Source organism: Aeromonas sp. s8 (assembly GCF_040907785.1).
GTDB lineage: Bacteria > Pseudomonadota > Gammaproteobacteria > Enterobacterales > Aeromonadaceae > Aeromonas > Aeromonas veronii.
The window spans coordinates 259,543-313,928 of record NZ_JBFOCL010000040.1 but is presented as its reverse complement, the minus strand read 5'-3'; the positions used below and the strand labels follow the sequence as shown (position 1 = coordinate 313,928).

Genomic DNA, 54,386 nt, shown 5'->3' with positions numbered 1-54,386 from the left:
GTGGAGCGGCCCTGAATGCCATAACGCACCTGAGCCTGTTTGTAGGTGAGCTCGCCTTTTTCAATCTGCTCGACCAGTGCCAATTTAAAAGTCAGCGAGTAATCGCGCTGTGTCCGTTTCACACCTTGTCCCATCGGGCTCTCCATTTATGTGGGGGAAAGGTGTAAACCATATTCAGGACGGGACAAAGGGATGAAAAAAGGCGCCATCCAGCTGGAGGCGCCAAACACATTCAGATGACAGACTGGGTCAAACCGGTGAGATTTGAGCCCCTCTTCCCGCAGAGGAAGAAACACAACACCACAATCGCAGTCGAAAGACTCACTAAAAACACATGTAAACCAACACGTAGTAGAAAATGTGAGCCATATGACGACTGATTGCTGGGCGAATTATGTTTATTCACTGGTCGACCCGCAACCGACAAATTATAATGCGCCCCATTAGAAAAACTCATCGTCGGCTGGTGTCATGTCTCGTCGTTTACCCCCGCTCAATGCCCTCAAGGCCTTTGAAGCTGCGGCTCGTCACTTAAGCTTTACCCGCGCAGCAGAAGAGTTGTTTGTGACTCAGGCTGCCATCAGTCACCAGATCAAGGCGCTGGAGGAGTATCTTGGCATCAAGCTGTTCCGCCGCAAAAACCGCTCCTTGTTGTTGACCGAAGAGGGGCAGGGCTATTTCCTGGATATCAAGGACATCTTTGCCTCCATCTCTGAGGCGACCGACAAGCTGCTGGCCCGCAGTGCCAAGGGGGCGTTGACTGTCAGTTTGCAGCCGAGTTTCGCCATCCAGTGGCTGGTGCCGCGGTTGGTCAAGTTCAGCGAGCGCCACCCCGATATCGACGTGCGGATCAAGGCGGTCGATCTCGACGAAGGGTCGCTTACCGATGATGTGGATGTGGCTATCTATTACGGGCGCGGCAACTGGCCGGGTCTGCGCTCGGACAAGCTGCATACCGAATACCTGATCCCGGTCTGTTCCCCCTTGCTGCTGACCGGGCCCAAACCGTTGCGTACGCCGCAAGATTTGACTCTTCATACCCTGCTGCACGATACCTCCCGCCGCGACTGGAAGGCCTGGTTCCGCCAGCTCGATATCGATGCACCCAACGTCAATCAGGGGCCCATCTTCAGCCACTCCACCATGGTGATCCAGGCGGCGATCCACGGCCAGGGGGTGGCGCTTGGCCACAGTGTGCTGGCACAACCCGAGATTGAGGCCGGCCGCCTTATCTGCCCGTTCGAGCAGGTGCTGGTGAGCAAAAATGCCTTCTATCTGGTGTGCCAGGAGCAACAGTCGGATCAGGGCAAGATCGTTGCCTTCCGCGACTGGATGCTGGAGCTGGTGGAGCAGGAAGAGGCGCGTCGCAGGGCAAGGCTCGCCGATGCCTGATGTGATCCGCGAGGGGGCAATTGATGCCCCCGTTCGCATTTTGCTGGCCCACGGGGCAGGCGCGGGGATGGATCACCCCTTTCTTGCCGAGTTGTCACGCCTGCTGGCTGGCCCCGACATCGAAGTGGTGCGCTTCAACTTTCCCTACATGACAAAGCGTGCACAGGATGGCAAGCGCCGCCCGCCGGACAGAGCACCTGTGCTGCTAGCCCATTGGCGCGACATGATCCGCGAGTTTGCCCATCCACGGCTGTTTCTGGCGGGCAAGTCGATGGGCGGGCGGATGGCGGCGGAACTGTATAGCGAAGGCGAGGGTGAGATGAATGCTGCAGGATTGCTCATTCTCGGGTATCCTTTCCACCCTCCGGCCAAGCCCGACAGCTGGCGAGGCGAGGTACTCAAGCATATTGCAGTGCCAACCCTGCTGTTGCAGGGGGAGCGCGACACCTTCGGTAGTCGTGCCGAACTGGCCGATTTCCCCTTCTCACCCGCCGTATCGGTCCATTGGTTGACCGATGGTGATCATGGTTTCAAACCGCGTAAAGCCAGTGGCGTGAGTGAGCAGGAGAATATGCAGCATGCAGCGGCGGCCATCAGCCATTTTGTGGCTCGACATGGATAGCACGAGAGGGTTGGTTTGATTGCCAGCCGTGATGAGAGAGGGAGAGTGAGGATGCAGATCCATCGACATTGGCTGATACTGGCCGGTCTCTTCGGGTTGACGGCCACCATGCTGGGGGCTTATGGCGCCCATGGATTGGCGGCGGCCGGCATTACGCCCGAGCGTCTGGTGGCGTTCAATACCGCCGTGCAATATCAGTTTTTTCACGCATTGGCCCTGCTGGTTCTGGGCTGGTGTGGTGTGCGCAGCAGGGTGATCCACCTGGCTGGCACCGCTTTTGTGCTGGGGATCATCGGATTCTCCGGCAGTATTTACGCCATGGTGCTGCTTGGCAGCAAGGGGCTGGGGTTGATTACCCCGGCCGGTGGCCTCTGTTTTATGTTGGGATGGGCGGCCCTCTGCTGGGCTGGCTGTCGTCTTGGAGGAAAAAATGAATAATCTGCTGCTTTATTGCCGCCCCGGTTTTGAGAAAGAGGCGGCTGCAGAGATCACCGAACGTGCCGGTAACATGCAGTGCTACGGTTTCGCCCGGGTCAAGGACGACAGCGGTTATGTGATCTTCGAACTGTATGACGAGGAGCAGGCGGACCTGCTGGCTCGCAAGCTGCCATTCCGGGAGCTCATCTTCATCCGCCAGATGCTGGTGGTCACCCATGAGCTGAAGGATCTGGATGTTGCGGACAGGATCTCCCCCATCCTTGAGGCGGTGAGTGACTACACCATTTGCGGTGATCTGCGGGTCGAAACCGCGGACACCAACGAAGCGAAAGAGCTGTCGGCCTTCTGCCGCAAGTTCACCGTGCCGCTTCGTCAGGCGCTGCGCAGCAACGAGATCCTGACCAAGAAGGAGACGCCAAACCGTCCGGTGTTCCACGCCTTCTTCATGGCCAATGATCATGTCTTGCTGGGCTACTCCTATTCGTTCAACAACTCCGGATTCCACATGGGGATCCCGCGCCTGCGCTTCCCGGCCGATGCACCGAGCCGATCCAGCCTCAAGCTGGAGGAGGCGTTTTACGTGTTCGTGCCGCGGGAAGAGTGGGATGTGCGTCTCTGCTCAGGCATGAAGGCGGTGGATCTGGGCGCCTGCCCGGGTGGCTGGACCTATCAGCTGGTGCGTCGTGGCATGATGGTGACGGCGGTTGACAACGGCATGATGGCCCAATCCCTGATGGATACCGGTCAGGTCAAGCATATCCGGGATGACGGTTTCGTCTGGCGTCCGAGCAAGAAGAACACCTACTGGCTGGTGTGCGACATGGTCGATAAACCGGCGCGGGTCGTTCACATGATCGCGGACTGGTTCCGTGAGGGTGACTGCCAGGAGGCGATGTTCAACCTCAAGCTGCCGATGAAGAAGCGTTATGCCGAGTCGGTGCACAATATCGAGGTATTGCGCGAGATGCTCAAGGAGATCGACAACGCGTTCGTGATCCAGGCCAAGCAGCTCTATCACGATCGAGAAGAGATCACCGTGCATGTTTACAACAAGTACTGGGTCTCCAAACTCGAGCCCAAGGCGTGATGTAGCCGTTCAGCCCATATGATAAATACCAAGGCCGACAGGGAAACCTGTCGGCTTTTTGCTATTCGGCTGCCGGAAAATATCAGAAACGGTAATCGAGGCGCAGGGAGGATTCGTCGTCGGTCACCTTGATCTCTATCTGCAGCGGGATGGTTTTGTCGACCGGATTGAATTGCATTTTGATGCCATCCCCTCTCAATCTGATTGCCGTATGCAGTCCACCGGCTTTGAATTTGACCTTGGGTCTAAAGCGTTCAATCGATAGACTGATGCTCTTTTCCGGGGTCAGATTGAGCTGCGGGTAGGAGGTGATCTTTTGATTGCCAAAGTTGTCGGTGGAGACTTCAATACCAAACGACAGGGGGTTGGGCGCCTTGAGCAAGTCGTTGGTATCCAGGCTCGAGCGCCATACCTCGGTGGCAGTCCGTTTTTCCTGCTGTGGCAGTTTGGCAGTTTGGGTCTGTTGATCCTGTTCGAAGGCACTTGCAGTACCACACACCAGCATCAGACCCGACACCAGATAGCACCCGTATCCCTTCATGAAAAACACTCCCTGTTCTTCTTCTCTATTGAACATAGTTGCTGTTTGGGGAGTGGCAAAGGATTCGGAAATATAAAAAAGGGAGCCGAAGCTCCCTTTTAAAATCAATGAATTAACTCACAGACGATCGATGATGGCCTGGGTGAATTCGCTGGTGGAAGCCGTGCCGCCCAGATCACGGGTGACCCGATCACCGGATTCGATGGTGGCTCGTACCGCCTCGCGGATCCGCTCTGCCTTATCCTGCATGCCGAGGTACTCCAGCATCTGAATGGAGGCAAGGATCACCGAGGTCGGGTTGGCAATGTTCTTGCCTGCAATGTCGGGGGCAGAGCCGTGGACCGCTTCGAAGATGGCCGCGCCATCGCCGATGTTGGCGCCGGGCGCCATGCCAAGGCCGCCAACCAGACCGGCGCAAAGATCCGAGAGGATGTCGCCGAACAGGTTGGTGGTGACCATGACATCGAAACGCTCCGGGTACATCACCAGGTTCATGCAGGCGGCATCGACGATCATCTCTTCGCTCTGGATATCCGGGTAGTGGCTGGCGATTTCACGGGCCACTTCGAGGAACAGGCCGGAGGTTGACTTGAGGATGTTCGCCTTGTGGATGATGGTGACCTTCTTGCGCCCTTCCTGACGAGCCAGCTCGAAGGCAAACTTGACGATGCGTTCGGCCCCTTCTCGGGTGATGATGCTCATCGCCTCGGCACTCTTGTTGTCATCGCTGCGCTTCTGACCTGCACCCGAGTACATCCCTTCGGTGTTTTCGCGCACCGTGATGATGTCGATGTTGTCGTAACGGCTTCTGGTGCCCTTGAAGGAGATGACCGGACGCACGTTGGCGTAGAGGTTGAACTTCTTGCGCAGGGAGACGTTGATGGAGGTAAAACCGCCGCCGACCGGCGTGGTCAATGGCCCTTTCAGGCTCACCTTGTTCTTCTCAATCAGATCCAGGGTAGCCTGGGGCAGCAACTCGCCATGCTTCTCGAGGGCAACCAGACCCGCATCAGCGTATTCGTACTCAAAGTCACAGCCCGCATGGGTCAGGATCTGGATGGCTGATTCAATGATGCTGGGGCCGATGCCGTCGCCGGGGATCACGGTAATTTTTCTTTTGGACATGAGAGGGTTCCACTTCCAGGGTATAGGGGAGGATGGGGCTGCTTTATAGCATTTACTCAGCAAACCAACCACATTCCTTTACATTCTACTCACTTTTATCAACAGCGAGGGTGAGTCTCGTCATGGTTCACGCCCTTGCCTGCATTTTTGTTCGGCACTTTAGTCTGGCTGGGGCGGGTAGCGAATGTCCCGCAGGTTGAATCCCAGCGGAATATCCTGCTGCAAGCGTACCAGCCGCTGGGCCAGCAGGGCCTCATCCTGATGTTGGCGCAGCTTGATCAGGGGCTTGGCGGCATCCTCTTGCTGACAGGCTTCGAGCATGGCTGCCAGATTGCCATATTGCTGCAACAGCTGGGTGGCGGTCTTGGGGCCGATCCCCGGAACCCCCTTGATATTGGAACCGCTGATACCGGTCAGGGCCCAGAAGTCGACCAGCTGAGCAGGGGCTACTCCATATTGCTGCTGGACGAAGGCCGCATCCAGCCAGCGCTTGTTGAAGTAGTCGCGCACCCGGATCTGCTGGCAGATCAGTTGGCAGAAGCCCTTGTCGGTGGAGATGATGGTCGCCTGATGGCCATGGCTGGCGATGCCGCAGGCGAGAGTGGCGATAAGGTCATCTGCTTCATCGGTCTCGGAGAGCAGGGCATCGACCCCGCACTCCCAAAAGGCATCCTGCAGGGTCGCCAGCCCTTCACGCAGTTCAGGGGGCATGGGGGTTCGCCCCTCCTTGTAGGCCGGATAGACCTCCTTGCGCCAGCTGTGCACCTCGCCATCAAACACGGCAATGACATGGGTTGGCTCGCTATTGGTCAGCAGCTTGCGGCAGGTATTGATAAGGTTGGCGCGGGTTGCAACCAGCGCCTGGGCAGGGGTCAGTGCCTGCTGGGCCTGTACCGCGTGCAGACGGCGAATGAGGTTGAGGGCATCGATGATGAGCAGGTGTGGCCGGATAGTTGACATGGGGCACTCTTGGCGGTCGGGACGCCCCACTGTAACAAACCACTCGCCTTATGGGGGATTGATGGCGGTCGGGAAGGCATAGCGCCAATAAAGAGGGGCGCCGATGCGCCCCTCTGTCGATGATGTATCTGTACCCTAGCGGACGATTTCGTAGCAGGGCACATATTGGCTGCCCGGCAGCTTCATCCGCTGCTGCTTGACGAAGCTCTCCAGCAGTTTGTCCATCAGGTGCATCAGCTCCTTGTCGCCGTGCAACTTGAAGGGGCCTTTCTTCTCGATGGCGCGAATGCCCCCTTCCTTGACGTTGCCGGCGACGATGCCGGAGAAGGCACGACGCAGGTTGGCCGCCAGCAGCTGGGGGGGCTGGTTGCGGTGCAGATCCAGACTGGCCATGCTGGCGTGATCCGGCTCGAAGGGGAGCTGGAACTCCGGTTCAATCTTGAGGGACCAGTTGAAGGAGTAGGCATCGCCGACCGATTTGCGGTATTCGCGGATTTTTGGCATCGCCTCCTTCATCACCCGGGCTACTTCCGGCGCATCGCCGACAATGATCCGGTAGAGTTTGGTCGCCGGTTCACCAAGGGTCGCCTTGATGAAGTCGTCGATGGCTCGGAAGTAGTCGGCACTCTCTTTCGGGCCGGTCAGGATGATGGGCATCGGCTGCCGCTCGTTGGCCGGGTGCATCATGATGCCGAGCAGATAGAGCAGCTCTTCGGCGGTGCCGACCCCACCCGGGAAGATGATGATGCCGTGGCCGAGGCGTACGAAGGCTTCCAGCCGTTTCTCGATATCCGGCAGGATCACCAGCTCGTTGACGATGGGGTTGGGCGGTTCTGCCGCAATGATGGAAGGCTCCGTGAGGCCGATGTAACGGCCGTTGCGCACCCGCTGTTTGGCATGGCCGACGGCCGCCCCCTTCATCGGGCCCTCCATGGCACCCGGGCCACAGCCGGTACAGATGTTCAGCTCACGCAAGCCCAGCTCGCTGCCCACGGCGCGGGTGTACTGGTACTCGATCTCGTTGATGGAGTGGCCACCCCAGCAGACGATCAGGTTGGGATCGGCGCCGGGCAGGATCACCTTGGCGTTGCGCAGGATGGCGAACACCACATTGGAGATATGAGTGGAGTTGGTCAGATTGACCTGGCGGTTGGACTCGAGCTGATTGGAGACATAGAGAATGTCGCGCAGCACCGAGAAGAGGTGCTCCTGAATGCCGCGAATGATCTCGCCATCGACAAAGGCGTGCTCGGGGGCATTGAACAGTTCCAGCTTGACCCCGCGCTCGCGCCGGATCACATGAATATCGAACGATTTGAAGCGCTCCAGGATCTCCTTGGAGCTGTCGGTATGGCTACCGGAATTGAGCACTGCCAGCGAGCAGTTGCGAAACAGTTGATAGATATCGCTGGAGGCAGTCTGCTTGAGGCGATCCACCTCAAGCTGTGACAGCAAATCCATGCTGCCAACGGGATTGATGTGCGTAATCATAGGTTCCCCTTTACTCACTTGTTATCGTTGTGTTTTTCCCTGGGGAGAAAAGGGGACGCTATGTTGCATCCCCTGAGATCGATAGTAGTGGTAACAGAGTGTGGAGGGAAATAGGGCGACGACTGTTCGCTGTTTTTTTAGCCGCTTGTCAGGCCAGTGTCACTTGATCCCGACCGGTGTGCTTGGAGTGGTAGAGCGCCTTGTCCGCCCGCTCGAACACATCTGACGGGTTGTCCCCATCCTTGAACAGGGTTGCGCCGATGGAGATGGTGATCTCCACCTTGGCATCGCGAAAACGGAACGGGATGCTCTTGATGGTCTGGCGCAGGGTCTCCAGCGGCTTCTGGAACTTGTCCGGGTTGATGTTGGGCAACAACACCACGAACTCTTCCCCACCAAAACGGGCGATGAAATCTGTGTCACGCAGTGCACTCTGCAGTGCTTTGGCGACCACTTTCAGTGCCTTGTCACCCGCCATATGGCCGTAGTTGTCATTGATGTTCTTGAAGTGATCAATGTCGATGATCGCCATGCAGAGCGGAGTGCGGTAACGAAGCCAACGTTTGTACTCCTGCTCCAGCCGTTCATCGAGAGCGGCCCGGTTGTGCACCTGGGTCAGGCTGTCGAGGAACAGCTTGTGTTTTTGAATGGTCAGCCGCTTCTTGTACTCGGCGGTCTCCTCCTTCATCAAGCGCAGCTTGGACTCCATGGTGGAGAGGCGGGTGAGCAGGTGGCGCTCTCGCGCCGCCGTGTTGTCACGCTCTTGCAGCAGCAGGTTGATGGCGCCCATATGGCCGGAGATGGCGCGCTTGAGCGCATCGATGGAGTTATGGCTGGCCAGGGAGTGATCGATCGCCTGCAACTCGTTGACCAGCGCCTCGCGGGTCTCGCGGGTTTCGTTTTGCAGCGCACGCCCCTCATCGAGGGATTCGGTAAACCCGACATGTACTGCGGAGAGGCTTTCGTTGAGGGAGCTGAGGAAGGCGCGGGAGGCTTTGCGCTCCTCACGGGTGCCTTCGATGATGAGCTCGATCACCTGCAGGCAGGTTTCCGCCAGCAGGGCAGGGTTGATCCCGATCAGCAGTTGGCGGCGAATGTCGCTCAGGCTCTCGCCGATGGCGCCGGCAAAGTCGAGTTCGGTGATAAGCCGCTGCAGCTCATCGGCGATACGGGCGTGATCCTTTAGATCAAACGGGTCGACATCGGGCTGGCCATCGTTGCTGGCAGTATCGCTTTCTTGTTGAGTTGCACCTGACGGTGCCAACAGCGGCTGACTTGGCAGCAGCTGGATCTTGATCGCCTGCTGGTAGAACTCCAGCAGCTTGATCACCTTCTTCTGGTGATCGGCAATGCCGTAACCGACCGGACTTGCCAGAAATTCCTTGAGGGACTTGCGGGTCTCTTCCGGGAAGCCCTTGATGGTTTTCAGCTGTTTGGAACCAAGATCGATGGCAGTTTGAGTCAGGGTGATCGATTCTTCCAGCGCATTGCTGTGCTGCTGCAGCAATTTTTCAATGGCCAGCAGGTCGGCGTCCAGCGAGGTAAATGCGGGATTGTTATCCAGTTTCTGCTTGAGCTTGGCGAAGCGATTGTCCAGCTCGCGGTCGAAGCCACGGCAGGAGAGCATCAACTTGTTGATAAACTGGATACCACGGGCACGCTCTGCATCGGAAAACGACAGTACACCGTCGAGTTCCAGCTGTTTCTGCTGAAGGGATTCCCTGAGTCTTGCCAATTGTCCTGCTACGGCAGCGATGTCATTCATTATCAGGTCGCCCTGTTGTCATTATTGTTTTTGGTGTTGGATAGCAACAGTGGTCGAACTTGGTTTCGATCCTCGCCTGTTATCTACATTATTTCCTGGTGGTTATCGGCTGCCGGCTTCCTTGCAAGGCTGGGCCAATTAACCCATTGCTTTTCATGAGAAGAATTGACTTTTACCAGTCCCTTGTCAATTGCCATCAGGCCGCATTGCCACACATCTCCATTAAAAAATGCCGCTTGTTGGCAATCGATCGCCGCGAGCTCCAACCAGGCGTTTTGCTGACATTTTTCACTGAGCTGAATGGCTCCCGACAGGGCGAGATAGCAGAGGTCAAACAGGCCATTGTGATCGAGCGCGGTTGCCGCTTTCGGCAGGAAGGGGTGACTGACAATCCCGAGGCTGATCTGGCGATCCAGCGGATAGTTGCAAGGGAAAGCGGCGATGGCGGTCAGCAGGTCTCCCGCCAGTTGATGCAGGTTGGTGACGTGGCGCTGTGGCACCACATAGAGCATGTGTCCTTCACGCAAGTCATAGATACGGCCATCTTGCGGGGTCAGGGTGTCCATATAGGCACCGAAGGCCTGCTCGATTTCTCTGCTGGCCTGATAGCCGTGGCGCTCCAGCGTATTGACCAGGAAAGGCACCCGGAACAGCAGATAGTGCAGCTTGTCATCGAACTCGCTGGAGGGCTGTTCGCTGAGGTACCAGCGATCCGATTTCAGCTGGCGCTTTGCCATCTCCCGCGGCCAGCGGTTCATCAGCCGCTGCCAGTTGGCCAGCCCCGAGCGTGGCTCGATCAGCAGGGCCTCATTGGTCCGTTTCAGTTGCAGGCGGGCAGTACGCAGCTTGAGCCAGAGGGTGAAGAAGAGGTAGATAAAGAGCGCCAGCAGCAGGCTGGTGGTGATACTTGACCAGAGATAGCGCTCCTGCTGATGCTGGCTGTTGTTAAGCCGCTGCTCCAGCTCCTTGATATGTTGCACCCGCTCGACCTGGACATAGTTGTCGCGGATCGCCGCCTGCTCCATGGCCTGCTCCTGCTGGCGCACCTCCTCGCCAAGACGGTGGAAGCGCTTGTAGCTGTCGAGTGCCTGACGCAGATACCCCTTCTGCTCATAGGCCAGCGACAACAGGCGGAATACCTCGTACTGACGGCGGGTATCGCCGAGCTGATTAGCCAGCGCGCGGGCGTTCTCCAACTGCAGGATGGCGATGGCGGCCTCCTGCTTCTTCAGATAGAGCTCGCCGAGCAGCAGCAGGGTATCGATCAGCGGCTCTTTGGCATCGCTCAGTTCGTGAGACTGGCGGGCCGCATTGAGGTAGTTGCTGGCCAGCGAGAGGTTGCCGCTTTGCAGGTAGGTTTTGCCGATTTCGTATTTGAGCAGGGAGGCTTGCGGTCGGTTGCTCCCCTCATCGAGCAGATCCAGCGCATTGAAGAAGTAGACCAGTGCCATATTGAGGTCGCCCTGCTCGCGGTTGAGTCGCGCCAGCACCATCAGGGAGTCGCACAGCAGGGAAGGGTTGCCGATGGAGTGGAAGTAGTTGGCCGCCTCATTGGCATACTGCAGCGCTTTTTGGGGCTCCTGCTCCTGCTGGTAGAGTTTCACTATCTGGTTCGATAGCAGGCCGAGAAAGAGCGGGTCATTGAGGCTTTTGGCCTGTTGCTGGGCATCGATATATTCCCCCAGCGCCAGCTGTGGCTGCTGCAGCGCACGATAAAGGTCGCCGCTGATGGCGCTGACCCAGGCACTGGCGAGGGGATTGGGGGTCTTGGCGGCCCAGATCCGCGCATCTGCCAAGTGGGCCTTGGCATCATCGAAGTGCTGGTTCTCGATGTCGTAGCTGGTGCGTTGCAGGCGGCCATAAATCTGGAGCTGGCTCTGCTTGAGCGTGGGGACGGTCAACTGTTCGTCCAGTTGATCCATCAGGGCGCGGCTGGTGCTCTGGTTATCCGGTTTGAGGGCCTGGCTGCGGATCTTGAGATAGAGGCCGTGAGCCTTGAGTTCCGGTTGCTGCTCTTTGTCTGCCAGCGCCATCGCCTTGTCGAGCGCTTGCTGGGTGGCCTGATATTGGCCCAGTTGCAGCAGACACTCCCCTTTGAGCAGGTGGGCGCCTATGGTCTGGGCCGCCGTGCTGTAGCTCAGGATGGGCTCGCGATAACCGAACTCCTGGCGATTGCTGATGATTTGCTGGGGATTATTGGCTGCGCGCGTCAGGAAGGCGCTGGTGATCTGGACGCATCTGGCAGGATCGGTCAGTACCATCGATTGCGCTTGTTGCAGATCGATAGAGAGTTGCTCCTTGTCCAGATCCAGATTCGGAGCTGACAGGGAGGACATCATCATGGCCAGAAAAAACAGTTGATTCATTGGATTAAGGACGGCGCAGAGGTGTTGGCATGTTATCCAAGCCCCCCCCTGCGAGTCCAGCGTTTACTGTGGTTTGCTGGTGGCCATCAAGTGGGTTTCGTCTGGATTTTATTATCCAGCCCCCTTATCCCTGCTGCGTAAAGCATCGATTGAAACCTTCTTGCCAGTCATGGAGGGCAGTGTACCTGCCCTCTCTGTCGCAACTCGACTTTATTGGCGGATCAGACGCAGGTTGGCGGGCACGGCTTCGAAATCGGAGCGGAACGGGTTGATGTCGAGGCCGCCGCGACGGGTATAGCGGGCATAGACGGTCAACTGCTCAGGCTGGCAATAGTGCTTGAGGTCGATAAAGATCCGCTCGATGCACTGCTCGTGGAACTCGTTGTGCTGGCGGAACGAGATGAGATAGCGCAGCAGCTTCTCCCGATCGAGTTTCGGCCCCTTGTAGCGGATCACCACGGAGCCCCAGTCGGGCTGGCTGGTGACCAGACAGTTGGATTTGAGCAGGTGGCTGTGCAGGGTCTCTTCTACCTGTTCGCTACCGGCTGCCCCTTGCAGCAGGGACGCATCAAACTCGTAATTGTCTACCTCGATATCCTGCTCATCGATGCACTCGCCAGGCAGCAGGGCAATCTGGTGCGGCGCCTTGTCGAGGGGGAACAGGGTCACCTTGACGGTCTCACCCGCACAGGCACTCAGATCCTTGGTCAGCATGGCGGCGACTGCCTCGATAGAGTCGCAACGGGTCTGGTTGAAGGAGTTGAGGTAGAGCTTGAAGGATTTGGATTCGATCAGGTTCGCACTGGTGGCCGGAATGGCCACTTCCCCCACCGCCACCATCGGCTTGCCCTTGGCATTGAGCCAGGAGAGCTCATAGAGGGTCCAGACATCGCAACCGCTAAAGGGCAGGTCATCGCCCAGCTGGAGATCATCCCGGTTCAGGCTACGTGGAACCGGCTGCAGCAAGGCGGGGGTGTACTGGCAGATGTAATCGGATTGCTGGCCTAGGCTCAGGCCGGTCAGGGCGCTGGCCCCGGCGTATCTATCTTGTTTGCTCACAGGGTTGCTCACGTAATGTGCTCATGATGAGTGGAATGAAACGGGCCATTGCAGGGCCGGATGGTTGCAGCCGTTTGGCTTGGGCGTCGGCCTCTCGGTATCCCGGGTTCTGTTTCCCGGGTCGCAAGGTCGGCTGGCAACCTTGTCTGTTACCGGGTTTGGTGGTGCAATAGCGGACTTTGCCAGCAATTGTGGGGATTTTCGATGTCGGATCAAGTTTTGTCTGCCCTGGAGCACTTTTTTGCCCGCTGGCAACGGGATGGCGAGGCCAGACGAGGCCTGCCCCTGTGCGAGTGGGAGGCGGACTGGCGTTCCCCCTGCCAGCTTGGTGAGCCCGCCGATGGTCGGGTTGCCTGGCGTCCTCACCATCGCCCCGAACCCGCCGATTTTACAGCCATGGCCGATGCCCTCGAGCTGACAATTCATCCCAGCGCTATCGCCCTGTTCGGACACTGGTTCAGTCGCCCCATCCCCTGTCTTTACAAGGGGCTGCGCCTTGAACTGATCTTGCCGTGGAACGACGCGGATCTCGACCTGCTCAGGGAGAACCTCATCGGCCACCTGCTGATGTTGCGCAAGTTAAAACGAACCCCCTCCATCTTTATTGCCACCACCCGCAACGAGATGACGCTCATCTCGCTCGATAACGAGAGTGGTCAGGTGTGGCTGGAGTGGCTCGATTCCGGCCGCCGTCTGACGCTGGCTCCCTCCCTAGCGGCGTTTCTGGAGCGGCTGGAGACTTTGCCGCAATAGCACCTGTTCGAGCCAAGGTTACTCATCGGAACGAAAAGAGCCTTGCCATGCGGCAAGGCTCTTTTTTATGGCATCGCGTACAGGGAACGCGCTTAATCCTTGAAATCCCAGGAGAGGTTGGAGACCAGACGGCAGCTGTCGCACTTGAAGTCGAAGATCTCGTGCAGTGGCGCTGCCAGCGCCCACTCACCGCCACAGCTGGGGCAGGGGCGCGCCTTCTCCTCGGCCGCACTCAACCCGCCCACCCGGTAGAGGTAGTAGTAGGTGGGGATGCCGCTCAGCACTTCCAGCCGCTTGGCCAGATCGCTGCCGCGCCGGTAGAGGCGGCTGCCCACTTCGCCGATTTCGTGCAGCGCCGCATGTTCGGCGATGGAGCCGTTCATCTGCAGCTGATCGCATGCCTCCCAATCCTCCTGCCACTTGATGATCTGTTTCTGATCGCCGTTGGCGACTGCGGGCAGCTGGTAGAGCGGAATGGGGGCGAAGTGGTCGCCACAGCGCAGCGGCGAGCAGGTGTGCAGGAAGCTGGTGTAGAGCATCATCCAGCTCGGCCGCTCGCCCTGCTGGCCGCAAGGGTCGGTGCTGTCGGAAAGCAGATCCGCCCCCTGCAGCTGGAGTTTGGGCGCCAGCAACCCCGCCTGATTGAGCTGCTGCTCGGCCAGTTTGACCTGCTCGCTCTGGTTGTCGGGGTGCAGGCTATCCTGCTCCGGGCAGACCACCCGACTGACGAAATAGCCCTCATGCATGCTGGTGGGGAACTCCCGCCCGAGGATCTGACCCTGATAACGCAGCATGTCTAGGTAGTTGGCGATGGCCCGCTCGGCGTCGCCAAGGGAGGTATCGCGGTAACACTCAAAGCAGAGTTCGACGATATACATGGCTCAGCCTTGCCCCTGCTGGAGGAGCAGGTCGGTCAGGCGATCCACTTTCTGTTCGATGCGCGCGAGCTGTTCGGCGAGTTGCTGCAGGGTGAGCTCCGGTGCTGGTTGGGGCACTGCCTCTGGCAGGATCTCGCTCTCGGCGGTCGCGATGGGCTGCTGCTTCCACTGGCTCAGCACTTTCAGTAGCTCGGCCATCGGCACGGGCTGGGTGAGGCGGGCCTTGATCATGGCGGTGGTGGGCGTCAGGCCCTTGGCGGCCAGCTCGTTGGCAATTCGGACGATCTCGTGGGCGGACATAAGCATGCTCTGGGTGAGAAGGAGGGATCGATATCGGGGCGGGATCTTAACCAAAGCTGGCAGGGGAGGAAAGGGGCGGGCGGCTTAGCGGGGCTGGCGCAACATCACATCGAGCTGGTCGATCGCCTCGCACCAGTCGGAGTCGTTCCACAGGGCATCGCGCAGAAAGCTGGCTTGGGCGGCGTTCCAGAAACCGGCCTCCGGCAGCAGGGTCTCATTGTCGAGGTGATGGTCGTGCACAAAGCGGTGCAGGCTCAGCTCGTCGTTGGCCATCCCGAGCTGGGCAAACAGGGCTGGCAGATCGTGGACAAGGGGTTCCATCTCGTCTCTCCCTTTGTTTAATCCCTGAGATTATAGACAGGCACAGCCATCGGGCGCAGAGACGAGATTGGAGATCAGGCTGAGGGGATGCGATGGGGTGGCAGATCAACGCCTACAATGTGCAGCCCCTGCATCTTGAGGGTGCCCTGATAGTGGCTCTCGCCATCGCTGGAGAATTCAAACTGATAGTGGGTCAGCAGCCGCAGGGGATTGTGTGCCAGCTCCCGCCGATGGCGGGCCAGCGACAGCAGTTGCAGGTCATGGTGCTGGCAGTAGCGGCGCATGTATTGCCAGGCCACTTCTGCCTGTTGGCGTTGCAGCCAGAACAGGCCGGCAATCGCAATCAGCAACAAAATTCCGAGCATCTCTCCCATAGGCGGGCTTCCTTATCGTGATGTCGATAACCGGGAGTCCTGCTCGGCACTCCCGATCTCCTTTCTATTTCCCGCCGTGTTGCCTCGTGGCGTGAGGGGGAGGCGAGGGATCAGGCCGAGGCAAACAGACGGCCGATGGCCTTGCCCAGCGCCTCGCTGCGGTCGGGGTCACGCAGTCTGGCCAGCATATCATTGCGTAGGGCCGGTAAAGTGACCAACTCGGCAAAAACCTGATTGAAGAACTGGGTCGGTTGCAGTGCCAGTTGTTCCAGATAGTGGCTGAGCAGATTGGCATCCTTCAGATCGGGCCAGAGCCGGCCAGCGATGGCGAGCAGCAGTGCCGGGCTCGGCTGGGTTTGCAGCAGGGTCAGCAGCTTGTTGGTGCGCAAAGAGCTGCCGGGACAGGAGGCCATAGCGCGGCAGAGGTAGGCCAGGGTCTCAGGGTTGGGGGCGGCGCACTCCTGCTCCTTGCCGATCCGCTCGAGCAGGGCGCCTTGTACTGCTGGCGGCAGCGGGGCGTTTTCAAGGCTCTGGCAGAGGGCGTAGAGCGGCTCTTGCGGTAGTTTGGGCAGCGCCTTGCAGATCAGCGCCAGATTGCGCTCATCATGCAGCCGCTCCGCCAGATCGGCAAAGCCCTGCAGCCCCAGAGTCTGCCAACCGGTGTCGTTGGGGGCGGCCAGATAGTGGCAGAGGGCATCGTAATAGGCAGAAGGGGTCTGCTCCAGCTGGCGCGCCAGTTTGGCGTGCAGACTGGCCATTTTTGCCTCTGCCGGGCGGAAGGTGTAGGGATTGTCGGCCAAGCGCTGGGCTTTCTCTTCATCCAGATCGCCGGTGAGCTTGTAGCCCAGGGTCTCCACCACCTGATCCATGAACAGCTTGGGGCCGTTTGGCATCAGCAGGCCGCGCTCATCGAGGGCAAACTTGAGGAACCAGAGGTAGTGGCGAGACTCGCTCGGCTGGAAGAAGTGCACACCCAACCAGGCGTGCTGTTGCAGCGGCCAGGGATAGGGCTCTTGCTGCTGTTCGATGCGGACAAAGGTATCGCTTGCCAGTGGCCGCACCTGGCGGCCCATGTCAAACAGCTGGAACTGGGTGCCAGCCTGAGTCAGAAATTCGGTCAAGGTATTGATGGCAGTAGGCGTCGCAGACATGGTGAGATCCGGCTAATGGTGATGCGGGCCGATTATAAGGCCCTTGCCGAGGATAGCCAGTGGCAGCAGACGTGCGCTGCGGCAGATATCAACATGGCAGCCATGCGGGGGGAGGTGTATAGTATCGCCCTTTTTTAAAGGCGGCAGGCCGCGCTGGTTGCCGTGTATGTCGTTGACCCGGCTGAACCGCCGGTGCTGCGCGACCGAATGTATCGGCATCCTGGCTGACCCTGTCGGGTCGGCGGATCAATTTGTGGTTATGAGGAAGAGAGCGAGATGAATCAATATTTGCTGGTAGCTGGCCTGTTGGGGGAACTCACCGCCGAGTTGCAGCGCCTTGAGCGCTGGCAAGCTGACCATCCCGGTGACGAAGCCCTGGCAAGCACCCTGCCTTTTTGTGTCGATACCCTGAGCTTTGATCAGTGGCTGCAGTTCGTGCTGATCCCGCGCATGGAGCAGCTGGTGATGTTGCAGGCGCCACTGCCCACCAGCGTCTCCCTCTATCCCATGGCCAGCGAAGTCTACAAAGAGGATCTGGCCGAGGCAGAAGCGCTGCTGCGCCTGATCGCACGCTTCGACCTGCTGCTCTCCGGCAAAGTGATCGAACAATGATGCCAACGCAAACCCGAGAAGAGAGTGACCTGAAGCTGACTCTGCTCTATCAGGATGAGTGGCTGGTGGCGGTCAACAAGCCGTCCGGTCTGCTGGTGCATCGCAGCTGGCTCGACAAGGGCGAGACCCGTTTTGCCATGCAGATGACCCGGGATCTCATCGGCGGTCGCCATGTCTATCCGGTGCATCGCCTCGACCGACCCACCTCCGGTGTGCTGCTGTTTGCGCTCGATCCGGTGATTGCCCGCGCACTCACCGAAGCCTTTACCCAACGTCAGGTGCACAAGGAGTATCTGGCATTGGTGCGTGGCTGGGCGCCCGAGCAGGGGGTGATCGACTATCCCCTCAAGGAGCAGTTGGACAAGATTGCCGATGCCATGAGCAACCCGGATCGTCCGGCGCAGGATGCCGTCACCACCTTCCGGCGCCTGCATCAGGTCGAGCTGCCCCACGCGGTCTCCAAAAAGCACCCCACCAGTCGTTACAGTCTGGTCAGATTGTTTCCGAAGACCGGCCGCAAGCATCAGCTGCGCCGTCATATGGATCACCTGTTCCATCCCATCGTCGGGGATACCACCCACGGAGATGGCCGTCATAACCGTTTCTTTCGCGAGCACTTTGGCTGCGAACGGCTGCTGCTGGTGGCCCGCACCCTGAGCTTTACTCACCCGATCCTCAAGGTGCCGATGCGGATCCAGGCGCCACTCGGTCAGGATGTGTTGCGCCTGTTTGCCGAGCTGGGCTGGCCCGCCAGCGAGAGCGACTACTAAGCGCCTGATCCTCAGCCTTGAACCGGTGGCATCTGACGCCAGCTTGCTGATAGAGTTGCTCAAAAGAGTGACTCACGCGGGGAGCGGAGAATGGCACAGATCGATATCGTGGTAGGAACTGTCTACGGCGCAGCCATGCTGGTGGCCGAGACCTTGGCAGATGAGCTGGAACGCAAGGGGCATCACTGTTCTCTGCACGAAGAAGCACGGCTGGCGGACATCGACCCCGGCCGTTTTTTATTGCTGGTCAGTGCCACCACAGGGCAGGGAGACATTCCTCCCAATCTGCAGCCCTTTGCCAGCGAACTGGCTGACAAGGCGCCCTGGCTCAAGGGGCTGCGGTATGCCTTGATTGCCATGGGCGACAGCAGCTATGACCATTTTTGTGGCGCGGGCCGTCGGCTGGACGGGTTGCTGCAAGAGCTGGGCGCCACGCGAGTGATCCCCCCGCTGGAGCTGGATGCCACCGTGCACGATGAACCCGAACAGGTGGCACTTAGCTGGCTGAAAAAGTGGGATATTCAGCCCTGAATATTCTCTGAAATAGAGCCATATCAATCCCCTGATCCTCAACCGACAGGGGATTGTTATTTGCACAAATGTCATCTCACTCAGCAAGCATATTTCCCACTCTTATTGTCGATAGTGGCGGAGGGATATTTTCCCCTTTTGGCATTCCATCGGCGTAATGGTTTCAAGTGCACTGCAGACCCGTCATCCAAATAAAAGTTCAATCTTGAAAGCGATCTCAGTCATGTTTTTGTCATTCGAACGTAAAATAATGACTTTGGTTCAGTCGCGAATTAATTGCTGGTAACGCTTTCAGATTCGTTTTAATTGCTAGATTTGTGGTCTTGTTGGTCATGTATTGCCTTTTTGGTCGTTTTTTTACCTGCTTGTGTTGTGGCGATCGTTTGCCGAGCGATTTGTCGCCATTTTGTGAGTCGCTTCATATTTGTCGTGAAATACGCTCCCTATAATCAACCTCGGTTATCACCAACAGGATTACATGGTGATAAGAAGTTGAATATTCAGGATCACACTCCTCACTGCGGGAAATAAGGAATATGACAATGAAAATGAAGTGGCTCCCGATCGCAGCAGCTGTTACTGCCGCCCTGGCTTCCCAAGCCGCCTTTGCCGTAGATTTCCACGGTTACTTCCGTTCCGGTGTCGGTGTTTCCGGCGACGGCGACATGGTTAAATACAACGTCAATAAAGTTGGCCGTCTGGGTAACGAAAATGATACCTACGGTGAAGTGCAACTGGGTCAGGAAGTATTCAACAAAGATGGCAAGACTTTCTATGTTGATTCCATGTTTGCCATGGCTTCCAACGGTTCAAACGACTGGGAAGGTACCGGTACTGTTTGTAACTTCGATGCCAAGCAGTGCAATGGTGATTCTGACTTCGCCCTGCGTCAGTTCAACGTACAAGCCAAAGGCTTGCTGAACTTTGCTCCTGAAGCAACCCTGTGGGCTGGTAAGCGTTACTATCAACGCCATGACATCCACATCTCCGACTTCTACTACTGGAACATCTCCGGTGCTGGTGCTGGTATCGAAGGCATCCAGGCTGGTCCGGGTAAAGTATCTTTCGCATGGGTACGCAACGATCGCAGCGCTGCCGATGTGTTTGGCCAGTACACCCAAACCGGAGTGGATGGCAACGGTAACCCGACCTATCAGAAGAATGAAGATCTGAACGTTAACACCCTGGATCTGCGTTATGCCGGTATCCCGCTGTGGACCGATGCGTCCTTGGAACTGGGCGTTGACTATGCTCTGGTCAATGAGACCAACGATCAGAAAGCACTGAAAAAGAATCCGCAAGATGGCGTCATGCTGACTGCTGAACTGACCGCAGGCATCCTCGGTGGTTTCAACAAAACCGTGCTGCAATATGGTACTGAAGGTTACTCCAAGACCATGGCCTTCTATGGCGATGGTTCCTGGTACGGCGCTGAAGCCAAAGATGGTGCTGATGGTTTCCGTATCATCAACTGGGGCGTTGTTCCGATGGGCAACTCCTGGGAGATGGGTCACCAGCTGGTTTACGGTGTAGGCAACGAAATGTGGGACGGCAACGACAAGTGGGAAACCATGTCTGTTGTTGTTCGCCCGATGTACAAGTGGGATGACTTCAACAAGACCATCTTTGAAGGCGGCTACTTCAAGGACAACAATAAGTCTACCAATGGCAGTGAAGACAAAGATGCTGGCTACAAGCTGACTCTGGCACAAGCCTGGTCTGCCGGTTCCAGCTTCTGGGCCCGTCCGGAAATTCGTGTGTTCGCCTCCTACCTGGCTAACGACGAAGACAAGAAAGTCTTCGAAGGCAATACCTCCAAAGACACCTACCAAGTTGGTGTTCAAGCAGAAGCTTGGTGGTAAGCAAAAGTTTAAGTTAAGTTAGTGACTGCCCCCTTATGGGGGCAGTTTTGTTTCGCCGGATCACGGCCACCGGATTATGGAGATAAGAAAAATGAAACGGGTAAAGATGTCTATTGCAGCCGTAATCACTGCGCTATTAACCGGTTGTGCCGGAAACATGGTTGTTCCTCTGCAAGAACACGGCTCTATCTTGAGCGATGCAGATCAAGCCAAGCAAGCGTTGGCCAAAGCCTCCAGCTGCTGTGTGGCGTTTAAAGATTTCAGTTATGCCCCCTTGCCTGAAGGTGAGACCTTGCTGGCCATCGATGGCAAGCAACCCACTTTTCAGTTTGATGAGGGGATGAGTTACTTTGCGGCTTATCGCTTGCCGACCAACACCGGCAATCTGGCGATCAGCCTGGCATCACAGGTGAGTAAAACCGTGATGGTGCCCAAGGTCATTATGCTGGATGCCGAGTTCAAGGTGACTCGGGTCCTGGGTGAGTCAGTATTCAGCTATCAACCTGCTCACCTGCTCGATAACGACCGTATTGAAGGGCGTGTTTTTGTTGACCGCAGCATGCCTGGCAACCCGGCCAGCGAAACATACATGATCGTTTATGCGCCCGCGGATAAGCTTTCGGGCAGCACAACAATCCTGCATCCATCAAAAGCGTTTGCTCGCGCTAATGGTACCGTTGAGCCTGATATCAAGGATCCGGTGATCCCGCACTCCCCGTGGGGTTTGGTGCAGATCAAAGTCAAAGATATGGCCCGTGGAAGTGGTCTTGAAGCGGTATTCAAACCCGAATATGCCGACAAGGTGGCTATGAGCCAGGGTCAGCAGGTTGCAGCGATAGCGACTACCGCAGCCGTTACCACAACTGCAACAGCTGCGGTCGCAGCCAAACCTGCTCCTGCCATGCTGAGTGAAACTGAAGCCTTCTACCAGAGCCAGATCGAAAAAGCTGTCAAGGCGGGGGATATCGACAAGGCGATGAAGCTGGTGAACGAGGCCGAGCGGGCCGGTTCAACCAAGGCAAAAAGCGTGTTTATTGATGCGGTCAAGCGCTCGCAAAAATAGAATAATACGACCATTTACTGGTCAGATATATTTATTGAGGCCTCCCTTGTTGGAGGCCTTTTTAATCGGTAGACTGTAATAAATAAAAATAACGCCGTTACATTTTGTTACAGTGGGTTGCCTTTTGATGTAAGCGGCATTATTAAAATACAAAGCGAAACTGCTATTTATATGTCTTTGTAATAGAGTGACAATGCGGATTGTTAACTTATATTAGATGCGTTTTTTAGCCGCTAAACAAGTTGTGATCTTCCCTCCAAATTCAATATTCCCCCGCCTTTGAAAGCAGCAATTTATGACCCGCTGGGTTATATTCTGATGGTCAAAATAAACAAGCCCGACTCGAAGATATCTGAATGAATCAGTCCTTATTTCATCCAGATAGATCGTTCAGGGACGACAATCCATTCAGGAGCGCACACAATGTTCAAAAATGCTTTCTCTAATCTGCAAAAGGTTGGTAAGGCGCTGATGCTGCCAGTATCAGTCTTGCCAGTCGCAGGTATTCTGCTGGGGGTGGGGGCTGCCCACTTCAGCTGGATGCCGGAAATTGTCTCCCAATTGATGGAGCAAGCCGGTGGTTCTGTATTTGGCCAGATGGCCCTGCTGTTCGCAGTGGGTGTTGCTCTGGGCTTTACCAATAACGATGGTGTATCCGGTCTGTCGGCCATCGTTGGCTACGGCATCATGGTCGCAACCCTGAAGGTCATGGCACCTGTGATGGGTGTTGAAACCATCGAAACCGGCGTGCTGGGTGGTATCCTGGCCGGTGGTATCGCTGCCTGGGCGTTCAACCGTTTCTACAAGATCCAGCTGCCAGAGTACCTGGGCTTCTTCGCGGGCAAGCGTGCCGTACCCATCATCACCGGTTTCCTCTCCATCGGTCTGGGTGTGATCCTGTCCGTGATTTGGCCGCCAGTGGGTGGCGCCATCGGTGCCTTCTCTGACTGGGCTGCCAACCAGAACCCGGTACTGGCCTTCGGTATCTACGGCGTGGTTGAGCGCTCCCTGATCCCGTTCGGTCTGCACCACATCTGGAACGTACCGTTCTTCTATCAGGCTGGTACCTGCGTCAACGGTGCCGGTGAAACTGTTCACGGTATCATGACCTGCTTCCTGACTGCTGATGACGCGTCCCGCGCTGCCGGTAACGGCTTCGGTCAGCTGGCTGGTGGCTACCTGTTCAAAATGTTCGGTCTGCCTGCTGCTGCGTTCGCCATCGCTCACGCTGCCAAGCCGGAAAACCGCGCCAAGATCGTTGGTATCATGGCCTCTGCAGCCCTGACCTCTTTCCTGACCGGTATCACCGAGCCGATTGAATTCTCCTTCCTGTTCATCGCACCGGTTCTGTACGCCATCCACGCTGTACTGGCTGGTCTGGCTTATGTGCTGACCAACTCTCTGGGTATCGTACACGGTCACACCTTCTCCAACGGCTTCATCGACTTCGTGGTGCAATCACCGCGTGCCGATAACATGCTGCTGCTGGTTGGTCTGGGTCTGGTTTACGCGGCCATCTACTACGTCGTATTCAGCTTCGTTATCCGTGCCATGAACCTGAAAACCCCGGGTCGTGAAGACGAGACTGCTGAAGAGGCCGTTGGCCAAGGCAAAGACGAAATGTCTGCTGCTCTGGTTGCCGCCTTCGGTGGTAAAGAGAACATCGCTTCTCTGGATGCCTGCATCACCCGTCTGCGTGTTGGTGTAAAAGATGTTGCCAAAGTTGACCAGGCTGGTCTGAAGAAGCTGGGTGCTGCCGGTGTGGTAGTGGCTGGTTCCGGCGTTCAAGCCATCTTCGGTACCAAGTCTGACAACCTGAAAACCGACATGGACATCTGGATGAAGAGCAACTAATTCTGTTGCCTGAATATCAGCGTGTTTGAAGAGGGAGGCGAAAGCCTCCCTCTTGCTATTTCTGGTTATGGATCGTGCGAGTCACAGCAGGTCGAGCTCGGCAGGAGTCTCGTTGCCCAAGGGGCGATATGTAACGGGCTGACCAATGGTGGCCCAACAGCACAAGGTGGGGGGCCTCGCTCGCCTTATCGCACACCATCACCAGATCAACCTTATAGTCAGATAACGTCATCCAGTAATCAGCCAATAAAAAGAGCGCCATCTGGGCGCTCTTTTGTCGAGTCGAGGGGATTAGAGTTTCTCCAGATCCCGTTCGATTTCGCTGATCTTGTTCTGTACCACTTTTTCCAGATGGCGCAGGTCGCGCAGGATCTTCTGCTTGATGTCCGGGTCGGCTTGCTGATGGATGCCCTGGGTCAGGTTGTCCAGCTCATCCACCACATATTTGAGGTTGGCATTGATCTCGGTGACATCCTTGTACTCATGGGTGCCCGAGTCGACCAGCATGGTCTTGCGCTGGCGGGGATACTTGAATTTGACACTCTTGGCGAAGAACTCGCCCTTCTGCTTCTTGAAGTAGATCTTGAGGATGTCGTGGTTGGCCTCCTGGCGCAGGGTGTAGCTGTCGACGGAGGCGGGATCCTGGATCCCCAGGCTCTTCAGATTCTCGTACATCAGGCTTCCTCGGTTTGAAACGATCCTGTCCCATCCATCTTAACCGATGCCTCATGGCTTGCCTGTGACAGGGGCGCCAAAATCAAAAGGGCGCCATCAGGCGCCCTTTTCATCACAGCAATGCTGATTACTCGTCGATGGAGCGCAGCAGGGCGTTGATGCCGACTTTGGCGCGAGTCTTGGCATCAACCTTCTTGACGATCACCGCCGCGTAGAGGCTGTACTTGCCGCATTTGGAGGGCAAGGAGCCGGAGACTACTACAGAGCCAGCCGGTACGCGGCCGTAGTGGATTTCGCCGGTTTCGCGGTCGTAGATGCGGGTGGACTGGCCGATGAAGACGCCCATGGAGATGACGGAACCTTCCTCGACGATGACCCCTTCAACCACTTCGGAGCGGGCACCGATAAAGCAGTTGTCTTCGATGATGGTCGGGTTGGCCTGCAGTGGCTCCAGTACGCCACCGATGCCGACGCCGCCGGAGAGATGCACGTTTTTACCGATCTGGGCGCAAGAGCCGACAGTGGCCCAGGTATCGACCATGGTACCTTCGTCAACGAAGGCGCCGATGTTGACATAGGAGGGCATCAGCACGGTATTGGGGGCGATAAAGGAGCCTTTGCGGGCTGTTGCCGGCGGCACCACGCGCACACCCGCTTCCTTGAACTGCTCGGCGGTGTAGTTGGAGAACTTGAGGGGAACCTTGTCGTAGTACTGGGCATCGTCGCCCTTGATGATGCCATTGTCGTGGATGCGGAAGTAGAGCAGTACCGCTTTCTTCAACCACTGATGGACAACCCACTCACCGGCGATCTTCTCGGCAACCCGTGCCTTGCCAGAGTCCAGCAGGTCGATGGCTTGCAGGATGGCGGACTTGGTGGCGCTATCCACGGAGCCCGGAGTAATGGTGTCGCGGCGCTCGAAGGCCGCTTCAATGATCTGTTGCAACTCGGTCATGACAGGTTTCCTTTAAAAAATTCTGTTTGTTGTATCACACTTTTCCGACTGTTTTTAAGGGGTTGACCGGAATTCTTCCGGCCAGCGGCCATTTCTTCATCCGGTGTGCGCCAACCAGTTGTTTGGTATGGCAAAAAACGCCCGACAACCAGCCTCTTTCGAATCACTCTTCGCTTAATCCAGTACCGACTGCTGGGGATTGAGCTGGTGTACCAGTCGCTCTTCCAGCTGTTTTTGCTGCTCGGCGGTCAATGGCTCGCCATCGAGGCTGGTCAGGCTGAAAAAGTCCTCGACCCTCTCACCGAAAGTGGCGATTTTGGCGGCGTGCAGCGACAGCCCGCACTGCTGGAAAACGGCACCGATCCGAGCCAGCAGGCCGGGGGTATCGAGGGCAGTCAGCTCCATCAGGGTGTGACGGCTCTCCCCTTTATGAGGCAGGAAGACTACCCGGGTCGGTACGCTGAACTGGCGGTGGCGCCGCGACAGCGGCTTGTTGCGCAGCACCAGCTTGCCAGGCTCCTGCAGCGCCTTCTCCAACGCCTTCTTGATGGTGGCGGTGCGGTTGGGGCTGATGGGTTCGCCGCTCGGCTCCAGCACCACGAAGGTATCGAGTACATAGTTGCTGCGCGAGTTCATGATCTGGGCATCGTGGATGTTGAGGTTCTTCTGATCCAGCGCCGAGGCGACGGTGGCAAACAGATTCGGGGTATCGCGGCAGTAGATAAATACCTCGCTGCCGCCGCGGGTCGGGTGTTTGCCGATGATCACCAGCGGAGCCGGATTGTCGCCATGCTCGATGATGTGGCGGCAGTGCCAGGCGATCTGCTCCGGGCTGTGACGCAGGAAGTAGTCGGCCTTGAAATCGGCCCAGAGCAGGTTGATTGCCTCTTCCGATACATCCCGTTGTGCCAGCAGTTGCTTGGCCTGACGCTGGTTTTCGCGAATGCGCAGCCGCATGTCGGGCGGGTTCTCCAGCCCCTGGCGCAGCGCCTTCTGGGTCGCGAAGTAGAGCTCCCGCAGCAGGGTGCCCTTCCAGTCGTTCCACAGGGTATCGTTGGTGGCGCAGATATCGGCCACGGTGAGGCAGTAGAGCAGGTCGAGATGCTGCTCGTCGCGCACCTTCTGGGCAAAGTCGGTGACCACGTCTGGGTCATAGATGTCGCGGCGCTGGGCGGTGACCGACATCAGCAGATGGTGGCGCACCAGCCAGGCGACCAGCCGACTCTCGTAGCGATCCAGACCGTGCAGCTGGCAGAACTCCAGCGCATCGACGGCGCCGAGTTCCGAGTGATCGCCGCGCCGCCCTTTGGCAATGTCGTGGAACAGGGCGGCGATGCTGAGCAGCTCCGGTTTGCGCAGCCGGGTGAAGACCTCGTGGCAGAGCGGGTGGCTCTGGCGACTGGCCGGATTGGGGAACTGATGAATGTTCTTGAGCAGCCGATGGGTGTGCTCATCTACCGTGTAGGCGTGGAACATGTCGAACTGCATCTGGCCAACGATGAGGTTCCATTGCGGCAGATAGGCGGCGAGGATGCCGTACTTGTGCATCAGGGTGAGCGGCAGGCCGATGCCGTTGGGGTGGCGCAGCAGCGCCATAAACAGGCGACGGCAGTCGGGCAGATCCTGCAACCAGCAGTTGAGTTTGCGGCGCGCCTCGCGCAGCTGGCGCAAGGTGGCCGAGTGGATGCCTGCAATCTCGGGATGCTGGGCCATCTGGTAGAAGAGGCGCAGGATAGCGGCCGGTTCACGGCTAAACAGCTCCGCATCCACCGCATCGATGAGGCGGCCACGGAGCTGGAACTCGTCGGAGAGGCGACGCACATCCATGGCGGTGTTGCCGAGGATCGCCTCGTCAAACAGCTGCAGCAGCATCTCGTTGAGCTCGGAGACCCGCCGCACCGTCTGGTAGAAGCGCTTCATCATCTGCTCGACCGGAGTGTTGCCTTCCCCTTCGAACCCCAGCATCTGGGCCACGGTGCGCTGGCGATCGAACAGCAGGCGGTTATCTCCCTTGTTGATAGCCATGTGCAGGGCAAAGCGCACCTTCCAGAGAAAATTCTGGCAGTCGAGCAGTTCGCGATACTCGGCGCGGTTGAGAAAGCCGTGGCTGGTCATCTCGAACAAGGTAGTGGCGCCGAAGTGGCGGCGGGCGACCCAGGCGAGGGTTTGAATATCCCGCAGGCCGCCCGGATTGCTTTTGAGATCCGGCTCCAGCTTGTAGGCGGTGCCGAGAAACTGCTGGTGTCGCTCTGCTTGCTCCTGGCGCTTGGCGCGAAAGAAGGCTTCGCTTGGCCAGAAGTGCTGTGGGCCGGTGGCCTCTTTCAGTTGCCGGAAACCCTCCTGGCGACCTGTGATGTAGCGGGCCTCGATGAGGTTGGTGGCGACCGTAATATCGGCGCGCCCCTGCTCGAGGCACTCCACCACGTTGCGCACCGCCTGACCCACCTCCAGCTTGAGATCCCACAGCAAGGTGATGAACTCACCGATGCGCAGTCCCAACACCTCGTCCAGCTCATCGCCGTCATAGAGGATCAGCAGGTCGATATCGGAGTGGGGGTGCAGCTCGCCGCGACCATAACCGCCTACCGCGATCAGGGTGAGGTCGCTCTTGTCGAAGCCGAACTTCTGCCACAGCCGGCAGAGCAGCTGATCCATGTATTCGGAGCGGGTGGCGACCAGCTCGATGATGTTGTCGCCGGCATCAAAACGGGTGTGCAGCCAGCCGAGAAAGCGGCTCAGGTACTCTTTGCAGTTGTCGCGAGTGAGCTGGTCATCGGGTAACAAATGGGGGGAAAGCAGGCTGGCGTCCATGGCATCTCACACACAGTGGCAGGCAAACGGCTGGAACAGAAGTAAAAACCCCGGCGCTTTGGAAGTTCAGGGCCGGGGTTCGATGTTAGCTGTGTTTGATGAAGCGGTCGATAGTGTCATCGGGGCGCAGGGTGAGCACCTCGCAGCCATCCTCGGTCACCAGCAGGGTGTGCTCCCACTGGGCGGAGTCGCCGCCATCCTTGGTGGTCACGGTCCAGCCATCCTTCGGATTGACCTTGCAGTGATACTTCTTGCTGTTGACCATGGGCTCGATGGTGAAGCACATGCCTGCTTTCAGCTCCAGCTTGCCGCTGTTGCGATAGTGGAGGATCTGCGGCTCTTCGTGGAACTCGGCACCGATGCCGTGACCGCAGTAGTCACGCACCACGGAGAAACCGGCCTTCTCGACGATGGGCTGAATAACAGCGCCAATCTCGGTGATGCAGGCACCCGGGCGCACCTTCTTGATGGCGGCATAGAGGCTCTCTTGCGCAACCTTGCAGAGCTGGCGGCGCAGTGGGGTGGTTTCACCCACGATGAACATGGCCGAGGTATCGCCGTGGTAACCATCCTTGATGACGGTGATATCCAGGTTGATGATGTCGCCATCACGCAGCTTCTTGTGATTCGGGATACCGTGGCAGATCACATCGTTCACCGAGGTGCAGATGGATTTGGGGAAGCCGTGGTAGTTGAGCGGAGCTGGAACTGCCTGTTGTACGTCGACAATATAGTCGTGGCAGAGGGTGTTCAGTTCGTCAGTGGTGACGCCAGCTTTGACATGGGGCGCAATCATGACCAGCACATCGGCGGCCAATTGGCCGGCAACGCGCATCTTTTCAATCTCTTCCGGTGTCTTGATTTTAATGGACATGGGATCTCTCTTGCGGCCTGCCACTGGGCCTGCGAGGGCAGACAGGACAGGTAATGAAAAATAGATGCGTTTGCAATCAGGGCAAAATTTTATCCGCAACCCCCGCGTACTTCCAGTGTGATTGTCATCACAACGTCAAATCGGCGTCGCAGCATCCTCTGGCGGGATCCATATTTACACCTGTTTAGGGTGTCGGCCGGTGGTGTCCTGGACAAAGTTATGATATAAAGCGCGCCGGAATGGGGAACTTGCGTCCCGATTTCATCACCCTTACTTAAACAACACACACACATCGACACATATGCCGGGGTGCCTTAACGGGTCGGTTATATGGGATGTGTGGAGGCCTAACCCCAATACAGAGGTATAAAATGGCTAAAGTTTCTATGCGCGACATGCTGCAAGCCGGCGTTCACTTCGGTCACCAGACTCGTTACTGGAACCCGAAAATGAAATCCTACATCTTCGGTGCCCGCAGCAAAGTTCACATCATCAACCTGGAAAAAACCGTTCCGATGTTTGACGATGCCATGAACTTCATCAGCTCCGTAGCTGCCAAGAAAGGCAAGGTACTGTTCGTTGGTACCAAGCGTGCCGCGTCTGAAGCCGTAAAAGAAGCCGCTGAGCGTTGCGACCAGTTCTATGTAAACCACCGCTGGCTGGGCGGTATGCTGACCAACTGGAAAACCGTTCGTCAGTCTATCAAGCGCCTGAAAGATCTGGAAACCCAGAGCCAAGACGGTACCTTCGACAAGCTGACCAAGAAAGAGGCGCTGATGCGTACTCGCGAAATGGAAAAGCTGGAGAAGAGCCTGGGTGGTATCAAGAACATGGGCGGCCTGCCTGACGTTCTGTTCGTTGTCGATGCCGACCACGAGCATATCGCTATCAAAGAAGCCAATAACCTGGGTATCCCGGTAGTTTCCATCGTTGATACCAACTCCAACCCGGACGGCGTTGACTATGTCATCCCGGGTAACGACGACGCTATCCGTGCCGTACAGCTGTACCTGAATGCTGCTGCTGACACCGTACTGGAAGCTCGCGCTCAGGACATCGTTGTTCAAGCCGAACAAGATGGCTTCGTTGAAGCTGAGTAATTGATAAGGACTGTAAAGCCCTTATTAACCAAGCTGATGTAATTGGTTAGCAGGGGCCCTTGTGGCCCCTGTTTCTTGTCAATTCAAGACCGAGGATACTGGACATGGCTAACGTTACTGCCGCCCTGGTAAAAGAACTGCGCGAGCGCACTGCCGCTGGCATGATGGATTGCAAAAAAGCACTGGAAGAAGCTGCTGGTGATATCGAGCTGGCAATTGAGAACATGCGCAAATCCGGTCAGGCCAAAGCCGCCAAGAAAGCTGGCCGTATCGCCGCTGAAGGCGTTATCTTTGCTCGCACCGAAGGCAACGTTGCCGTCATGATCGAGCTGAACAGCGAAACCGACTTCGTCGCCAAAGATGCCAGCTTCATGGCAATGGGCCAGAAGATCGCTGACATCGCTGCGACCCAGAAAATTGCTGACGTTGACGCGCTGAAAGCCGCTGACTTCGGTAACGGCGAATCCGTCGAGCTGACCATCACCAACCTGATCGCCAAGATCGGTGAGAACATGAACCTGCGTCGCGTGATGCTGGTTGAAGGTGACAACCTGGGTACCTACGTTCACGGTTCCCGCATTGGTGTTATCACCAAGCTGACCGGTGGTTCTGCCGAGCTGGCCAAAGATCTGGCCATGCACGTTGCTGCCAACAGCCCGCAATTCGTCAAGCCTGAAGACGTGTCTGCTGAAGTCGTTGCCAAAGAGCGCGAAATCCAGATCGACATCGCCATCAACTCCGGCAAGCCGAAAGAGATCGCCGAGAAGATGGTTGAAGGCCGCATGAAGAAGTTCACCGGTGAGGTTTCCCTGACTGGTCAACCGTTCGTGAAAGATCCTTCCATGACCGTTGCCGAGCTGCTGAAGAAAGAAGGCGCTGACGTTGTCTCCTTCACCCGTTTCGAAGTGGGCGAAGGCATCGAGAAGCAAGAGACCGATTTCGCTGCTGAAGTTGCAGCCCAAATCGCGGCCGCTCAAAAGGCCTAATCGAACCGGTTTTTCCGTTTCCCCAGACCGCGACTTATGTCGCGGTCTTTATATGACCAGGAATCAGTGACATGAGTACCAATCCCAAACCTGCATACAGACGTGTTCTTCTGAAGTTGAGTGGTGAAGCCCTGCAAGGATCCGAGGGTTTCGGCATTGATCCGGCGGTGCTGGAGCGGATGGCCCAAGAGATCAAAGAACTGGTTGAGTTGGGTGTTCAGGTCGGTCTGGTCATCGGTGGCGGCAACCTGTTCCGTGGTGCCGGTCTTGCCAAAGCGGGCATGAACCGCGTGGTGGGCGACCACATGGGTATGCTGGCAACCGTGATGAACGGTCTGGCCATGCGTGATGCCCTGCATCGTGCTTATGTGAATGCCCGTCTGATGTCTGCCATCTCCCTGCAGGGTGTCTGTGACTCCTACAGCTGGGCCGAGGCAATCAGCCAGCTGCGTGCTGGCAAAGTCGTTATCTTCTCTGCCGGTACCGGCAACCCCTTCTTCACTACCGATTCTGCGGCTTGTCTGCGCGGGATCGAGATCGAAGCTGACGTGGTGCTCAAAGCCACCAAGGTTGATGGTGTATACAACGAAGATCCGGTCAAGAATCCGGATGCCGTGCTGTATCATGAACTGAGTTATGATGAAGTTCTTGAAAAAGAGCTCAAGGTGATGGATCTTGCTGCCTTTACCCTGGCACGTGACCATGATCTGCCGATCCGCGTGTTCAACATGAACAAACCGGGTGCCCTGCGCCGGGTTGTGATGGGTGAACCGGAAGGCACTCTGATCCACCACGTTGGTAAATAAGATAAAGTGAGCCACCTGGCGCTCTTATCCTATCCATCACGTCAGTAAATAAGATAGACACGGGCCGTGTAGCGGCTCGTTCGCCAAAAGGAAAACCACTGTGATCAACGAGATTAAAAACGACGCCAAGGACCGTATGGGCAAGAGCGTAGAAGCGCTCAAGACTCAAATGTCCAAGATCCGTACCGGCCGCGCTCACCCGAGCCTGCTCGACGGCATCCAGGTTGAGTATTACGGTGCTGCCACTCCGCTGAAACAGTTGGCCAACGTCGTGGCAGAAGATGCTCGCACCCTCTCCATCTCCATTTTTGACCGCTCCATGATCCAGGCGGTAGAGAAGGCGATCCTGACCTCCGATCTGGGCCTGAACCCGTCCAGCAATGGCCAGACCCTGCGCGTACCGCTGCCGCCGCTGACCGAAGAGCGTCGTCGCGACCTGACCAAGATCGTCCGTGCCGAAGCGGAAAACGCTCGTGTTGCCGTGCGCAACATCCGTCGTGACGCCAACGCCGACCTGAAAGCGCTGCTGAAGGACAAAGAGATCTCCGAGGATGACGACCGTCGCGCCCAGGAAGAGATCCAGAAGCTGACCGACTCCTACGTCAAGCTGGTCGATGAGGCCCTTGCCGTAAAGGAGAAGGAGCTAATGGAAATCTAACCGTCTGAAAGGTATATTACGAGCGCCGTGTAGTGCCCCTGCACGGCGCTTTTGTCTTTGTGGGAGAATTACATGTCGCTTTTGGCTGCGTTGGGTGATTGTGCCAACTCGTCTTTACCCCGTCACGTCGCCATCATCATGGATGGTAACGGTCGCTGGGCCCAGAACCGAGGCAAGATGCGGGTTTATGGCCACAAGGCGGGCGTCAAGTCAGTGCGCGAGGCCGTTACCTTTGCTGCGCGTGCCAAGATCGAGGCATTGACCCTGTTTGCATTCTCCAGCGAGAACTGGCGCCGCCCGGAAGGGGAGGTCAGTGCCTTGATGGAACTGTTCATCACAGTGCTGGGTCGTGAGGTGCAGAAACTGCACAACAACGGGATCCGGCTCAAGGTGATTGGCGATACTGCTCGCTTTAGTGAGCGGTTGCAGGCCAAAATCGCCAAGGCGGAAGCCTTGACCGCCAATAACAAGGGGTTGACCCTGAACATTGCGGCCAACTATGGCGGCCAGTGGGATATCGCCCAAGCTGCCCGCAAGCTGGCTAAAGCAGTGGCGGCAGGTGAACTGGCCGCTGACGACATTGATGAATCCATGTTGACCCGCGAGGTTTGCATGGCCGATCTGCCACCCGTGGACCTGTTGATCCGTACCGGTGGTGATCATCGCATCAGCAACTTTGTGTTATGGCAGCTCGCTTATGCCGAGCTCTATTTTACCCCGGTATTGTGGCCCGACTTCAACGAGGCTGAGTTCAGTGAGGCGGTCGCCTCTTTCGTTGCCCGCGAGCGTCGCTTCGGTTGCACGGGTGAACAGATACGGGAATTGATCGCCGAGCAGCAGACCGGCTAAACCCCGCTCCCAAGAGAGAGGTTTCTTTTGCTAAAACAACGAATTATTACTGCTTTGATGTTGATCCCCCTGGTGTTGGGGGCGCTCTTCTTTCTGCCATTGAAATTTTTTGCCCTGTTGGCAGCGCTGGTGTTTTTGTTGGCCAGTCGCGAATGGAGTGGTTTTGTCTCTGCTGCTCCGCAGCAATGGTTGCCCATCGTATTTTGTCTGTTGCTCGGTGCCAGCCTCTTTTGGCTGCCAGTGGAGCAACTCTGGACGCCCCACCTGCACCCTCTCGTGATGGGTGTGCTCTGGACAGCGGTAAGCTGGTGGTTGCTGGGTCTGCTGCTGGTGCTGCGCTATCCCCAAAGTGCCAAGCTGTGGAAAGAGTCTATCTGGCTCAAGTCGCTGTTTGGTCTGGTGACCCTGGTTCCCTTCTTCTGGTCGCTGGTCGCCATCCGTGGTTACAACTTTTACCATGACCCCATGATGGGGGCCTGGATCCTGTTGTTCGTGATGGGACTGGTCTGGGCGGCAGATTCTGGCGCGTATTTTTTCGGCAAGGCGTTCGGTAAGCACAAGCTTGCCCCCGCCGTCAGTCCGGGCAAAACCATCGAAGGGATGTGTGGCGGCCTCTTTACCGCCAGCCTGCTGGCCATCGGTGTCACCTGGTCGATGGGATTTGTTCCTGCCAAGATGATCACCGTGCTGTTTTGCTCCCTGCTGGCGGTGCTAGCCTCCGTACTCGGCGATCTGACCGAGAGCATGTTCAAGCGCGAAGCGGGCATCAAGGACTCTGGCACCCTGCTGCCGGGTCATGGGGGCATTCTCGACCGGATCGACAGCCTGACCGCCGCCCTGCCGGTGTTTCTGCTCAGTTATCTGCTACTCAGTCAGGAGTTTTGATGCACAAGTCACTGGTTATTCTGGGGGCCTCCGGCTCCATTGGTCAGAGTACCTTGAAAGTGCTGCGCCATAACCCGGGCAGTTGGCAAGTGTTGGCGTTGACCGCCGCCCGCAACGTGGATGCCATGTTGCGGGACTGCCTCGAATTCTCCCCCCGTTTTGCCGTGATGGTCGATGAGGATGCTGCCCGTGAGCTGGCTGCCCGTCTGAAAGCACACGGCAGTGCGACCCGGGTCATGTCTGGTGCAGCAGCCCTCTGCGATGTGGCCGCTCATCCCGATGCTCATAGCGTGATGGCCGCCATCGTCGGTGCGGCCGGACTGGCCCCGACCATGGCCGCGGTACGTGCCGGTAAGCGAATTTTGCTGGCCAACAAGGAGGCGCTGGTGATGTCCGGTGCTTTCTTCATGGAGGCCGTTCGCGAGCATGGTGCCGAGCTGCTACCCATCGACAGCGAACACAATGCCATCTTCCAGTGTCTGCCGACTGCCGTGCAGCGCCAGCCCGGTTTTTGCGATCTGGCGGCAGCGGGGATCAGCAAGATTTTGCTGACCGGTTCCGGCGGTCCGTTCCGTTACACCGAGATCAGCGAGCTGGCGAAGGTGACGCCGGCGCAGGCCATCGCCCATCCCAACTGGTCGATGGGGGCCAAGATTTCGGTCGACTCCGCCACCATGATCAACAAGGGGCTGGAGTACATCGAGGCGCGCTGGTTGTTCAATGCGGCGCCCGAGCAGATCCAGGTGGTGATCCACCCGCAGTCGGTGATCCACTCCATGGTGCAGTACAAGGATGGCTCCGTGCTGGCCCAGCTTGGCAATCCGGATATGTGTACCCCCATCGCCCATGCGCTGGCTTATCCCAATCGCATCCCCTCCAGTGTGGAACCTTTGGATTTCTTCAGTGTCGGAGAGTTCAGCTTTATCCGGCCTGATTACGAGCGCTACCCCTGTCTGGCGCTGGCCATCAATGCCTGCCAGAAGGGACAAGCGGCGACCACTGCGCTGAATGCAGCCAACGAGGAGGCGGTTGCCGCCTTCCTGGCCGGGCGCATCGGTTTTATGGATATTGCCCGGATCAACGAGGCAGTGATGCTGGCGCTGGAGAGCTACGCCGTCGGCTCGCTCGATGATCTGTTTGCCCTGGACGGTGCGGCAAGAGCCCGTGCTCACACTTTGATTGAGGAGCTTGGCTGATGGGCGGTGTGTTGTGGAATATCGGTGCCTTTGTTGTTGCGCTGGGCCTGCTGGTCGCGGTGCACGAGTTTGGTCACTTCTGGGTGGCCCGTCGTTGTGGCGTCAAGGTTGAGCGCTTCTCCATCGGTTTTGGCAAGGCGATCTGGCGCCGGATGGGTAAAGATGGCACCGAATATGTGCTGGCGCTGATCCCCCTCGGTGGTTACGTCAAGATGCTCGATGGCCGGGTCGATGAACTCAAGCCCGGTGACGAGCAGTATGCCTTCAACCACAAGAGTGTCTGGGCGCGGATGGCGATTGTCGCCGCAGGTCCCATGGCCAACTTCGTGTTTGCCCTGTTTGCCCTCTGGCTGATGTTTATCATCGGGGTGCCGAGCGTCAAGCCGGTGATTGGTGAAGTGCGTCCGGCCTCCATCGTGGCCGAGGCGGGTGTGCTGCCGGGGGTGGAGATTGTCGGGGTCGGCGATGAGCAGACCGGTGACTGGGAGAGCGTCACTTACGCCCTTATCAGCCATCTGGGTGATGATGCTGTGACTCTCAAGGTGCAGGCACCCAATACCAGCTATGCCACCGATAAAACCTTGTCGCTGACCGGCTGGACCTTCGATCCGGATAAAGAGTCGCCCATTGGCAGCTTGGGGATCGTCCCCCTGGGTGGCAAAGTGCTACCCGTCGTGGCTGCAGTGGTGGCCAAGAGTGCCAGTGAAAAGGCGGGGCTACAGGTCGGTGACCGTATCAAACAGGTCGGCGGTCAGCCTATTACCGCGTGGGCCCAGTTTGTCGAGCTGGTGCAGCAGGCTCCGGGCGAACCCCTGCAAGTGGTGGTTGAGCGCAACAACAGTGATCTCAACGTGACCCTGACCCCGGATAGCCGCAAGGTGCAGGGCAAGCTGGTAGGATTCGTCGGTCTCTCGCCGCAACTGGTTCCATTACCGGATGAATATCGAATTCTGTTACAGTATGGGCCTTTGCAGGCGCTGTGGCATGGCGCGGACAAAACCTGGAGTCTGATCACGCTCACCTTTGACATGATTGGCAAGTTGATCGGTGGCATCGTGTCGCTGGACAACCTGAGCGGCCCCATCTCCATTGCCAAGGGCGCCGGCAGCAGCGCCGACTATGGTCTGGTCTATTTCTTGAGTTTTCTGGCGCTGATCAGCGTCAACCTGGGGATTATCAATCTGTTCCCCCTGCCGGTGCTCGATGGTGGCCATCTGGTCTATTTCCTGATCGAAGCGGTCACCGGCAAGCCGGTATCTGAGAAAATACAGGAAGTGGGTTTCAGGATCGGCGCCGCCATTCTGATGTTATTGATGGGCATTGCGCTGTTTAACGATTTCGCTCGCCTCTGAGGCCAGAGCATCAACAAGGACACATAAGAACAAAATGGCTGTTAAAAAAGCATTGGTGTTGAGTTGCCTGCTGGGTGCCAGTTTCCTGGCCCAGGCGGCCCCTGCCTCTTTTGTGGTGCAAGATATCCAGGTCGAAGGTCTGCAACGGGTGACCCTGGGTGCCGCACTGTTGAACCTGCCGATCCGGGTCGGTGATACCGTCGACTCCGTGGCTCTGGCCAGCGCCATCAAGAAGCTCTATGCCTCGGGTAACTTCGAGGATGTGAAGGTTTACCGTGATGGCCAGGTGCTGCAAGTGATGGTCAAGGAGCGTCCAACCATCTCCAGCATCGAGTTTGCCGGCAACAAGGATATCAAAGAGGAGCAACTGACCCAGAGTCTGGAGTCCTCCGGTATCCGTGTGGGCGATCCGCTGGATCGCACCGTGCTCACCTCCCTCGAGAAGGGGCTGGAAGATTTCTACTATGGCGTGGGTAAATACTCCGCCAAGGTCAAGGCCATCGTCACCCCGTTGCCGCGCAACCGGGTCGACCTCAAGTTCACCTTCGTGGAAGGGGAAGCGGCCAAGATCCAGCAGATCAACATCGTCGGCAACAGCGTCTTCCCTGAAGAGAAGCTGATTGCCCAGCTCTCCCTGCGCGACGAAGTGCCCTGGTGGAACTTCACCGCCGATCAGCGCTATCAGAAGCAGAAACTGGCCGGCGATATCGAGACCCTGCGCTCCTACTACATGGATCGCGGCTATATCCGCTTCCAGCAGGAGTCTACCCAGGTCTCCATGACCCCCGACAAGAAGGGCGTCTACGTCACCCTCAACATCAAGGAAGGGGATCAGTACAAGGTCTCCGGTGTCCAGCTCAAGGGTGACCTGATCGATCGCGGTGGCGAGATGAAGGGATTGATCCCGATCGCTGCCGGCAGCATTTACTCTGCCAGTCAGGTGACTCATACCGAAGAGGTGCTCTCCAAGTTCCTCGGCCGTTACGGCTACGCCTATCCGAAAGTGGTCACCTTCCCACAGGTCAATGACAAGACCAAGGAAGTCGAGCTGATCGTCAACGTTGAGCCTGGCCCCCGTGTCTATGTGCGCAACATCAACTTCAGCGGTAACGCCACCACCGAAGACCAGGTGCTGCGTCGCGAGATGCGCCAGATGGAGGGCACCTGGCTCTCCTCCGACAACATCGAGCAGTCCAAGAGCCGTCTCAACCGCCTTGGCTACTTCGAGAGCGTCGAAGTGGACACCAAGCGGGTGCCGGGCAACGATGACCTGGTTGACCTCGACTTCAAGGTCAAGGAGCAGCCAGCAGGCTCCATCAACGCAGGTATCGGTTACGGTACCGAATCGGGTCTGAGCCTGCAGGCGGGGATCTCTCAGAATAACTTTATGGGTACCGGTAAAACGGTCTCCATCAACGCCAGCACCAACGACTACTCCAAGAACGTTGACCTGAGCTACAACGACCCCTACTTCACCGTAGATGGTGTCAGCTTGGGTGGTCGGGTCTACTACAACCAGTTCCGCGCCGATGATGCCGATATCGTCGATTACGAGAACGAAACCATCGGTTTCCGTCTCTCCAGCGGCTTCCCGGTCAACGAGTTCAACCGTCTCGACTTCAGTACCGGTATCGAGAGCACCAAGCTGAGTCGCCCCTCATTCAATAGCCAGAACTATCAGGAATGTCTAAAGGACAATCCGGATACTGACGGCAATACCTATTGCTGGGATCAGTGGAACGATAACCGCCAGTCGGTGCAGATGGATCAGTTCTGGAATCTCTATTCACAGGATGGTTCCAATCTTGACTTCGTGACCGTTGATGTGACCGCTGGTTGGACCCGCTCCACCCTGAACAAGGGGATGTTCCCGACAGCCGGTGACCGCCAGCGTGTCAACGCCAAGGTGACCGTGCCGGGCATGGAGCTGCAGTACTACAAGCTCTCCGCCGAAGATGCCCACTACTTCCCGCTCGATGCGGATCATAACTGGGTGATGATCGGCAAGGGGCGCGTCTCCTACGGTAACGGCTATGGCGATGACCCCATGCTGCCGTTCTTCGAGAACTACTATGCCGGTGGTTTCGATACGGTACGTGGCTTCAAGAGCAACACCATTGGTCCCAAGGCGATTTACAAGACCTACAACAAACCGGGGGTTGGCACTTGTACTGGCAGTCAACCTTGTGAGACCGGCAGTTATGAAGGTTCCGACACCTCGGTGGGCGGTAACGCTCTGGCCGTTGCAACACTGGAGCTGGTCTTCCCGACCCCGTTCGTCTCCGAGACCTATCGTCCGCAGATCCGTTCCACCGTCTTTATGGATGCAGGTACCGTCTGGAGCACTGATTTTGCCAACGGAGCATATCCTTGCGCCGCCGGTTCTGATTGCAACTATCTGAGCCAGGACTACTCCAGCCCGGGCAATATCCGGGTCTCTGCCGGTGTCTCCCTGCAGTGGCTCTCGCCGATGGGCCCGCTGGTGTTCGCCTTGGCCAAGCCGATCAAGAAATACGAAGGGGATCGCACCGAGTTCTTCTCCTTCAACATCGGTCGTACTTTCTAAGCAGAGTTTCGCCCCCACCCATGCGGTGGGGGTCTTCAATGATGGGACGCGCGGTATGCGTGCCTCACCAGGTAACAAGACGGTCCTAACGCCGCTTGCATAATCGGGTAAATCAGGTAGCCCTCGCCATGAGGGAACAAGGAGTAAGTGTGAATAAAGCGTTGAAAGTAGCTGGTTTGAGCTTTGCACTGATGGCTGCCGGCATGGGTTCTGCCTTCGCTGAGACCAAGATCGCCGTGGTTGATATGGGCGAAGTCTTCCAAAAGCTGCCCCAGCGTGAAGCCGTTGCAGCCAAGCTGAAAGGTGAATTCGAGCCGCGCATGCGTGAGCTGCAGAAACTGGAACAGGAAGGCCAGAAGCTGGTCGAGAAGTTCCGCAAGGATGAAGCCTTCATGAGCGCCGAGCAGAAGAAGCAGAATCAGGAGAAGCTGGCCAAGCTGCAGATGGAGTTCAACCAGAAGCGTCAAGCCTTTGAGCAGGACAACGGCCGCCGTCAGTCCGAAGAGCGTAACAAGATCCTGACCAAGGTGCAGGCTGCCATCGATTCCATCGCCAAGAGCAATGGTTACGATCTGGTGCTGGAGCGCAATGCCGCCCCGTATGCCGCCAGCAAGCTGGACATCTCCGGCCAGGTTATTTCTCAGGTAAGCAAGAGCAACTAATTGATGGCATTTACTCTCGCACAGCTGGCCCAGCAACTGGGGGCCCAGGTCCATGGCGACGGAACCCTGGAAATCCGCAAGGTAGCGACACTGGAAAAGGCCGGGGAGGGTGAGATTACCTTCCTGTCCAACAAGAAGTACCGCTCTTATCTGGAGCAGAGCAAGGCGACTGCCGTGCTCATTACAGAAGCGGATCTCCCTTTCTGTCCCACCAATGCCCTGGTGCTCAAGGATCCCTACGTGGGTTTTGCCCGGGTAGCCCAACTGCTGGACACCACCCCGCAGCCGGCCATGGATATCCATCCGAGTGCCGTCATCGCGGCCGACGTCCAGCTGGGCGAGAGAGTGGCCATCGGTGCCAATGCAGTGATCGAATCCGGCGTCGTGCTGGGTGACGATGTACGCATTGGCCCGGGCTGTTTTGTTGGCAAGAATACCCGGCTGGGAGCGCGCTCCCGGCTGTGGGCCAACGTTACCCTCTATCACAATGTGACCATGGGCACCGACTGTCTGGTTCAATCCGGCACAGTGATCGGTGCCGATGGTTTCGGTTATGCCAACGAGCGTGGCGAGTGGATCAAGATCCCCCAGCTCGGCGGTGTGACCATTGGCAACCGGGTCGAGATCGGTGCCTGTACCACCATTGACCGCGGTGCGCTGGAAGATACCCGCATCGCTGACAACGTCATCATCGACAACCAGTGCCAGATCGCCCACAACGTGGAGATCGGCTATGGCACCGCCGTGGCGGGCTCTACCGTGATGGCTGGTAGTCTCAAGGTCGGCAAATACTGTATCATTGGCGGCGCTTCCGTCTTTAACGGGCATATGGAGATCTGCGACCAGGCCACCGTCACCGGTATGGCCATGGTGATGCGACCCATTACCGAGCCCGGTGTCTACTCTTCCGGCATCCCTCTGCAAACCAATAAAGAGTGGCGCAAGACCGCCGCCCGGGTGATGCGTATCGAAGAGATGCACAAGCGGTTAAGCAAGCTTGAGAAGAAGCTGGATCAAGAATAATCACGATTGGTATAGGGTACTGTTTTGACTACTGAAAAGAAGAGCCTGGGTATCCAGGAAATCATGGATCTGCTGCCCCACCGTTATCCGTTTCTGATGGTGGATCGTGTAGACGACTACGAGATCAGCGATGAGCGCAAAACCCTGCGCGCCATCAAGAACGTCTCGTTCAACGAGCCGATCTTCCAGGGGCACTTCCCGGCCAAGCCGGTGTTCCCTGGCGTACTGATCCTGGAAGCGATGGCACAGGCCACCGGTATCCTGGCCTTTACCATGGTGGGCAAGCCGTCTCCCAACGAACTCTACTATTTTGCCTCAATCGACAACGCTCGCTTCAAGCGCCCGGTCGGCCCCGGTGACCAACTGGTGCTGGACGTGGAGTTCCTGAAAGAGCGTCGCGGTATTGCCAAGTTCACCGGTGTCGCCACCGTCGACGGTGAAGTGGTCTGTACCGCCGAGCTGATGTGCGCCAAACGCGAGGTTTAACACACGTGATCGACCAGACTGCCATCATTCACGATACTGCCATCGTCCATGAGTCTGCCGTGATCGGTAAAGGGGTTGAAATCGGCCCCTTTTCTGTCATCGGCGCCGAGGTGGAAATCGGTGACAACACCTGGGTAGGTTCCCATGTGGTGATCAAGGGCCCGACCAAGATTGGTCGCGGCAACAAGATCTTCCAGCACACCTCCATCGGTGAGGATTGCCAGGACAAGAAGTACGCCGGTGAGCGCACCTTCCTCGAGATCGGCGACAACAACGTCATTCGCGAGAACTGCACCTTCCACCGTGGCACCATTCAGGATCAATCCCTGACCAAGGTCGGCAGCGGCAACCTGTTCATGGTCAACGTTCATGTTGCCCACGACTGCATCATCGGTGACAACTGCATCTTCGCCAACAACGCGACCCTGGCGGGCCACGTGGTGATCGGTGACTTCGTGATCTTCGGTGGTCTCTCCGCCATTCACCAGTTCGGCCGCGTCGGTTCCCACGCCTTCGTCGGTGGCTGCGCCGCCTTGAACAAGGACGTACCGCCTTACGTGATGGCTGCCGGCAACTACGCCAAGCCGTTCGGGGTCAACTCTGAAGGTCTACGTCGCCGCGGTTTCAGCGCCGAGGCCATCTCTGCCGTCAAGCGTGCCTACAAAGAGATCTTCCGCTCCGGCAAGACCGTCGAAGAGGTGCTGCCGGTGCTGATCGAGATGGCGCAAGCCGAACCGGCCGTCCAGCTCTATGTGGACTTCCTCAAAGATAACGAGCGCGGGATCATCCGTGCCTGATCCGGTTCGTATCGGTATCGTCGCCGGAGAAGTCTCCGGCGACATTCTGGCTGCCGGTCTGGTGCGCGAGCTGCAAGCCCGCTACCCGGATGCGCAGTTCGAAGGGATCGCCGGGCCGCGGATGCAGGCCCTCGGCGTCAAGGCCCTGTTCGAGATGGAAGAGCTCTCCGTCATGGGGATCACCGAGGTGCTGGGCCGTCTGCCGCGCATCCTCAAGGTTCGTCGCGAACTGCTGCGCCACTTTATTGCCAATCCGCCCGATATCTTTATCGGCGTGGATGCACCGGATTTCAATATCGGAGTGGAGCTGAAACTGCGCCGCGCCGGCATCAAGACGGTTCACTATGTCAGCCCCTCTGTGTGGGCCTGGCGCCAGAACCGCATTCACAAGATCAAGGCCGCCACCGACATGGTGCTCGCCTTCCTGCCGTTCGAGAAAGCCTTCTACGACCGCTTCGACGCCCCTTGCCGTTTTGTCGGCCACACCATGGCAGATGACATTCCGCTGGTGCCGGATCAGGCTGCCGTGCGTCGCAAGCTGGGCATCGATGCCAACCGCCGCTGGCTGGCGGTGCTACCGGGCAGCCGCACGGCGGAAGTGGGCTTTATGTCCCCCCTGTTTCTCGAAGCGTGCAAACACCTGACGGTGCGCTATCCGGATCTCGGCTTCATCGTGCCGCTGGTCAACCAGAAACGGCGCGAGCAGTTTATGGCCATCAAGGCCGAGGTAGCGCCGGGTCTCGACATGGTGCTGCTGGAAGGGCAGGGCCGCGAGGCGATGATCGCCGCTGACGTGGTGATACTGGCCTCCGGCACTGCGGCGCTCGAAGCCATGCTGGTGAAAAAACCGATGGTGGTGGGTTACAAACTCAAGCCCTTCAGCTATTGGCTTGCCCAGCGACTGGTGAAGACCGAATTTGTCTCTCTGCCCAACCTGCTGGCTGGGCGCATGCTGGTGCCGGAACTCATCCAGCACGAGTGCACTCCGGAGAATCTGGTGGAAGAGGTGAGCAAATATTTCGAGCACGACAACAGTGCGCTGGTCAACACCTTCACCGAGCTGCACCAGCTGATCCGCTGTAATGCCGACTCGCAGGCCGCCGATGCGGTGGCGGATCTGCTCGGCAGATAACGCTATTTCGGACCGTCGATTGCGCCGCGCAGCCCGTTAATCCGTTTTCCGAGCGGTGATGCCGCGTCAGTCGACCCCTGTCAGGCCCCACGGGGCCTGTTTTGATTCAAGGCTACAAGATGATGATCGATATTCCTGACGACAAGCTGGTTGCCGGTGTGGACGAAGTGGGCCGTGGCCCGCTGGTGGGTGACGTGGTCACCGCTGCGGTCATTCTCGATCCCGCCAATCCGATCGCGGGGCTCAACGACTCCAAGAAGCTCTCCGAGAAGAAGCGGCTGGCGCTGTTTGACGAGATCAAAGAGAAGGCGCTCGCCTGGGCCATCGGTCGCGCCACTCCAGAGGAGATCGACGGGCTCAACATCCTGCATGCCACCATGCTGGCGATGCAGCGAGCCGTGGCGGGACTGAAGGTGACGCCCGAGCTGGTCTTTATCGATGGCAACCGCTGCCCGGCATTGCCGATGGAAGCGCGCGCCGTGGTCAAGGGCGATAGCCTGGTGGCCGCCATCAGCGCCGCCTCGATCCTCGCCAAGGTGACCCGCGATGCGGAGATGACCGAGTTGGACAGCCGTCATCCCGAATATGGTTTTGCCCGTCACAAGGGTTATCCGACTGCTGAGCACCTCGCCATTCTGGCCGAGCGTGGCCCGTTGCCCGAATATCGCAAAAGCTTCAAACCGGTGCGCCGCGCACTGGGGATCGAGTAGACCATGCCATTTAGTTTGAGCAGCGAGAGGAGATGACGATGGCTGACCCCCGTTTTATCCACCTGCGAGTCCACTCCGACTTCTCCATGGTCGATGGCCTGCAGAAGATCAACCCCATCGTCGGGGCGGCTGCAGCCAACAACATGCCGGCGCTGGCGCTGACCGATCAGATGAACATGTGCGGTCTGGTGCGCTTCTATGGCGCGGCCCACAGTAAGGGGATCAAGCCCATCGTCGGTGCCGACTTCTGGGTGCAGAGCGATGAGCTCGGCGACGAGCAGTTCCGTCTCACCCTGCTAGCCATGGATAACGACGGCTACCAGAACATCACCCTGCTTATCTCTCGCGGCTATCAGCGCGGCCATGTGCAGGGGCGGCCGGTCATCGACAAGAGCTGGCTCGCCGAACACTCCAAGGGGGTGATCGTTCTCTCCGGCGGCCGCGAGGGGGATGTGGGCAAGTTCTTGCTCAAGGGCAACCGGCAGATGACCGAGCAGTGCGTCGCCTTCTATCAGACCCACTTCCCCGATGCCTACTACCTCGAACTGCTGCGTACCGGTCGACCCGACGAAGAGGTCTACCTGCACATGGCGGTGGCCATCGCCACCGAGTTCGAGCTGCCTGTGGTCGCCACCAACGAGGTGGTGTTCCTCAACGCCGATGACTTCGACGCCCACGAGATCCGGGTTGCCATCCACGATGGCTATACCCTGATGGACAAACGCCGTCCCCGTCGCTACAGCCCCCAGCAGTACCTGCGTAGTCAGGAGGAGATGGCGGAGCTGTTTGCCGACATTCCCGAAGCGCTGGAAAACACGGTGGAGATCGCCAAGCGCTGCAACGTGACGGTGCGTCTCGGCGAGTACTTCCTGCCCAACTTCCCGACCGGCGACATGACCACAGAAGATTTTCTGGTGGCCAAATCGAAAGAGGGTCTGGAGGAGCGTCTCGAGTTCCTGTTCCCGGATCCGCAAGTGCGTGCCGAGCGACGTCCCGAGTATGACGAGCGTCTCGACATCGAGCTGAAAGTGATCAACCAGATGGGCTTCCCGGGTTACTTCCTCATCGTGATGGAGTTTATCCAGTGGTCCAAGGACAACGGCATCCCCGTTGGTCCGGGCCGGGGCTCGGGTGCAGGCTCCCTGGTGGCCTACGCCCTCAAGATCACCGACCTCGACCCGCTGGAATTTGACCTGCTGTTCGAACGTTTCCTGAACCCCGAGCGGGTATCCATGCCCGACTTCGACGTCGACTTCTGCATGGACCGACGCGACGAGGTGATCGAGCACGTCTCCGACATGTATGGTCGGGATGCGGTCTCCCAGATCATCACCTTCGGTAGCATGGCGGCCAAGGCGGTGGTGCGGGACGTGGGCCGGGTGCTGGGCCACGCTTACGGCTTTGTCGATCGTATCTCCAAGCTTATTCCGCCGGATCCGGGCATGACGCTTGCCAAGGCATTCGAGGCCGAGCCCAAGCTGCCCGAGCTTTACGAGCAGGATGAGGAGGTCAAAGACCTCATCGACATGGCTCGCCGTCTCGAAGGAGTGGTGCGCAACGCCGGTAAACACGCCGGTGGCGTGGTGATCGCACCCACCAAGATCACCGACTTTGCACCGCTCTACTGCGATGACGAAGGCCATCACCCGGTCACCCAGTTCGACAAGAACGATGTGGAATACGCCGGTCTGGTGAAGTTCGACTTCCTGGGTCTGCGCACTCTCACCATCATCGACTGGGCGCTCGGTATGATAAACCCGCGTCTTGCCAAAGAGGGCAAGCCGCCGGTCGATATCGCCGCCATCCCCATCGATGACAAGAAGTCGTTCGACCTGCTGCAGCGCTACGAGACCACGGCGGTATTCCAGCTCGAATCCCGCGGCATGAAGGATCTCATCAAGCGGCTGCGCCCCGACTGCTTCGAAGACATGATCGCATTGGTGGCCCTGTTCCGTCCGGGCCCGCTCCAGTCAGGCATGGTGGATAACTTCATCGACCGCAAACACGGTAATGAAGCGATCTCCTATCCGGATGAGAAGTGGCAGCACGAGAGCCTGAAACCGATTCTGGAACCGACCTACGGCATCATCCTCTATCAGGAGCAGGTGATGCAGATTGCCCAGACCCTGGCGGGTTATACCCTGGGTGGCGCGGACATGCTGCGCCGGGCGATGGGTAAGAAAAAGCCCGAGGAGATGGCCAAGCAGCGGGCCGGTTTCGAGGAGGGTGCCGTCAAGAATGGCGTCGACGGCGAGCTGGCGATGAAGATCTTCGATCTGGTGGAGAAGTTTGCCGGCTACGGCTTCAACAAATCCCACTCCGCCGCCTACGCGCTGGTCTCCTACCAGACCCTCTGGCTCAAGACCCACTTCCCGGCCGAGTTTATGGCGGCGGTGATGACCGCCGATATGGACAACACCGACAAGATCGTGACCCTGGTGGACGAGTGTCAGCGGATGGGGCTCACCGTGATCCCACCGGATGTGAACACCGGCCGCTATCGCTTCAGCGTCAACGAAGACGGTCATATCGTCTACGGCATCGGGGCGGTGAAAGGGGTGGGGGAAGGCCCTATCGACGCTATCCTCAGCGCCCGGGATCAGGACGGCCCGTTCCGCGATCTGTTCGACTTCTGCAACCGGGTCGACATCAAGAAGCTCAACAAGCGGGTGATGGAGAAGCTGATCCTCTCCGGCGCCATGGATCGGCTCGGCCCCCACCGCGCCGCCCTGATGGCAACGCTGGAGGAGGCGATGCGTGCCGCCGAGCAGCACGCCAAGGCGCAGGCGGTGGGGCAGGTCGACATGTTCGGCGTGCTCACCGAAGAGATTGACGACGTCAAGAAGGCATTTGCCAACGTGCCGCACTGGCCTGACAAGGTGTGGCTGGAAGGGGAGCGCGAGACCCTCGGGCTCTATCTCACCGGTCACCCCATCAACCAGTACAGCAGCGAATTGCGTCGTTATACCTCGGGTCGCCTGTGCGATCTGCATCCCACTTCACGCGATACCGTAACCACGGCGGCGGGGCTGGTGATTGCGGCCCGCAGCATGGTGACCAAGCGTGGCAACAAGATGGGGATCTTCACCCTGGACGACCGTTCCGGTCGCCTCGATGTGACCCTGTTCAGTGAAGCGCTGGAAAAATATGAAGAATTGATGCAAAAAGACCGCATTTTGGTGGTTTCTGGACAGGTCAGCTTTGATGACTTCTCCGGTGGCCTTAAAATGTCGGCTCGAGAATTACTGGATATCAACGATGCGAGGGAGCGTTTTGCCAGAGCAATCCGCATCTCCCTCGATGAACAGCGGATTGATGATCGCTTTTTCCCGCGTTTGTGCGAGATTTTGGAGCCCGCCCGTGCCGGAGTCTGTCCGGTTCAGGTAAACTATCGTCGCCCGGGCTCCCGGGTGCGATTGACGCTCGGTACCGAGTGGCGAGTGACGCCCACCGATCAACTGATAGATGACTTGCGAGTCCTGCTTGGACGAGAGCGGGTTGAATTGGTTTTTGATTAGAGGTTCTAAGGCCCTATGAGTCTTTTTCTGGATTTTGAACAGCCGATTGCCGAGTTGCAGGCGCAGATTGATGAGCTCAAACATGTGAGTGAAGGCAATCACGCCGTGGATCTGAAAGACGAGATCCGCCGGCTGGAGAAGAAAAACGAAGAGCTGACCAAGAAGATCTTCGGTGATCTGGGTGCCTGGCAGGTATCCCAGATGGCGCGTCATCCCCAGCGCCCCTACACCTTTGACTATATCGAGCATATCTTCACCGATTTCGACGAGTTGGCTGGCGATCGCGCCTATGCCGATGACAAGGCTATTGTCGGCGGCATCGCCCGTCTCGACGGTGAGCCTGTGATGGTGATTGGTCACCAGAAGGGTCGTGAGACCAAGGAGAAGATCAAGCGCAACTTCGGTATGCCGCGTCCGGAAGGGTACCGCAAGGCCCTGCGTCTGATGGAGATGGCCGAGCGCTTCAAGATGCCGATCATCACCTTTATCGACACCCCGGGTGCTTACCCCGGCGTCGGTGCCGAAGAGCGTGGCCAGTCCGAAGCGATTGCCCGCAACCTGAAAGTGATGGCCGGTCTGACCGTGCCGGTGGTCTGCACCGTGATCGGTGAGGGTGGCTCCGGTGGTGCTCTGGCAATCGGCGTGGGTGACCGCGTCAACATGCTGCAGTACTCCACCTACTCCGTCATCTCGCCGGAAGGGTGTGCCTCCATCCTGTGGAAGAGTGCCGACAAGGCCTCTGTGGCTGCCGAAGCGATGGGGATCACTGCCCAGCGTCTGAAAGAGCTCAAGCTGATAGACCACGTGATCGACGAGCCTCTCGGTGGTGCCCACCGCGATGTGGAGAAGATGGCCAAAAACCTCAAGGCCCGCATCAAGCAGGATCTGGACGCACTGCGTCCGCTCGATACCGAGCAACTGCTGGAGCAGCGCTACCAGCGTCTGCTGGGCTACGGCTACTGCTAAGCGCAGCCGTCAATCCCGAGTATTCAGGCCCCCGTCATTGACGGGGGCTTTTTATTGCTGAAGACCTGTCTTGCGGTGATTGCCCCAACGCGCCCTGAAACGGCGCAGTTCAGTCTTCGTGAGTGAGGTGCATGGTTGGTATGCCATGCCGTTGGTGATGGCTGTCAGTAGCCTGCAGCATCCTTTGGCATCGCTGGCGATGGCATGACAAGTCACGTGATCATCCGCTTGCGGCATAAAAAAGCGCCCCGACTATGCGGAGCGCTTTTACAAGTGTCCGGCGGTATTACAGTTCAATCTCGTCTGTAAGACCTTCATAGGCGATATCGATGGATTGCAGCTCCTTCTGCAGGCGATGTTTGTCTTTCAACGCCTCGATTTCACGCCATTTACGTTTTTTTCCCGTTGTCCCGCGGCTACGCGAACCGAGTTCAACCACCTCGTCATAATCGAAGTTGAACATTTCCATGGCTCCCTCCTTGGTTTTTATCGTTTTCACCACCCGTATAACATAACGAATCTGAAATTAAAACGTTTTCGTGACGACTCTATGACAGCGCTAAAAAAGCCCATGAAAAAAAACCGGGCCCCTTGGTAGGGGCCCGGTTTTTATCAGAAAAAAGAACTGATTACAGGCGGCTTGCCAGCATGGTTTCCAGCTTGCCCTGGTCGATGGCAAACATGCGGATGCCTTCGCCCAGCTTCTCATGAGCCATGGCGTCCTGGTTCAGTTCCCAGCGGAATTCGGTTTCGGTCATCGGAGTCGGTTTGGCCTTGCGTTCACCGGTGTAGTCCAGTTTGCGTACCACGGCGCCTTCGGTCTTGCTCAGCTCTTCCAGCAGGGCCGGGCCAATGGTCAGGCGGTCGCAACCGGCCAGTTCCAGGATCTCGCCGGTATTGCGGAAGCTGGCGCCCATCACGACGGTCGGGTAGTCGTGCTGCTTGTAGTAGTTGTAGATGGAGGTGACGGAGACCACGCCCGGATCTTCGCTGGCGGTGTAATCACGGCCATTTTTGGCCTTGTACCAGTCGAGGATACGACCCACGAACGGGGAGATCAGGAAGGCACCGGCTTCGGCACAGGCACGGGCCTGGGCGAAGGAGAACAGCAGGGTCAGGTTGCACTGGATACCCTCTTTCTCCAGTACCTCGGCGGCACGGATCCCTTCCCAGGTGGAGGCCAGCTTGATCAGAATGCGGTCGTTGCTGATGCCGGCTTCGTTGTAGAGACGGATCAGTTTGCGGGCCTTGGCGATGCTGGCTTCGGTATCGAAGGAGAGACGGGCATCCACTTCGGTAGAGATACGGCCCGGAACGATCTTCAGCACTTCCAGACCGATGTTGACGGCCAGCTTGTCGCCCGCGTCGATGATTTGCTGTGCCTTGTCCTGGCTCTGGGCTTTGGCCCAGCTGATGGCGTCTTCGATCAGCGGAGCGTACTCGGGGATCTCGGAGGCCTTCAGAACCAGAGAGGGGTTGGTGGTGGCATCGATGGGCTGATAGCGTTTGATGGCTTCGATATCACCGGTGTCGGCAACAACAGTGGTCAGGGCTTTCAGCTGGGTTAATTTATCGGCCATAGCGAATATCATCTCTTAATGAGGGAGTAATCCCTGGGTTGCGGGCTTGAGACGGTGGTTCTGAAATAAAATTACAGGATCTTGGTGCCTCAGGCTCAGAAAAGCGCGATGGGGGCGGCCCATCGTCATTGCCTGCCTAATTAATACTGATGTGCTGCATCCTGCAATAGGGGCGCTTGGTTGTTAAACATTCAGGCTGTTGAGTTATCCCGTTTTATGGCTTGAAACTATATGATTATTAAGGTTTTTTACATTTCCTCCCGACCTCGCTCCGGTTTGCTTTCAGTTGAACTTTTTTAGCCAATATCCATATTTGTGTCGTCGATCACATAAATTATCTCGCTACGTACTTGAAATTTAATTACAGCGAAAACGTTTGGCGAAATATCGCCGTTTGAAAGCCATTTCATGCAAGCGTTTGCGTTTTCGGATAGCTCATCAGGGATATATCAAAATGGTTCTCTTATGGGGCTTAATGGTGGCCTGTCTGATTGAATTATTGAGTTTGTTGAAAGTTTGCGATTTAAATGGAGCTTTATGGGCTTTTACCGTTCGTTTTTTGTGTCTCGCGTGACCGGGATCACTATTCCGGGCTCTCCCGCTGTGCTAGATTCCGCCCCTTTAGCGAAACGCTAATTAAACGACAGACAGAAAACGGTCAGCGCAGACTGGCCATGGATGTGAATAACAACGAGAGAATTATGGACACCTTGATTGCGATGCTAAACGACCTGATGTGGGGAGCCGTGCTCATCTACCTGCTCATCGGGGTCGGTATCTTTTTCACCTTCCGCCTGGGTTTTATCCAGATCCGTCACTTTGGCCACATGTTTTCCGTGCTGAAAAACAGCCGTAAATCGGACAACGCAGGCATCTCCTCCTTCCAGGCCCTCTGTACCAGCCTTGCCGCCCGTGTCGGCACCGGCAACCTGGCCGGTGTGGCTGTCGCCATCTATCTGGGTGGCCCCGGCGCCATCTTCTGGATGTGGCTGATTGCCTTTATCGGCATGGCGACCGCCTTCGTTGAAAGCACTCTGGCCCAGCTCTACAAGGTCAAGGATGAGGATGGCAACTACCGTGGTGGCCCGGCCTACTACATGGAGAAAGGCCTTGGCATGCGCTGGATGGGGGTGGTCTTCTCGCTCTGCCTGATCCTGGCATTTGGTCTGGTGTTCAACGCGGTGCAGGCCAACTCCATCAGTCTGGCGATGAAGGTGGCGTTTGGCATTCCTGACTGGGTCAGCGGTCTGGCGCTTGTGGCGCTCTCCGGCCTGATTATCTTCGGCGGCATTCGTGGCATTGCCCGTTTTGCCGAGCTGGTGGTGCCCTTTATGGCGCTGGCCTACATTCTGCTGGCGCTGGTCATTGTAGCGATGAACATCACCGAGTTGCCCCATGTCTTCATGCTGATCATCAAGTCCGCCTTCGGGATTGAGCAGGCAGGCTCGGGTGCGCTCGGTTATGCCATCTCCCAGGCGATGATCAACGGTATCAAGCGCGGTCTCTTCTCCAACGAAGCAGGGATGGGCTCTGCGCCCAACGCCGCGGCGACTGCCACTCCCTATCCGCCGCACCCGGCCTCTCAGGGTTATGTGCAGATGCTGGGGGTCTTTATGGACACCATCGTCATCTGCAGCTGTACCGCCGCCATCATCCTGATGTCCGGTCAGTTTGAGCCGGGCTCCGGCGTGACCGGTGTCGAGCTGACCCAGCGGGCGCTCTCCTCCCAGATTGGCAGCGGTGGCAACATCTTCATTGCGGCGGCCATCTTCTTCTTCGCCTTCACCTCTATCGTGGCGAACTACTCCTATGCCGAGACCAATCTGGTGTTCCTCGAGCACAACCACAAGGGTGGCCTGATGCTGTTCCGGGTGTTCGTGCTGGGGATGGTGATGTTCGGTGCCGTGGGTGAGTTGCCGATCGTGTGGGCGATGGCGGATGTCTCCATGGGGCTGATGGCCATCGTCAACCTGGTGGCGATCCTGCTGCTCTCCAGCGTTGCCATCAAGCTGGCGAAGGATTACAACGACCAGCTCCGGCTGGGCAAGGTGCCCACCTTCGATGCCAACAAATACCCCGAGATCCGCTCCCAGCTGGAAGAGGGGATCTGGGACAATCCGACCAAAAAGTAACAAGCGGTGAATCAAACCTCTTGATTAAAACCTGAAGGGGGAGCCGGTGGCTCCCCCTTCTTTTATGGCGCACTCGTTGGCTGTTGATCCCAGCGCTGGGCGAGCTGTCTGACACGCCGTCGCAACTGGCGCCAGCAGCGCCCTTGTTGCCGTTCGCTGAGGGGGGCATAACGCCAGAGTCGATAGAGCCACGCACTCTTTAGCAGGGAGTGGGCAAGGTCGGGACGCAGTCGTGCCAGCCGCTCGCACCATGCCCCCATGCTCTCGGCGGGCTGGGGTGGGTAGCCACTGCGTTTGCCCCGTTTGAGCAGGGGCTGCCAGATACGCCGCTCTGGCGGCAGGCGGGCGGGCAACAGCAGGGGCAGGCTCACCAGCAGGGCGACCAGCATCAGGCTGGCGAGGATCAACCAGGGAGTGTGTCCCGCCAGTGCAGGCCAGCGCAGGCCGATTTGTTGCCAGAGCTGGCCCGCATCGTAACCAATCACCCAGCGACTCCACTGGTAGTCGATATTGTTGCCCCACCAGCGCAGTTGATTGAGCAGGGCCCAGTTGCGATAACGCTGCAAAGCGAGGGGGTCGGCAGCGGTAAACTCCTCGCTCAGCGCCTCCCTCACGCCGCCTTCAATACGCTCCGGTGCCACTGCCGCAGTGGGGTCGATTCGCCGCCATGATCCCTCTTCATCGAGATACTCTACCCAGGCGTGAGCATCGAACTGGTGTACCGCCAGATAGTTGCCTCTGGGATTCCACTCGCCGCCGAGATAACCGGTGACCAGCCGTGCCGGAATACCGGCGGCGCGCAGTACGAAAGCGGTCGCCATGGCGTAGTGGCCGCAAAAGCCGCGCTTGGTATCGAACAGGAACTCATCCACCCCGTCACTGCCAAGCCGTGGCGGAGTCAGGGTGTAGTAATAGGATTGGCTGCGAAACTGCGCGAGCAGGGTGGCGACCAGCTTTGCGCGTTCTGGATAGCGCACAGCCAGCCCTTGGCCGTGAGCTCGCGCTCTCGGGTTGCCTCCGGCTGGCAGTTGCAGGTTGCGCTGGGCAGCTTGGTGGTCATCCTCGGGCAGCGCTTCGCCACTGCCAATGCGATAGCGGATCGCCACCTCGCCGCTCCCCTGCCGATAGAGGGTGTCGAGAGGGGTAAGCAGCACCGGGCCCGCCAGTAGGCGGGGGGCACTTAGGGCAAAGGCCCAGCGGTGGCGCTGGGGCTCGGCGATCACCTCGTAGCTCCCGGCGGGTAACGGACTATCTGCCAGTTGAGTGTTGGCCTGTGAAGAGGATGCCAGAAGGGTGAGCCCGGTCTGCACCGGCACTGTCTGCTGCCATGCTTTGACCTCGGGGCTCAGCAGCCAGCGCTGGCCATCGAAAACCTCTTGGCGCATCACCGGAAAATAGCGCTCGCGGACAGGGGGCGGGCCATCGGCAAAAGTGGCCCGAAACGCCAGTTCGGAGGAGTTGACCAGTTCGCTGATATCGCCGGGGGCCAGCTCTTCCGAGAGCCCCGACAGGGCGCGGCTGGTGGTGGGCATCTGCCAGAGGGGCGGGAGCCTTGGCAGCAGCAAAAACAGGGTGATAAGCAGTGGAAGCGCCAGCAGCAGGGTACCACCCGCACTGTGCCAAGGCCGTTTCTCTTCGGGGGCGACGGCGGCCACCAGCGCGGTTACTGCCAGCCAGAGTGCTACTGTCATTCCGGCCGTCCAGCCGATGTTCTGTCGCTGCACCAGCGTCAGCGCGATCAGAAAGAAGGCGAGCAGCAGCACCTGCTCGATATCCCGCTCGCGCCGGACCTCGATCATTTTGAGGCTATAGCCGAGCCAGAGCAGATTGATCAGGGCGGGCAGGGTGCCCAAGCCACGCCACTGTAGTCCCAGCAACAGCACAGTAGTGATGGCCAGCAGCGCCAACCAGCGGGCAGGCAGGGGCGGCCAGCCGCGCCACAGCATCATGGCCCTGATGCCGAGGGTGATGGCGCCCACTGCCACTACCCAGAGCTGCAACTGGGGCCAGAGCGCCGCGACCAGCAGCAGCTGTTGCAGGGCGATGAGTGGCAGCAGGCGGCGGTTATTTAGCAGCATCGGGCGTGCTCTTCGGTGGTGGGGCATCGAACTGGGCCAGTGCCAGCAGGCAGCGCTGCACAAAGGCGGCACCGCTATCGGGCCCCAGCGTCTGGTTTGCCAGCATCAGGGTAAAGGGGATGCCCCGCTTGCCGTAATCGGCGCACCACCAGGCCAGTACCGCCAGCCGCTGCTCCAGATCCCCACCCGCGACCCGCTGCAAGGTGAGGTGAGTGTCATCCTGCTGCGGTTCATGAAACTGCTTGGTCAGCAGGCCGCGCCCCTGGGCAAGTTG

General features: G+C 57.9%; 49 protein-coding genes and 1 pseudogene (1 of these 50 running past the window's edge). 29 read left to right on the top strand and 21 right to left on the bottom strand.

Features of this window, described 5'->3' with window-relative positions; translation table 11 throughout:
- Positions 1-134: pseudogene (locus AB5Y86_RS14205) on the bottom strand (IS3 family transposase); the annotation flags it as partial.
- A gap of 337 nt (positions 135-471) precedes the next feature.
- Here AB5Y86_RS14205 and AB5Y86_RS14200 point away from each other — a divergent pair.
- Genes AB5Y86_RS14200 through rlmM form a run of 4 tightly spaced genes read left to right on the top strand, consistent with a single transcriptional unit; the run spans position 472 to position 3,539 of the window.
- A complete protein-coding gene (locus AB5Y86_RS14200; protein ID WP_005338622.1) occupies positions 472-1,392 on the top strand; it encodes a transcriptional regulator GcvA in 921 nt (306 codons plus the stop codon).
- Positions 1,385-2,014: an alpha/beta family hydrolase gene (locus tag AB5Y86_RS14195; RefSeq protein WP_368193110.1), complete on the top strand. Its 630-nt coding sequence runs from the start codon at positions 1,385-1,387 to the stop codon at positions 2,012-2,014. Before AB5Y86_RS14200 ends, AB5Y86_RS14195 begins: the two co-directional genes overlap by 8 nt.
- A 51-nt stretch (positions 2,015-2,065) precedes the next feature.
- A complete protein-coding gene (locus AB5Y86_RS14190; RefSeq protein WP_368193108.1) occupies positions 2,066-2,452 on the top strand; it encodes a DUF423 domain-containing protein in 387 nt (128 codons plus the stop codon).
- Positions 2,445-3,539 (top strand): 23S rRNA (cytidine(2498)-2'-O)-methyltransferase RlmM, encoded by a 1,095-nt coding sequence (rlmM, locus tag AB5Y86_RS14185; RefSeq protein ID WP_005338617.1) that lies wholly within the window; start codon positions 2,445-2,447, stop codon positions 3,537-3,539. The genes AB5Y86_RS14190 and rlmM overlap by 8 nt, the downstream gene beginning before the upstream one ends.
- A gap of 82 nt (positions 3,540-3,621) precedes the next feature.
- On the opposite strand, the gene AB5Y86_RS14180 is transcribed toward rlmM, so the two are convergent.
- The 7 genes from AB5Y86_RS14180 to queF form a co-directional block, all read right to left on the bottom strand.
- Positions 3,622-4,080 (bottom strand): hypothetical protein, encoded by a 459-nt coding sequence (locus AB5Y86_RS14180; protein WP_368176580.1) that lies wholly within the window; start codon positions 4,078-4,080, stop codon positions 3,622-3,624.
- A 117-nt stretch (positions 4,081-4,197) separates the two neighbouring features.
- Positions 4,198-5,205: an isocitrate dehydrogenase gene (locus tag AB5Y86_RS14175; protein ID WP_005349723.1), complete on the bottom strand. Its 1,008-nt coding sequence runs from the start codon at positions 5,203-5,205 to the stop codon at positions 4,198-4,200.
- Between the two features lie 159 nt (positions 5,206-5,364).
- Positions 5,365-6,165 carry a flap endonuclease Xni gene (xni, locus tag AB5Y86_RS14170; RefSeq protein WP_368193107.1) on the bottom strand — a complete coding sequence of 267 codons (801 nt, stop codon included), beginning with the start codon at positions 6,163-6,165 and terminating at the stop codon, positions 5,365-5,367.
- 135 nt (positions 6,166-6,300) lie between these two features.
- A complete protein-coding gene (gene ppnN / locus AB5Y86_RS14165; RefSeq protein ID WP_005338611.1) occupies positions 6,301-7,656 on the bottom strand; it encodes a nucleotide 5'-monophosphate nucleosidase PpnN in 1,356 nt (451 codons plus the stop codon).
- Positions 7,657-7,804: 148 nt separating this feature from the next.
- Positions 7,805-9,421, bottom strand: a complete 1,617-nt coding sequence (locus AB5Y86_RS14160) for a diguanylate cyclase (RefSeq protein WP_368193105.1) — start codon at positions 9,419-9,421, stop codon at positions 7,805-7,807.
- An 83-nt stretch (positions 9,422-9,504) separates the two neighbouring features.
- Entirely contained in the window at positions 9,505-11,787 is a 2,283-nt protein-coding gene (locus AB5Y86_RS14155; protein ID WP_368193103.1) for a tetratricopeptide repeat protein, read from the bottom strand.
- Between the two features lie 210 nt (positions 11,788-11,997).
- A complete protein-coding gene (queF, locus tag AB5Y86_RS14150; protein WP_368193101.1) occupies positions 11,998-12,846 on the bottom strand; it encodes an NADPH-dependent 7-cyano-7-deazaguanine reductase QueF in 849 nt (282 codons plus the stop codon).
- A gap of 204 nt (positions 12,847-13,050) precedes the next feature.
- Between queF and syd the strand changes: the two genes are divergently transcribed.
- Positions 13,051-13,599: a SecY-interacting protein gene (gene syd / locus AB5Y86_RS14145; RefSeq protein ID WP_368193100.1), complete on the top strand. Its 549-nt coding sequence runs from the start codon at positions 13,051-13,053 to the stop codon at positions 13,597-13,599.
- A gap of 92 nt (positions 13,600-13,691) precedes the next feature.
- Here syd and AB5Y86_RS14140 read toward each other — a convergent pair whose 3' ends face one another.
- The 5 genes from AB5Y86_RS14140 to AB5Y86_RS14120 form a co-directional block, all read right to left on the bottom strand.
- Positions 13,692-14,477, bottom strand: coding sequence for a Zn-ribbon-containing protein (locus AB5Y86_RS14140; RefSeq protein WP_368193098.1), 786 nt, complete (start codon positions 14,475-14,477; stop codon positions 13,692-13,694).
- Between the two features lie 3 nt (positions 14,478-14,480).
- On the bottom strand, positions 14,481-14,777 hold the full coding sequence (locus tag AB5Y86_RS14135) for a hypothetical protein (RefSeq protein WP_184234567.1): 297 nt from the start codon (positions 14,775-14,777) through the stop codon (positions 14,481-14,483).
- 84 nt (positions 14,778-14,861) lie between these two features.
- The gene (locus AB5Y86_RS14130; protein WP_005338602.1) at positions 14,862-15,098 is read right to left on the bottom strand and encodes a DUF2789 family protein; all 237 of its coding nucleotides are present in this window, start codon (positions 15,096-15,098) and stop codon (positions 14,862-14,864) included.
- A gap of 74 nt (positions 15,099-15,172) precedes the next feature.
- Complete coding sequence (locus AB5Y86_RS14125) at positions 15,173-15,472, bottom strand: DUF3301 domain-containing protein (protein ID WP_139409987.1); 300 nt, start codon at positions 15,470-15,472, stop codon at positions 15,173-15,175.
- 110 nt (positions 15,473-15,582) lie between these two features.
- Positions 15,583-16,623, bottom strand: a complete 1,041-nt coding sequence (locus AB5Y86_RS14120) for a DUF3549 family protein (protein ID WP_368193097.1) — start codon at positions 16,621-16,623, stop codon at positions 15,583-15,585.
- A gap of 276 nt (positions 16,624-16,899) precedes the next feature.
- Here AB5Y86_RS14120 and AB5Y86_RS14115 point away from each other — a divergent pair, with 276 nt between their 5' ends.
- From AB5Y86_RS14115 to ptsG, 6 genes are all read left to right on the top strand, one after another.
- On the top strand, positions 16,900-17,235 hold the full coding sequence (locus AB5Y86_RS14115) for a YqcC family protein (RefSeq protein WP_005338596.1): 336 nt from the start codon (positions 16,900-16,902) through the stop codon (positions 17,233-17,235).
- Complete coding sequence (gene truC / locus AB5Y86_RS14110) at positions 17,232-18,005, top strand: tRNA pseudouridine(65) synthase TruC (RefSeq protein ID WP_368193096.1); 774 nt, start codon at positions 17,232-17,234, stop codon at positions 18,003-18,005. Before AB5Y86_RS14115 ends, truC begins: the two co-directional genes overlap by 4 nt.
- 90 nt (positions 18,006-18,095) lie before the next feature.
- The gene (locus AB5Y86_RS14105) at positions 18,096-18,536 is read left to right on the top strand and encodes a flavodoxin (protein ID WP_042055099.1); all 441 of its coding nucleotides are present in this window, start codon (positions 18,096-18,098) and stop codon (positions 18,534-18,536) included.
- Positions 18,537-19,078: 542 nt separating this feature from the next.
- Positions 19,079-20,398 carry a maltoporin gene (locus AB5Y86_RS14100; protein ID WP_335830594.1) on the top strand — a complete coding sequence of 440 codons (1,320 nt, stop codon included), beginning with the start codon at positions 19,079-19,081 and terminating at the stop codon, positions 20,396-20,398.
- Positions 20,399-20,489: 91 nt separating this feature from the next.
- The gene (locus AB5Y86_RS14095) at positions 20,490-21,461 is read left to right on the top strand and encodes a MalM family protein (RefSeq protein ID WP_005358661.1); all 972 of its coding nucleotides are present in this window, start codon (positions 20,490-20,492) and stop codon (positions 21,459-21,461) included.
- Positions 21,462-21,884: 423 nt separating this feature from the next.
- Positions 21,885-23,315: a PTS glucose transporter subunit IIBC gene (gene ptsG, locus AB5Y86_RS14090; protein ID WP_005338586.1), complete on the top strand. Its 1,431-nt coding sequence runs from the start codon at positions 21,885-21,887 to the stop codon at positions 23,313-23,315.
- A 291-nt stretch (positions 23,316-23,606) separates the two neighbouring features.
- Here the strand turns inward: ptsG and AB5Y86_RS14085 are convergent, their stop codons facing one another.
- From AB5Y86_RS14085 to map, 4 genes are all read right to left on the bottom strand, one after another.
- Positions 23,607-23,990 (bottom strand): DUF3461 family protein, encoded by a 384-nt coding sequence (locus AB5Y86_RS14085; protein ID WP_021229218.1) that lies wholly within the window; start codon positions 23,988-23,990, stop codon positions 23,607-23,609.
- A gap of 127 nt (positions 23,991-24,117) precedes the next feature.
- A complete protein-coding gene (gene dapD / locus AB5Y86_RS14080; protein WP_368193095.1) occupies positions 24,118-24,945 on the bottom strand; it encodes a 2,3,4,5-tetrahydropyridine-2,6-dicarboxylate N-succinyltransferase in 828 nt (275 codons plus the stop codon).
- Positions 24,946-25,119: 174 nt separating this feature from the next.
- A complete protein-coding gene (gene glnD, locus AB5Y86_RS14075) occupies positions 25,120-27,756 on the bottom strand; it encodes a bifunctional uridylyltransferase/uridylyl-removing protein GlnD (RefSeq protein ID WP_368193094.1) in 2,637 nt (878 codons plus the stop codon).
- An 85-nt stretch (positions 27,757-27,841) separates the two neighbouring features.
- Positions 27,842-28,630: a type I methionyl aminopeptidase gene (gene map, locus AB5Y86_RS14070; protein ID WP_005338579.1), complete on the bottom strand. Its 789-nt coding sequence runs from the start codon at positions 28,628-28,630 to the stop codon at positions 27,842-27,844.
- A 371-nt stretch (positions 28,631-29,001) separates the two neighbouring features.
- Here map and rpsB point away from each other — a divergent pair, with 371 nt between their 5' ends.
- From rpsB to accA, 17 genes are all read left to right on the top strand, one after another.
- Positions 29,002-29,730 carry a 30S ribosomal protein S2 gene (gene rpsB / locus AB5Y86_RS14065; protein ID WP_005303470.1) on the top strand — a complete coding sequence of 243 codons (729 nt, stop codon included), beginning with the start codon at positions 29,002-29,004 and terminating at the stop codon, positions 29,728-29,730.
- Positions 29,731-29,834: 104 nt separating this feature from the next.
- Entirely contained in the window at positions 29,835-30,716 is an 882-nt protein-coding gene (gene tsf, locus AB5Y86_RS14060) for a translation elongation factor Ts (protein WP_005338578.1), read from the top strand.
- Positions 30,717-30,787: 71 nt separating this feature from the next.
- The gene (gene pyrH / locus AB5Y86_RS14055) at positions 30,788-31,522 is read left to right on the top strand and encodes a UMP kinase (protein ID WP_005338577.1); all 735 of its coding nucleotides are present in this window, start codon (positions 30,788-30,790) and stop codon (positions 31,520-31,522) included.
- Between the two features lie 100 nt (positions 31,523-31,622).
- Positions 31,623-32,180 carry a ribosome recycling factor gene (frr, locus tag AB5Y86_RS14050; RefSeq protein ID WP_033137948.1) on the top strand — a complete coding sequence of 186 codons (558 nt, stop codon included), beginning with the start codon at positions 31,623-31,625 and terminating at the stop codon, positions 32,178-32,180.
- Between the two features lie 72 nt (positions 32,181-32,252).
- Positions 32,253-33,029 (top strand): polyprenyl diphosphate synthase, encoded by a 777-nt coding sequence (uppS, locus tag AB5Y86_RS14045; protein ID WP_005338574.1) that lies wholly within the window; start codon positions 32,253-32,255, stop codon positions 33,027-33,029.
- 27 nt (positions 33,030-33,056) lie between these two features.
- On the top strand, positions 33,057-33,914 hold the full coding sequence (locus tag AB5Y86_RS14040) for a phosphatidate cytidylyltransferase (RefSeq protein WP_026034918.1): 858 nt from the start codon (positions 33,057-33,059) through the stop codon (positions 33,912-33,914).
- Positions 33,914-35,110 carry a 1-deoxy-D-xylulose-5-phosphate reductoisomerase gene (gene ispC, locus AB5Y86_RS14035; RefSeq protein WP_368193093.1) on the top strand — a complete coding sequence of 399 codons (1,197 nt, stop codon included), beginning with the start codon at positions 33,914-33,916 and terminating at the stop codon, positions 35,108-35,110. Before AB5Y86_RS14040 ends, ispC begins: the two co-directional genes overlap by 1 nt.
- Complete coding sequence (gene rseP / locus AB5Y86_RS14030) at positions 35,110-36,462, top strand: sigma E protease regulator RseP (protein ID WP_368193092.1); 1,353 nt, start codon at positions 35,110-35,112, stop codon at positions 36,460-36,462. The genes ispC and rseP overlap by 1 nt, the downstream gene beginning before the upstream one ends.
- A 34-nt stretch (positions 36,463-36,496) precedes the next feature.
- The gene (bamA, locus tag AB5Y86_RS14025; protein ID WP_368193091.1) at positions 36,497-39,028 is read left to right on the top strand and encodes an outer membrane protein assembly factor BamA; all 2,532 of its coding nucleotides are present in this window, start codon (positions 36,497-36,499) and stop codon (positions 39,026-39,028) included.
- 149 nt (positions 39,029-39,177) lie between these two features.
- Positions 39,178-39,690, top strand: coding sequence for an OmpH family outer membrane protein (locus AB5Y86_RS14020; protein WP_005338563.1), 513 nt, complete (start codon positions 39,178-39,180; stop codon positions 39,688-39,690).
- Between the two features lie 3 nt (positions 39,691-39,693).
- Positions 39,694-40,713, top strand: coding sequence for a UDP-3-O-(3-hydroxymyristoyl)glucosamine N-acyltransferase (gene lpxD, locus AB5Y86_RS14015; RefSeq protein WP_005343790.1), 1,020 nt, complete (start codon positions 39,694-39,696; stop codon positions 40,711-40,713).
- A 24-nt stretch (positions 40,714-40,737) separates the two neighbouring features.
- Positions 40,738-41,199, top strand: coding sequence for a 3-hydroxyacyl-ACP dehydratase FabZ (fabZ, locus tag AB5Y86_RS14010; RefSeq protein WP_005338559.1), 462 nt, complete (start codon positions 40,738-40,740; stop codon positions 41,197-41,199).
- Between the two features lie 5 nt (positions 41,200-41,204).
- Positions 41,205-41,996: an acyl-ACP--UDP-N-acetylglucosamine O-acyltransferase gene (lpxA, locus tag AB5Y86_RS14005; protein ID WP_199427477.1), complete on the top strand. Its 792-nt coding sequence runs from the start codon at positions 41,205-41,207 to the stop codon at positions 41,994-41,996.
- On the top strand, positions 41,989-43,128 hold the full coding sequence (lpxB, locus tag AB5Y86_RS14000; RefSeq protein ID WP_368193090.1) for a lipid-A-disaccharide synthase: 1,140 nt from the start codon (positions 41,989-41,991) through the stop codon (positions 43,126-43,128). The genes lpxA and lpxB overlap by 8 nt, the downstream gene beginning before the upstream one ends.
- 119 nt (positions 43,129-43,247) lie before the next feature.
- Positions 43,248-43,838: a ribonuclease HII gene (gene rnhB, locus AB5Y86_RS13995; protein WP_201994827.1), complete on the top strand. Its 591-nt coding sequence runs from the start codon at positions 43,248-43,250 to the stop codon at positions 43,836-43,838.
- 38 nt (positions 43,839-43,876) lie between these two features.
- On the top strand, positions 43,877-47,356 hold the full coding sequence (gene dnaE / locus AB5Y86_RS13990) for a DNA polymerase III subunit alpha (protein WP_368193089.1): 3,480 nt from the start codon (positions 43,877-43,879) through the stop codon (positions 47,354-47,356).
- 15 nt (positions 47,357-47,371) lie between these two features.
- On the top strand, positions 47,372-48,322 hold the full coding sequence (gene accA / locus AB5Y86_RS13985) for an acetyl-CoA carboxylase carboxyl transferase subunit alpha (protein ID WP_005338549.1): 951 nt from the start codon (positions 47,372-47,374) through the stop codon (positions 48,320-48,322).
- Between the two features lie 286 nt (positions 48,323-48,608).
- Here accA and AB5Y86_RS13980 read toward each other — a convergent pair whose 3' ends face one another.
- Positions 48,609-48,791: a DUF3545 family protein gene (locus AB5Y86_RS13980; protein ID WP_005338547.1), complete on the bottom strand. Its 183-nt coding sequence runs from the start codon at positions 48,789-48,791 to the stop codon at positions 48,609-48,611.
- 160 nt (positions 48,792-48,951) lie between these two features.
- The gene (gene tal / locus AB5Y86_RS13975; RefSeq protein ID WP_368193088.1) at positions 48,952-49,902 is read right to left on the bottom strand and encodes a transaldolase; all 951 of its coding nucleotides are present in this window, start codon (positions 49,900-49,902) and stop codon (positions 48,952-48,954) included.
- Between the two features lie 701 nt (positions 49,903-50,603).
- Here tal and AB5Y86_RS13970 point away from each other — a divergent pair.
- Positions 50,604-52,034 (top strand): sodium:alanine symporter family protein, encoded by a 1,431-nt coding sequence (locus AB5Y86_RS13970; RefSeq protein ID WP_013724018.1) that lies wholly within the window; start codon positions 50,604-50,606, stop codon positions 52,032-52,034.
- A gap of 62 nt (positions 52,035-52,096) precedes the next feature.
- On the opposite strand, the gene AB5Y86_RS13965 is transcribed toward AB5Y86_RS13970, so the two are convergent.
- Both AB5Y86_RS13965 and AB5Y86_RS13960 read right to left on the bottom strand, forming a co-directional pair.
- The gene (locus AB5Y86_RS13965; protein ID WP_368193087.1) at positions 52,097-54,112 is read right to left on the bottom strand and encodes a transglutaminaseTgpA domain-containing protein; all 2,016 of its coding nucleotides are present in this window, start codon (positions 54,110-54,112) and stop codon (positions 52,097-52,099) included.
- A protein-coding gene (locus AB5Y86_RS13960) for a DUF58 domain-containing protein (protein WP_368193086.1) crosses the window boundary here: on the bottom strand, positions 54,099-54,386 show its final stretch. It continues 708 nt past the right edge of the window; only the last 288 of its 996 coding nucleotides appear in the window; the start codon falls outside the window, past its right edge; its stop codon occupies positions 54,099-54,101. The genes AB5Y86_RS13965 and AB5Y86_RS13960 overlap by 14 nt, the downstream gene beginning before the upstream one ends.

Bases quoted from the DNA above. Each gene is read 5' to 3' on its own strand.
- AB5Y86_RS14200 (WP_005338622.1), top strand. From the start codon at position 472: ATGTCTCGTCGTTTACCCCCGCTCAATGCCCTCAAGGCCTTTGAAGCT.
- AB5Y86_RS14195 (WP_368193110.1), top strand. From the start codon at position 1,385: ATGCCTGATGTGATCCGCGAGGGGGCAATTGATGCCCCCGTTCGCATT.
- AB5Y86_RS14190 (WP_368193108.1), top strand. From the start codon at position 2,066: ATGCAGATCCATCGACATTGGCTGATACTGGCCGGTCTCTTCGGGTTG.
- rlmM (WP_005338617.1), top strand. From the start codon at position 2,445: ATGAATAATCTGCTGCTTTATTGCCGCCCCGGTTTTGAGAAAGAGGCG.
- AB5Y86_RS14180 (WP_368176580.1), bottom strand. From the start codon at position 4,080: ATGAAGGGATACGGGTGCTATCTGGTGTCGGGTCTGATGCTGGTGTGT.
- AB5Y86_RS14175 (WP_005349723.1), bottom strand. From the start codon at position 5,205: ATGTCCAAAAGAAAAATTACCGTGATCCCCGGCGACGGCATCGGCCCC.
- xni (WP_368193107.1), bottom strand. From the start codon at position 6,165: ATGTCAACTATCCGGCCACACCTGCTCATCATCGATGCCCTCAACCTC.
- ppnN (WP_005338611.1), bottom strand. From the start codon at position 7,656: ATGATTACGCACATCAATCCCGTTGGCAGCATGGATTTGCTGTCACAG.
- AB5Y86_RS14160 (WP_368193105.1), bottom strand. From the start codon at position 9,421: ATGAATGACATCGCTGCCGTAGCAGGACAATTGGCAAGACTCAGGGAA.
- AB5Y86_RS14155 (WP_368193103.1), bottom strand. From the start codon at position 11,787: ATGAATCAACTGTTTTTTCTGGCCATGATGATGTCCTCCCTGTCAGCT.
- syd (WP_368193100.1), top strand. From the start codon at position 13,051: ATGTCGGATCAAGTTTTGTCTGCCCTGGAGCACTTTTTTGCCCGCTGG.
- AB5Y86_RS14140 (WP_368193098.1), bottom strand. From the start codon at position 14,477: ATGTATATCGTCGAACTCTGCTTTGAGTGTTACCGCGATACCTCCCTT.
- AB5Y86_RS14135 (WP_184234567.1), bottom strand. From the start codon at position 14,777: ATGTCCGCCCACGAGATCGTCCGAATTGCCAACGAGCTGGCCGCCAAG.
- AB5Y86_RS14130 (WP_005338602.1), bottom strand. From the start codon at position 15,098: ATGGAACCCCTTGTCCACGATCTGCCAGCCCTGTTTGCCCAGCTCGGG.
- AB5Y86_RS14125 (WP_139409987.1), bottom strand. From the start codon at position 15,472: ATGGGAGAGATGCTCGGAATTTTGTTGCTGATTGCGATTGCCGGCCTG.
- AB5Y86_RS14120 (WP_368193097.1), bottom strand. From the start codon at position 16,623: ATGTCTGCGACGCCTACTGCCATCAATACCTTGACCGAATTTCTGACT.
- AB5Y86_RS14115 (WP_005338596.1), top strand. From the start codon at position 16,900: ATGAATCAATATTTGCTGGTAGCTGGCCTGTTGGGGGAACTCACCGCC.
- truC (WP_368193096.1), top strand. From the start codon at position 17,232: ATGATGCCAACGCAAACCCGAGAAGAGAGTGACCTGAAGCTGACTCTG.
- AB5Y86_RS14105 (WP_042055099.1), top strand. From the start codon at position 18,096: ATGGCACAGATCGATATCGTGGTAGGAACTGTCTACGGCGCAGCCATG.
- AB5Y86_RS14100 (WP_335830594.1), top strand. From the start codon at position 19,079: ATGAAAATGAAGTGGCTCCCGATCGCAGCAGCTGTTACTGCCGCCCTG.
- AB5Y86_RS14095 (WP_005358661.1), top strand. From the start codon at position 20,490: ATGAAACGGGTAAAGATGTCTATTGCAGCCGTAATCACTGCGCTATTA.
- ptsG (WP_005338586.1), top strand. From the start codon at position 21,885: ATGTTCAAAAATGCTTTCTCTAATCTGCAAAAGGTTGGTAAGGCGCTG.
- AB5Y86_RS14085 (WP_021229218.1), bottom strand. From the start codon at position 23,990: ATGTACGAGAATCTGAAGAGCCTGGGGATCCAGGATCCCGCCTCCGTC.
- dapD (WP_368193095.1), bottom strand. From the start codon at position 24,945: ATGACCGAGTTGCAACAGATCATTGAAGCGGCCTTCGAGCGCCGCGAC.
- glnD (WP_368193094.1), bottom strand. From the start codon at position 27,756: ATGGACGCCAGCCTGCTTTCCCCCCATTTGTTACCCGATGACCAGCTC.
- map (WP_005338579.1), bottom strand. From the start codon at position 28,630: ATGTCCATTAAAATCAAGACACCGGAAGAGATTGAAAAGATGCGCGTT.
- rpsB (WP_005303470.1), top strand. From the start codon at position 29,002: ATGGCTAAAGTTTCTATGCGCGACATGCTGCAAGCCGGCGTTCACTTC.
- tsf (WP_005338578.1), top strand. From the start codon at position 29,835: ATGGCTAACGTTACTGCCGCCCTGGTAAAAGAACTGCGCGAGCGCACT.
- pyrH (WP_005338577.1), top strand. From the start codon at position 30,788: ATGAGTACCAATCCCAAACCTGCATACAGACGTGTTCTTCTGAAGTTG.
- uppS (WP_005338574.1), top strand. From the start codon at position 32,253: ATGTCGCTTTTGGCTGCGTTGGGTGATTGTGCCAACTCGTCTTTACCC.
- ispC (WP_368193093.1), top strand. From the start codon at position 33,914: ATGCACAAGTCACTGGTTATTCTGGGGGCCTCCGGCTCCATTGGTCAG.
- rseP (WP_368193092.1), top strand. From the start codon at position 35,110: ATGGGCGGTGTGTTGTGGAATATCGGTGCCTTTGTTGTTGCGCTGGGC.
- bamA (WP_368193091.1), top strand. From the start codon at position 36,497: ATGGCTGTTAAAAAAGCATTGGTGTTGAGTTGCCTGCTGGGTGCCAGT.
- lpxD (WP_005343790.1), top strand. From the start codon at position 39,694: ATGGCATTTACTCTCGCACAGCTGGCCCAGCAACTGGGGGCCCAGGTC.
- rnhB (WP_201994827.1), top strand. From the start codon at position 43,248: ATGATGATCGATATTCCTGACGACAAGCTGGTTGCCGGTGTGGACGAA.
- dnaE (WP_368193089.1), top strand. From the start codon at position 43,877: ATGGCTGACCCCCGTTTTATCCACCTGCGAGTCCACTCCGACTTCTCC.
- accA (WP_005338549.1), top strand. From the start codon at position 47,372: ATGAGTCTTTTTCTGGATTTTGAACAGCCGATTGCCGAGTTGCAGGCG.
- AB5Y86_RS13980 (WP_005338547.1), bottom strand. From the start codon at position 48,791: ATGGAAATGTTCAACTTCGATTATGACGAGGTGGTTGAACTCGGTTCG.
- tal (WP_368193088.1), bottom strand. From the start codon at position 49,902: ATGGCCGATAAATTAACCCAGCTGAAAGCCCTGACCACTGTTGTTGCC.
- AB5Y86_RS13970 (WP_013724018.1), top strand. From the start codon at position 50,604: ATGGACACCTTGATTGCGATGCTAAACGACCTGATGTGGGGAGCCGTG.
- AB5Y86_RS13965 (WP_368193087.1), bottom strand. From the start codon at position 54,112: ATGCTGCTAAATAACCGCCGCCTGCTGCCACTCATCGCCCTGCAACAG.